The 45252-nt window shown below is 58.8% G+C and carries 40 protein-coding genes, 1 tRNA gene and 2 pseudogenes; 8 read left to right on the forward strand and 35 right to left on the reverse strand.

What is annotated here, in order from left to right; translation table 11 throughout:
- Window positions 1-218: 218 nt before the first annotated feature.
- The 16 genes from NKH17_RS29865 to NKH17_RS29940 all read right to left on the reverse strand — a co-directional run bounded on the left by NKH17_RS29865 (window position 219) and on the right by NKH17_RS29940 (window position 16617).
- Entirely contained in the window at window positions 219-1001 is a 783-nt protein-coding gene (locus NKH17_RS29865; protein ID WP_352901795.1) for a cysteine hydrolase family protein, read from the reverse strand.
- A 364-nt stretch (window positions 1002-1365) separates the two neighbouring features.
- Window positions 1366-2154, reverse strand: coding sequence for a 3'(2'),5'-bisphosphate nucleotidase CysQ (gene cysQ, locus NKH17_RS29870; protein WP_352901801.1), 789 nt, complete (start codon window positions 2152-2154; stop codon window positions 1366-1368).
- Window positions 2155-2164: 10 nt separating this feature from the next.
- A complete protein-coding gene (gene cysN / locus NKH17_RS29875; protein ID WP_352901792.1) occupies window positions 2165-4102 on the reverse strand; it encodes a sulfate adenylyltransferase subunit CysN in 1938 nt (645 codons plus the stop codon).
- Window positions 4103-4104: 2 nt separating this feature from the next.
- Window positions 4105-5010 carry a sulfate adenylyltransferase subunit CysD gene (cysD, locus tag NKH17_RS29880; protein WP_352901789.1) on the reverse strand — a complete coding sequence of 302 codons (906 nt, stop codon included), beginning with the start codon at window positions 5008-5010 and terminating at the stop codon, window positions 4105-4107.
- 354 nt (window positions 5011-5364) lie between these two features.
- Entirely contained in the window at window positions 5365-5805 is a 441-nt protein-coding gene (locus tag NKH17_RS29885; RefSeq protein ID WP_352973174.1) for an O-antigen ligase family protein, read from the reverse strand.
- A 15-nt stretch (window positions 5806-5820) separates the two neighbouring features.
- Window positions 5821-6681, reverse strand: a complete 861-nt coding sequence (locus NKH17_RS29890; protein ID WP_352973162.1) for a hypothetical protein — start codon at window positions 6679-6681, stop codon at window positions 5821-5823.
- On the reverse strand, window positions 6678-7931 hold the full coding sequence (locus NKH17_RS29895; RefSeq protein ID WP_352901784.1) for a tetratricopeptide repeat protein: 1254 nt from the start codon (window positions 7929-7931) through the stop codon (window positions 6678-6680). Before NKH17_RS29895 ends, NKH17_RS29890 begins: the two co-directional genes overlap by 4 nt.
- Entirely contained in the window at window positions 7819-10194 is a 2376-nt protein-coding gene (locus NKH17_RS29900) for a GumC family protein (RefSeq protein ID WP_352901781.1), read from the reverse strand. The genes NKH17_RS29895 and NKH17_RS29900 overlap by 113 nt, the downstream gene beginning before the upstream one ends.
- A 47-nt stretch (window positions 10195-10241) precedes the next feature.
- Window positions 10242-11030 carry a polysaccharide biosynthesis/export family protein gene (locus tag NKH17_RS29905; RefSeq protein WP_352901779.1) on the reverse strand — a complete coding sequence of 263 codons (789 nt, stop codon included), beginning with the start codon at window positions 11028-11030 and terminating at the stop codon, window positions 10242-10244.
- A complete protein-coding gene (locus NKH17_RS29910; protein WP_352901776.1) occupies window positions 11030-11839 on the reverse strand; it encodes a tyrosine-protein phosphatase in 810 nt (269 codons plus the stop codon). Before NKH17_RS29910 ends, NKH17_RS29905 begins: the two co-directional genes overlap by 1 nt.
- 126 nt (window positions 11840-11965) lie before the next feature.
- Window positions 11966-12148, reverse strand: coding sequence for a hypothetical protein (locus tag NKH17_RS29915; RefSeq protein WP_352901773.1), 183 nt, complete (start codon window positions 12146-12148; stop codon window positions 11966-11968).
- A gap of 241 nt (window positions 12149-12389) precedes the next feature.
- Window positions 12390-12866, reverse strand: a complete 477-nt coding sequence (locus NKH17_RS29920) for a hypothetical protein (protein ID WP_352901770.1) — start codon at window positions 12864-12866, stop codon at window positions 12390-12392.
- Between the two features lie 495 nt (window positions 12867-13361).
- The gene (locus NKH17_RS29925; RefSeq protein WP_352901767.1) at window positions 13362-13658 is read right to left on the reverse strand and encodes a hypothetical protein; all 297 of its coding nucleotides are present in this window, start codon (window positions 13656-13658) and stop codon (window positions 13362-13364) included.
- 22 nt (window positions 13659-13680) lie between these two features.
- A complete protein-coding gene (locus NKH17_RS29930) occupies window positions 13681-14856 on the reverse strand; it encodes a glycosyltransferase family 4 protein (RefSeq protein ID WP_352901766.1) in 1176 nt (391 codons plus the stop codon).
- Window positions 14853-15833, reverse strand: coding sequence for an NAD-dependent epimerase/dehydratase family protein (locus tag NKH17_RS29935; RefSeq protein WP_352901764.1), 981 nt, complete (start codon window positions 15831-15833; stop codon window positions 14853-14855). The genes NKH17_RS29930 and NKH17_RS29935 overlap by 4 nt, the downstream gene beginning before the upstream one ends.
- 4 nt (window positions 15834-15837) lie before the next feature.
- A complete protein-coding gene (locus tag NKH17_RS29940) occupies window positions 15838-16617 on the reverse strand; it encodes a class I SAM-dependent methyltransferase (RefSeq protein WP_352901762.1) in 780 nt (259 codons plus the stop codon).
- 607 nt (window positions 16618-17224) lie between these two features.
- Here NKH17_RS29940 and NKH17_RS29945 point away from each other — a divergent pair.
- Window positions 17225-19087: a right-handed parallel beta-helix repeat-containing protein gene (locus tag NKH17_RS29945; RefSeq protein WP_352973166.1), complete on the forward strand. Its 1863-nt coding sequence runs from the start codon at window positions 17225-17227 to the stop codon at window positions 19085-19087.
- 189 nt (window positions 19088-19276) lie between these two features.
- Here NKH17_RS29945 and NKH17_RS29950 read toward each other — a convergent pair whose 3' ends face one another.
- A complete protein-coding gene (locus NKH17_RS29950) occupies window positions 19277-20653 on the reverse strand; it encodes a hypothetical protein (protein ID WP_352901759.1) in 1377 nt (458 codons plus the stop codon).
- 40 nt (window positions 20654-20693) lie between these two features.
- On the opposite strand from NKH17_RS29950, the gene NKH17_RS29955 reads away from it, so the two are divergent.
- On the forward strand, window positions 20694-21794 hold the full coding sequence (locus NKH17_RS29955) for an acyltransferase family protein (protein WP_352901757.1): 1101 nt from the start codon (window positions 20694-20696) through the stop codon (window positions 21792-21794).
- A 166-nt stretch (window positions 21795-21960) separates the two neighbouring features.
- Here NKH17_RS29955 and NKH17_RS29960 read toward each other — a convergent pair whose 3' ends face one another.
- From NKH17_RS29960 to NKH17_RS30005, 10 genes are all read right to left on the reverse strand, one after another.
- The gene (locus NKH17_RS29960; protein ID WP_352646156.1) at window positions 21961-22941 is read right to left on the reverse strand and encodes a glycosyltransferase family protein; all 981 of its coding nucleotides are present in this window, start codon (window positions 22939-22941) and stop codon (window positions 21961-21963) included.
- Window positions 22942-23050: 109 nt separating this feature from the next.
- A complete protein-coding gene (locus NKH17_RS29965; protein ID WP_352901754.1) occupies window positions 23051-23791 on the reverse strand; it encodes a methyltransferase domain-containing protein in 741 nt (246 codons plus the stop codon).
- A gap of 70 nt (window positions 23792-23861) precedes the next feature.
- On the reverse strand, window positions 23862-24776 hold the full coding sequence (locus tag NKH17_RS29970) for a hypothetical protein (RefSeq protein WP_352901753.1): 915 nt from the start codon (window positions 24774-24776) through the stop codon (window positions 23862-23864).
- A gap of 94 nt (window positions 24777-24870) precedes the next feature.
- Window positions 24871-26142, reverse strand: coding sequence for a lipopolysaccharide biosynthesis protein (locus NKH17_RS29975; RefSeq protein WP_352901751.1), 1272 nt, complete (start codon window positions 26140-26142; stop codon window positions 24871-24873).
- A 346-nt stretch (window positions 26143-26488) separates the two neighbouring features.
- Entirely contained in the window at window positions 26489-27262 is a 774-nt protein-coding gene (locus NKH17_RS29980; protein ID WP_352901750.1) for a glycosyltransferase family 2 protein, read from the reverse strand.
- A 21-nt stretch (window positions 27263-27283) separates the two neighbouring features.
- Complete coding sequence (gene gmd / locus NKH17_RS29985) at window positions 27284-28378, reverse strand: GDP-mannose 4,6-dehydratase (protein WP_352646147.1); 1095 nt, start codon at window positions 28376-28378, stop codon at window positions 27284-27286.
- A gap of 146 nt (window positions 28379-28524) precedes the next feature.
- On the reverse strand, window positions 28525-29802 hold the full coding sequence (locus NKH17_RS29990) for a sugar transferase (protein ID WP_352901748.1): 1278 nt from the start codon (window positions 29800-29802) through the stop codon (window positions 28525-28527).
- A gap of 28 nt (window positions 29803-29830) precedes the next feature.
- A complete protein-coding gene (locus NKH17_RS29995) occupies window positions 29831-31150 on the reverse strand; it encodes a UDP-glucose dehydrogenase family protein (RefSeq protein WP_352901746.1) in 1320 nt (439 codons plus the stop codon).
- Window positions 31151-31297: 147 nt separating this feature from the next.
- Complete coding sequence (gene nusG, locus NKH17_RS30000; protein ID WP_352901744.1) at window positions 31298-31861, reverse strand: transcription termination/antitermination protein NusG; 564 nt, start codon at window positions 31859-31861, stop codon at window positions 31298-31300.
- 488 nt (window positions 31862-32349) lie between these two features.
- Entirely contained in the window at window positions 32350-32940 is a 591-nt protein-coding gene (locus tag NKH17_RS30005; protein WP_352901742.1) for a biotin transporter BioY, read from the reverse strand.
- A 113-nt stretch (window positions 32941-33053) separates the two neighbouring features.
- On the opposite strand from NKH17_RS30005, the gene NKH17_RS30010 reads away from it, so the two are divergent.
- Window positions 33054-33962, forward strand: a complete 909-nt coding sequence (locus NKH17_RS30010) for an MBL fold metallo-hydrolase (RefSeq protein ID WP_352901740.1) — start codon at window positions 33054-33056, stop codon at window positions 33960-33962.
- 13 nt (window positions 33963-33975) lie between these two features.
- Here the strand turns inward: NKH17_RS30010 and NKH17_RS30015 are convergent, their stop codons facing one another.
- Complete coding sequence (locus tag NKH17_RS30015) at window positions 33976-34761, reverse strand: DUF1499 domain-containing protein (protein ID WP_352901738.1); 786 nt, start codon at window positions 34759-34761, stop codon at window positions 33976-33978.
- Window positions 34762-34844: 83 nt separating this feature from the next.
- Complete coding sequence (locus NKH17_RS30020; protein ID WP_352901736.1) at window positions 34845-36473, reverse strand: fatty-acid--CoA ligase; 1629 nt, start codon at window positions 36471-36473, stop codon at window positions 34845-34847.
- Window positions 36474-36651: 178 nt separating this feature from the next.
- Here NKH17_RS30020 and NKH17_RS30025 point away from each other — a divergent pair, with 178 nt between their 5' ends.
- Both NKH17_RS30025 and NKH17_RS30030 read left to right on the forward strand, forming a co-directional pair.
- Entirely contained in the window at window positions 36652-37038 is a 387-nt protein-coding gene (locus NKH17_RS30025; RefSeq protein WP_352901735.1) for a hypothetical protein, read from the forward strand.
- 122 nt (window positions 37039-37160) lie between these two features.
- The gene (locus NKH17_RS30030) at window positions 37161-37550 is read left to right on the forward strand and encodes a DUF427 domain-containing protein (protein WP_352901733.1); all 390 of its coding nucleotides are present in this window, start codon (window positions 37161-37163) and stop codon (window positions 37548-37550) included.
- On the opposite strand, the gene NKH17_RS30035 is transcribed toward NKH17_RS30030, so the two are convergent.
- The 6 genes from NKH17_RS30035 to ppdK form a co-directional block, all read right to left on the reverse strand.
- Entirely contained in the window at window positions 37551-38288 is a 738-nt protein-coding gene (locus NKH17_RS30035) for a polysaccharide deacetylase family protein (RefSeq protein ID WP_352901730.1), read from the reverse strand.
- A 140-nt stretch (window positions 38289-38428) separates the two neighbouring features.
- Window positions 38429-39715, reverse strand: coding sequence for a glycosyltransferase family 9 protein (locus NKH17_RS30040; RefSeq protein WP_352901728.1), 1287 nt, complete (start codon window positions 39713-39715; stop codon window positions 38429-38431).
- A gap of 306 nt (window positions 39716-40021) precedes the next feature.
- On the reverse strand, window positions 40022-40195 hold the full coding sequence (locus tag NKH17_RS30045; RefSeq protein ID WP_352901725.1) for a hypothetical protein: 174 nt from the start codon (window positions 40193-40195) through the stop codon (window positions 40022-40024).
- 141 nt (window positions 40196-40336) lie between these two features.
- Complete coding sequence (locus tag NKH17_RS30050) at window positions 40337-40504, reverse strand: hypothetical protein (protein ID WP_352901723.1); 168 nt, start codon at window positions 40502-40504, stop codon at window positions 40337-40339.
- The gene (locus tag NKH17_RS30055; RefSeq protein WP_352901722.1) at window positions 40468-40812 is read right to left on the reverse strand and encodes a hypothetical protein; all 345 of its coding nucleotides are present in this window, start codon (window positions 40810-40812) and stop codon (window positions 40468-40470) included. The genes NKH17_RS30050 and NKH17_RS30055 overlap by 37 nt, the downstream gene beginning before the upstream one ends.
- A 205-nt stretch (window positions 40813-41017) precedes the next feature.
- Window positions 41018-43693, reverse strand: a complete 2676-nt coding sequence (gene ppdK, locus NKH17_RS30060; protein ID WP_352901720.1) for a pyruvate, phosphate dikinase — start codon at window positions 43691-43693, stop codon at window positions 41018-41020.
- A 184-nt stretch (window positions 43694-43877) separates the two neighbouring features.
- On the opposite strand from ppdK, the pseudogene NKH17_RS30065 reads away from it, so the two are divergent.
- From NKH17_RS30065 to NKH17_RS30075, 3 genes and pseudogenes are all read left to right on the forward strand, one after another.
- A pseudogene (locus NKH17_RS30065) lies at window positions 43878-44207 on the forward strand (VOC family protein).
- A 121-nt stretch (window positions 44208-44328) separates the two neighbouring features.
- Window positions 44329-44403: transfer RNA gene (locus NKH17_RS30070), tRNA-Gln, on the forward strand.
- 626 nt (window positions 44404-45029) lie between these two features.
- Window positions 45030-45252 (forward strand): annotated as a pseudogene (locus NKH17_RS30075) (calcium-binding protein); the annotation flags it as partial.

Below are 45252 nucleotides of genomic sequence, written 5' to 3' on the forward strand. Positions count from 1 at the left end.
TGGGACGCGGTCGGCGCGGTCGTCGACCTCTTCACCCCAGCCGAATGTGCCAACTACTTCAAAGCCGCAGGATATGAACCGGATTAAACAGGACGTGCTCTAGGATCGTCAACGGCTATCCCAACAGCCGAATCAACGATCTCCTGCCATGGGCCTACGTCACCGCACCCAATCTCAAGGCCGTGATCTGAGTTCGGACGATACGCGGCCTCGCCAACTCATTCGGCTAGTTCAAGACGCCCCTGAACTCGCTCCTCGATCGCCTTCAGGAAATGGTCGGACGTCGATGTCCATCCAAAGAGTATCTGCACGAGCGTGATCGAGGCATCATGATTGCTCCTTGAGGCGTTCCAGGCGATGGGCTCGCTAGTGCAATCGGTCAGCAGTATGCAGTGATAGTCCCTGAAGAAGGCATCCCGAATTGTCGACTCCACACACACGCTGGTCGTGCATCCCGTCACGATGAGGTGTTTGATGCCTGCGGTCTTCAGAACAGAATCGAGTTCGGTCTCGTAGAAACCGCTGAACCGCGTTTTGTAGAGGACGACATCCCCTGCCTCTGGCTTGAGGTCGTCAACGATATCTGTTCCCCAGGTGTCGCGGATCAGAATCCGGCTCTCGCTACCATCCGGGGCTGTCATGCTCTCACCGACCCCAAAGATCTGGAGATGTCGGATACGGTTGGGGGCGTCCGACGTCCCAAGGTCCGAGAGGTCGGAATAATACCCCATCTTCAGATAGACGATGGGCACTCTCAAATTGCGAGCGGCAGCTATTACGCTGGCAGTAGGGTCGACAGCCCGTTGAATGCCGGAGATATCGATTCCGGCTCTGTCGAACATTCCACCTTTGGAGCCGAAGTCATTCTGCATGTCCACGACGAGAACTGCAGCGTTAGCGGGATCAATTGAAATAGGTTGAGGCTTCGCGTCGATGACAAGTGGCTGCATTTTATCCTCCCACCAGCATGAGGTGTCGCTCTTTGCGCCCTTGGTTATCATGATCCGCCACCTACATCGCGTCAACAAAGGGGGGAGCTACATCCCTGCTTGGGCGGCCCAGGAACAGCGGTTACCTTAAGCGCGGCGACCCGGCGGGCCAGCGCGTCGGTCTCGGGATTCTTGATGTGGAACGCCATCACTCCATCACTCGCTACTCGCTCGTATAGCAATCCGGTAAGAGCAATTTGGATACACCGTGTGAGGGCTCCGCCAGCATCGACCGGACACAGCGAATCGGCCACGCCGACGGACTGGATGGGCCGACCGTTGTGTTTACAGACCTCGAGCAGTGTCTGAGGTCGCTTCTATAAGTCACTTGTAACATTCGCAGTTTCGTACGGGTCTGGAACTGCGCAATCATCGTCTAGCCAGATCTAGCAGCCTTGCCGCTGGCGATAAAATGCGGGTTGGCGAAATCCTCGTCGCCACTCTGGTTGCGCTTGCCATAGGCGAGCGGCTGACCATCCAGCGTGCGCGTCATGCCGCCGGAAGCGCGTAGCACCGCGTCCCCCGCGGCAGTGTCCCATTCCATGGTGCGGCCGAAGCGCGGATAGACGTCCGCCTCGGCGCCGGCAACAAGGCAGAATTTCAGCGACGAGCCGACCGAGACGATCTCGGCGGCGCCAAGCGCGCGGATATACGCCTCGGTCTCCGGCGTGTTGTGGGACCGGCTGGCGACGACGGTCAGCGGCACCATACCGGCCCTCGCCGAAATCGGCTGGCGATCGACGATCTCATAGTCGTCATTGATCTCGATCGCTTCCGCTCTGCCCGGCCGGCCGGAAAAGAAGCGGCCGGTGCAAGGCGCGAAGACGACGCCGATCTCCGGCACGCCGCGACGGACCAGCGCGATGTTGACGGTGAAATCGGTCCTGCGGTTGACGAACTCCTTGGTGCCGTCGAGAGGATCGATCAGGAAGAAGGCGTCGCCGAGATCCGGTGCCATGATGCCGGCCGAAGCTTCCTCCTCGGCCACGCACGGAATCTCGGGAAATGCGGCGCGCAGCCCGGCAAGGATGATCTCTTCGCTCTCGCGATCCGCCTCCGTCACTGGCGAACTGTCAGACTTGCTGTCGACCTCACAGCCGGCACGAAAAACGCGCATCACCTCGCGCCCTGCCGCCAAGGCAAGGTGCTCGAAGACGGCGAGCATCGCTTCGTCGTCAGATACCGCCGCCGCTGTCATATTGGTCTTCGGCAATGTCCCGCTCGTTCAGCCAGTGTTCCAGGGCGTCCACCATCTCCTCGGCCGATCTGCCGAGTGTCTTGAGATGAATTTCGGGTTTTTCCGGCACCTCATACGGTGAATCGACGCCGGTGAAATTCTTGATCTCGCCGTTCAACGCCCGCGCATAGAGGCCCTTCGGATCGCGCCGGGCACATTCCTCGAAAGGTGTGTCGACAAACACCTCGACGAATTCGCCATCGGCCATCAATTCGCGCGCCATACGCCGCTCGGCGCTGAACGGCGAAATGAATGACACGATGACGATCAGCCCGGCGTCGGCCATCAGGCGCGCGACTTCGGCAACGCGGCGAATGTTCTCGACACGATCGGCGTCGGTGAAGCCGAGATCGCGGTTGAGTCCGTGACGGACGTTGTCGCCATCCAGAATGTAGGTATGACGGCCGGTGGCGAACAGTTTCTTTTCAAACAGATTGGCGATGGTCGACTTGCCCGAGCCCGAAAGCCCGGTGAACCAGAACACGGCCGGCCGCTGGTTCTTCATATCGGCGCGGGCGCGCTTGCCGACATCGAGCGACTGCCAGTGGATGTTTTCGGCGCGACGCAGCGAATGCAGGATCATGCCGGCACCGACCGTGGCATTGGTGATGCGGTCGATCAGGATGAAGGCGCCAGTGGTGCGGTTCTCGGCAAACGGATCGAAGGCGATCGGCGACCGCGTCGAGATGTTGCAGATACCGACTTCGTTCATTTCAAGCGACTTGGCCGCCTCATGGGCAAAGTCGTTGACGTTGACCCGGTACTTCAGGTCGGTGATGGTGGCGCTGGTCTGGTCGGTCTCGGTGCGCAGGATGTAGGAGCGGCCGGGCAGCAGCGCGTGTTCGTCGAACCAGACGATGTTGGCGGCGAACTGGTCGGCGACCTGTGGCCGCGCTGCCGGCGATACCAGCATATTGCCGCGCGAGACCTCGACCTCGTCGTCGAGGACAAGCGTGATGGCCTGGCCGGCGACAGCCCGCTGAAGGTCGCCGCCATGCGAAACGATGCGCCTGACACGCGAGGATTTGCCGGATTTGGCGACGACCACCTCGTCGCCCGGCGCAACCGAGCCGGAGGCGATTGTGCCGGCGAAACCGCGAAAATCGAGATTGGGACGGTTCACATATTGGACGGGAAAGCGGAATGGCAATTCGACCGCGGCCTCGTCGACCGAGACAGTTTCGAGGTGTTCGATCAGCGTCGGCCCGGAATACCAGTCCGTCCTGTCGGAACGGCCGGTAACGTTGTCGCCATAGCGGGCCGACATAGGGATAGGCACGATCGTCTGGAAGCCGAGTTCACGTGAGAACTGCGCGTAATCCGCGACGATCCGTTCAAAAACCGCTTCGTCGAAGCCGACAAGATCGATCTTGTTGACAGCGAGCACGATGTGGCGAATGCCCAGCAGCGAGGCAATGATCGAATGCCGCCTGGTCTGGCGCAGCACGCCCTGGCGGGCATCGATCAGCACGATGGCGAGATCCGCCGTCGATGCACCTGTCGCCATGTTACGCGTGTATTGCTCGTGGCCGGGTGTATCGGCGACGATGAACTTGCGCTTTGGCGTGGCGAAGAAGCGATAGGCGACGTCGATGGTAATACCTTGCTCGCGCTCGGCTTCGAGGCCGTCGACCAGCAGCGCGAAGTCGACGTCATCGCCGGTGGTGCCGTGCTTGCGCGAATCGCGCTCGAGCGTGGCCAGCTGGTCCTCGAAAATCTGCTTGGTGTCGGAAAGCAGGCGCCCGATCAGGGTCGACTTGCCGTCGTCGACCGAGCCGCAGGTCAGGAAGCGCAGCAGCGACTTTCGTTCCTGCGCCGCCAGATAGTCGCGGACGCCGTCGGTTGGGGCGAGGCTCTTGGCCATGATGTGGCGCATGCTCAGAAATACCCCTCGCGCTTCTTCTTTTCCATCGAGCCGGCTTCGTCACGGTCGATCAGGCGACCTTGCCGCTCGGACGTGCGCGCGGTGAGCATTTCGCCGACTATCGCCTCCAGAGTGTCGGCGTCCGAGTCGATCGCGCCGGTCAGCGGATAGCAGCCGAGCGTGCGGAACCGCACCATCCGGTTCTCCACTGTTTCGCCGGGCCGCAGCTGCATGCGCTCGTCATCCCTCAGGATAAGCATGCCGTCGCGTTCGACGATCGGCCGCTCCTTGGCCAGATACAGCGGCACGATCGGGATGTCTTCCTGGAGAATGTACTGCCAGATGTCGAGCTCGGTCCAGTTCGACAACGGGAACACCCTGATCGATTCACCGGCAGCGATGCGGGTGTTGAAAATCTTCCACATCTCCGGCCGCTGGTTCTTCGGATCCCAGGCGTGCTGGGCATTGCGGAACGAGAAGATACGCTCCTTGGCGCGCGACTTCTCCTCATCGCGTCGCGCCCCGCCGAAGGCAGCGTCAAACCCATATTTGTCGAGCGCCTGCCGCAGCGCAACCGTCTTCATCACATGCGTATGGGTGTTGGACCCGTGGTCGAATGGGTTGATGTTGTCGCGCACGCCGTCTTCATTGACATGGACCAGGAGGTCGAAGCCGAGCTTTTGCTGCATCTGGTCGCGAAAGGCGATCATTTCGCGGAATTTCCAGGTCGTGTCGACATGGAGAAAGGGAAAGGGCGGCTTGGCCGGATAAAACGCCTTCATGGCCAGGTGCATGAGCACGGACGAATCCTTGCCGACCGAATAGAGCATAACCGGCTTGGCAAAGGCCGCGGCCACCTCGCGAAAAATATGGATGGATTCAGCCTCAAGCCGCTGAAGGTGCGTAAGCGCGATGTTCATGGACTATAAACTTCTCACATGCCGTCCGCGCAAGAGCTTGCATCATCAACAGGCGCATTTTTCAGCCGCCCGATTCAAACTGCACTTCTGGACAATCTATTCTCGTGCCGGCGTTCTAGCAGATCGTTCCGGTCCAGAACAATGCAAGACAAGCCTGCGGCTGAATGGTTCGGGAATGAATTTTCCATGCGGCCGGGAAAATCGGGAAATTCCTGCTCAGCGACCAGTTGCGCTTGCGAGGGGCAGGAAAATATTGCCTGGGCTGGAGCTGAAAGCCAGGAGCCCGCGGTCTGGGAGCTTGCGCGACAGTCGTCCGCCTCGTTCAGCCGACCGGCAGCCATGGCAACGATGTCGCTAAGACGAAGTGCCGATGGGGACAAGCAACTTGTCACCGTTGTGATCGATCTCCATCATCTCACTCTTACGCTTCGAGCGTTCCGCAAATCCTTTGTGGAAGATGATGGCGTTCATGTAGGCAAAGGTCATCGCCAGCGCACCGGTTCGCAGCGGATAATCGACCAGCGAATGAATGAGAAGAAAAGACACCGAGAGAAATGCCGCCTTCTGGAGAGGATCACGGCGAACCCTCACCAACGCAGCAAAAAGCAGTACGAAATAAACTGCCATCAGCAGGATAGCCGGAACTCCACCTTCAAAAGCTATTTCGAGATATTCATTGTGAGCATGATTGACGTATTGCCTGAAAATCATGCCCTCCCTTTCATATATTTGATAGGCGTTTTGAAAATTCCCAAATCCGACGCCCGCAACCCAATTGTCCTTGATCCCCTCGATCGTCGTTAGGGAGAATTATCCGCGCCCGAACGCCGGATCGATTGCCTCCACGTCGATCTTCGTCCACGCGCCCATCGTGTAGATCGAAAGCCCAACAAAAATCAGCAGAACGCTGAACCCGCTCGCCCTTGAACGAGCTGAGAGAAAGATCACAGACAATACGGTGATCGCCAACCCGATCAGCACACCGGCACGCGACCCAGCTGCCAAAAGCAGCAGCAAAAGTGTGACCAATCCAAGCGAGCCGGACAAAAGTCGCCCACGGAAGAGACCATGATAAACGACGAAGGGGATCGAGACAAAAAGCAAAGCCGCGAAATGATTCCGGTTCGCAAAAAGCCCGGCGTTGATCGTGAAAGGCAACAGTCCCTTAATAGCGACGTCTTCTGAGAGCGAATATTGAATCGCTCCCGCCAATCCATTGCAGATCACGCCTATGAAGAAGAACGGAAGAAGCGCGCTGACCTGTTCGGCACGCAAACGCAATACGGCCAAAAAAAACGCTGCAGTGGCCAGAAGATAAAGCAGGCATTCGACCGTGCGGCCCACCCCAACGCTGACGAAGCGAAATCGGCTTTCTCCAGCCCAGGGATTTCCGAGCAGCAACTCCGGCCGTAATCTGTTGAATATGGCCGCCGGCAATGGAACGATTTGCAAAACGGTCAACGCCACGGCGAAGACCAGCAGCCACAGAACAGGCCGGGGGATTCTCTGGCCGGCGGTTTGCGAAAAGACGGCCGCCGCCGAAACAATTGCTGCGACCTCGATCAGAGTGTCTGTGTAAAGGCCGCTCGCAGTGCCCCCGCCGATCAGCAGCGATACAAAAAAGACCGTGCCGAGGAGATATTTATCCCATTCCGACGGCCGGTCGTTCAAGATGGAAGTCTCTCAACGGTCAATTTGTGCATTACCAAGGTGCCGACATATCGAAATCGCCAGCTCTCGGCAATGGCGGCGGTCTCCAGCCTCAACACTTGCATTCGACATGTGTCCGGACCAACCGAAAAATCTTGGCTCATGGTCTGGCGATTGAATGTGCCCTCGGGAATATTGAAGCGCGCGATTTCACCGCCGGGACATCTAATTGACCAGAATAATTCCTTCGGAAGCTTGAGATTTCTCGCTGATGCAACCAGGGAAATCCTATAGGATCCAGGAGGTAGCTCGATATACTGCTGCAGAGCGGAATTCTTCACCGGCGTGTTCAAGAACCGGACTGTCGCCCCGCCCTCACCCTCCACCGCATCCTGGGATGTCGCAAACGTCACCTCCAGGCCGGACTGATCATGAACCTGCCAATCAAACGGCCTGCCGCTGGGGATCGGTTCGAATGTGCTGTTGAAGACGTAGCCGGCTAACTTACGCTCCTGGTCAGACAAGGTGAAAAGAAACAGCCGATACGCTTGTTCAAATTCCCTTTGACGGATGTAACCGTTGATCACAATGGCTAACTCACCCAATTTCGGTCGCGTGTTCGATCCAGTCAGATCGAGCAGCAGTCGGTTTGCGTAGTCGAGTCCCTTGGGATTATTGGCCAGTGCAACGAAGAGGCTGGGTCTCCAGGGCGTCTCCGCCGTAATAGCCGTCAGCATGGCCTGATATCCGTCGGGATTCGAAAGGATCGCCGGCAGGCCATCGGCGATCGCCGGAAATTGGTCTGGCCACCGCCGCAGCAATATGTCGATTTCACCGACGGCCTTCGACAAATCGCTCGTCTCCGTCGAATGGCCAATAGACCTCTGGAGCGCATGGATTTCTGTTTTGGATAACTTACGAGCCTGGTAGAACAACTCATAGGCTTCGTCTTTCTCGCCTTGTCGATATTTGATCTCGCCGATCAGGCTGTAGAGACGTGCGTCGGCCAAGTTGAAACGAAGCGCGTCCTTGGCCTTAGCAAGCAAGGCCTCGAGATCCGGAGTGCTATTCGTATCGCTCAGATCATTGGTAATCTCGCTTATCAGCGCATCGACGTTCAGCGGATCCAGCGCTAGAGAAACGGCTGGTGTTTCCGTTTCAAGTAACCGACTTAGCCCGATCGACGAAGCCGCTAACACTAGAACGGATGCGACGAACCAAACGCTTGAACGCCGGAGATTTTGCATAAGCGGGCTGGTCTGCTCCATCATCCACTTTGCCCTCAATCTTCGCTGTATCCGCCCCGTAGTCGTAATACTGGTAGTTCATGTACTTGTAGGCGTAGTTGTAGTCGAACTTGTTTACCGCGAATTTTGACATCGCGGCTCCAACAACGTTGGCACCAGCGGCTCGCATACGCTTCAACGCCGCCTTCGCAGACTTGCGTGTCACCTGATTGGTGGAAATGACCATCAATGTACCCTCGGCAAGCCGGCTGAGGATGGGCGCGTCCGAGAGGCCGACGATCGGCGGCGCGTCGATGATTACAACATCGAACCGCTTCCCGAGATTGGTAATGATCAGAGCCATCTTCGGTGACGAAAGCAGATCCGCGGGATTTGGGGGAATCGTCCCAGAAGTCAAAACGGTGACGTTTGGATACTTCGTTGCCCTGAAAATGCTCGCCAGATCCTCTTTGCGGACAGTGTTCGTTAGCAAATTGCTCAGGCCGATTGTGTTGTCGAGACCAAACAGGCGATGAAGATTCGGTTTCCGAAGGTCCCCATCGACAATGAGAACCCTTGCACCGAGTGCTGCAAAGTCCTGCCCGAGCTTGAACGATGTCGTCGACTTGCCCTCCGCGGGCTCGGAACTTGTCACCAGCAATGAACGCGGTGCTCCTTCGGCGCCGGAGAATTGCAACGACGTTCGAAGCGAGCGGTAGGCCTCAGAGAGCCCGGATTTCTGATCGGTGATGCTGGCTAGGAGTTCGCGGTCGTCGACGAGCGGCAATATGCCGAGCATCGGCAGCCCGAGTTCCTTTTCAATCTGCTCGGGGTTGGTGAAGGTGTTGTTCAACAACTCCATGATGTAAATTATCGTCGCGGTCAGGACAAGGAAAAGAAACAGCGCGATAGCAAGATTGATGCTGAGACGTGGAGAGTATGGGCGATCCGGGAGCGCAGCAAAATCAACGATGGCTGCACTCTGCGTCTTCAATTCCGAGCTGACGCCGACTTCGTTGAGCTTGGAAATAAGACTGTCGTATTGCGACCGGTTTGAATCAACCTCACGCTTCAAGATCGTGTATTTGATGTTCTTATCGTTGAACACGACCTGCTGCTTTTCCATTTCAGCAAGCTTGCTCTTGAGGTCAGCTTCCTTGTTCTGCGCCTCCTGATATTTCAAGCGTAGCGAATCCGTAATGGCCAGAACGCCATTGCTGTAGAGCCGCTGCAACTCTTTGATCTGTGCCTGAAGTTGCTGCATTTCAGGAAAGCCGGGCTTCAAAATACCCAGCTTCTGTTGGTACTGGCTCGTCAAGTCCGCAAGCTTGTCGCTTAGCTTCTGCAGGCCTTCGCTTTCCAAGACCGGCCCGAGGCTCGAGCCGCGGCCTTTATCGATCTGGTCCACCGCCCGTCCTGCATCGAGACGGTCCTGGATTGCTTTCGCAAGTGCCTCGTTCAGGGCCTCGATATTCGAACCTATCAAGGATTTGTCGTCGCCGGTTACCGTGATGCCGGCATCCTTGGCGTAGGCTACCAGTTCCTCTTCCGATTTCTGAAGCTTTTGCTTCACCTGCAAGACTTGCTCCTGGATGAACTGGCGCGCCAGGTCGGACGTTTCGCTGGTCTGGTCGAGGCGCTGGTCTATAAAGCTTTGCGCGACCTGGTTGGCGACATCGCTTGCGTATTTCGGGTTCTGATCGGCGAAAGTGATCGACAGCAGACTCGTGTTGGTGACCAGATTGACCGTGAGCTCATTCAGAATGCGCTTGATCGCGATCTCTTCACGTTCTTCCGGCGTCTTCTGTTCGATGGAAGGTGACTTGGAGATTCCGAAGGCGCGATAGAAGATATTGGAGAGCGAGAAGTTCGGCGTAGGGAAAAGGAAGTCCGGTTTTTCGCTCAGGCCCAATTGGAACACAACGCGCTGGGCCAATGCGCGGCTTTTGAGCTTCTCACGTGCGGTGAGAAAGGCCCGTACATCCGCATTTTCAGAAACGACCTCGATGTCCTGGAAAACCTTGGCGGAGGGGACCAGCACTTCCAATTGCGTCGTTGCCTGGTATTTTGGCGTCTGCATCATCGTAACAATGAGGCCTGCGACAAGCCCGGCCGCCACCATCATGACGAACAGCCACCTATACTGGACGACGTAGAAGAGCAGCTTGAGCGGATTGAAACCCTGTTCCTGCTCCGAATAGTCTCGGCCATAAGGGCTGTAGTTTTGCCCACCGTCGTAATAGAGGTCGGCGGACAAAGCCTGGCCATGTCCTGGACCTGCAATTTGCTGCCTGTTGCGATCGAGCATGGCGCGAGGTGTTCCTAGATTTCGACTATATTCTGCTCGGCTGCGACCTATAACCCCGGGACCACGGCAATTCGGGCTGCACTTGAGGCTATGCCGAGCGCGTCCTTGAGATTGTTCACCGCTATCTTCGAGCTTGATGCGAAGACGACGACCTTGTCGCCACCGTAGATGCGCGGGTTACGGGCCTTGCCGGCACGAATGGCTTCCACATTGTAATTGGCGACCAGCGTGTTCGTGCCGATGTTACGGTAGATGAAGACCTTCTTTGCGTCTCCTATCGGACTGAAATTTCCTGCCAGAGCGATTGCGTCCAGAAGCGAAGAATTGCTCGACACCGGATATATGCCGGCCTTGTTGACCTCTCCGTCAACGGTTATGCGTTGGCCAATAGATTCCTTTACGAAAACCGTCACGTCGGGCGACTGCAGATAATTGGAACCGTAGGCAGTTTCGATTTCCTGCTCTAGTTGGCGGACGGTTTTTCCTGCCGCGGTGACAGTCCCGATAAGCGGAAGCGAAATTTGTCCGCCGGCGTCGACTTGAACGGTTCTGTTTAGATTATCGACCTGGAACACATTCACTTCGAGCACATCGTTCGGAGACAAAGGCTGCTCGCTGCCGTTCTGGGTGTTTTGTGGCGCAGGCAGGTCTTTTACCACCTGCAGAGCGCCACCGCTCCCAAGTGGCGTCGACGATGACGTCAATTGCAGCGCATCGACCGAACTCGACGAAGACGGTGTCGTCGACGAGGTACTCGTGCAGGCCGACATTGCTAAAGAAGCGAGCACGACGAATGTATGGCCCACATGGCTTCTTGCGAAACGAAAAATGCCCATCACGCTGTCCCGCCCTTGAACAAGCGACCAAATCCTCCAAAACGGCCACTGTTGGCGGCTGTTGGCTTTTTCGGACGCGCTTTTCCAACCGGCTCGATGGGCCGGTTCGCCAGTATTTCGCCCGGACGTTTCAACACCATGTTGCGGGCCTCGTCTTCCCCGCACCGCTTGGCAGCAGCAGCAACCGCCTGCGAAAGCCCAGGACGCCGGCGCGTTGCGCTATGAGTATCCGATGCGATGATATCCACCCTGCCTTCGTCAATCAGCTTTTCCGAATAGTAAAGCGCCGTGCGTCCAAAAGCACCAACAATCGAGTCTGCGGTAAGCTGGATAAGGCAGCCGACAGCATTCAACCTCTCGATAACGTCGTAATTCGTTTTGATCCAGGTCAAACGCTCTGGATGAGTGAGAATCGGCACAAAGCCGGCATTTATCAGGCGTAGGGCAAGATCCTCCATTCGTGGAGGTAGAACATGATGCGGCGGTTCGAACAGAAAATAGCGGGACCTGTTTAAGGTCGGCACGCTGCCCGCCGCCAATTGGTCCGGAAGATCCGGCGCTATGTGAACGTCTGCACCGACGTAGAGAGCAAGTGGTATGGCGGCGTCGCGCAGCGCCTGGTGTAACTCTTGAACCGCCCGAACAATGTTCGATGTTCCATTTTCATATACGCCGGGCGTCACGTGCGGTGTGCACGCCATGTGGGTCGTTCCGTCGGCCACCGCCAGTCGAGCCATTTCCACCGATTCGGCAAGATTGGGTGAGCCGTCGTCGAGGCCAGGCAAGATATGGGAATGCAGATCGATCATGGGCGTTTGTGACCACAACGAAGCAACATGGCGGCGTCATCGCAAAAAACCGCTAATGCGTCACCCGCAGGGCTGCGAGCGACGCGCTTGTCAAGCTCATGCAACAGGATGAATGCCAGGTCCCAGCTACTGGCTGACAGAGTCGTCATCATGCAGGCCGATGATCACCGCCGCATCACCGATATCAGCGCCGCCCAACAGAACTGGGGCAAGGCCAAGCCTTACGCCTAATGTATCCAGCGCTCCGCTCATGCCGCCTACAACTGGATCTACTTTGATCGTCGCCACAATGTCGAGCCTGGAGTTCACGCCGACACGCCGCAACACCGAAGACTTCGGCCCGGTCGCGTACAAACGCCCGGATGGACAGGCGCTCCGGCCCTCATCCCGTCATATCCGCCGGCATCAGACATCCGCACGTCGCCTTGGGCCTAAGCCTCTCCGATCGTTACACCAACGTTTAGCCCAAGGCACTCCTGCCAGCAAGAACAGGCGCGCAGCAGAAGCAATCTGCGCCTCCGCTGCCATTATCCCGCTATCTACAGCCAGCTCAGTTGCTAACGCCGTGATCTTTGTCCGCCGTTGCAGCCAGAACACCAGCCCCAAGAGCCATGCCGCCAAAAATAAGGGCCGGCGTGTAGTTGGTGCTGTTGGTATTGCCCGTCTGGGCGGTCTTCTCAGAACCCAAGACATTGAGGCAGATCTTATTCTCGACACGCGAGATATCGAGCGTCGAATTCGCAGGGACGCTCACATTGCAGCCACCAACCTGAACCGAAGCCGAGCCCTTGGAGCCAACCACGACACGGCTGCCGAAATCAAGCGCGCCGCCCGCTTGCGCCGGGCCATAGCCAGCCACCTGCGAGATCATCACGTCGCCATTGACGTTGCCGAGCGATCCAATCGGATTTACGCCGTTATAGGCAGTTGCACAGGTGCACGAGCCATCCTGCGCGAAAGACGACACCGGGGTGAAGCAGGCCAACACAAGAACTCCGGCCAACGCACTTTTCAAAACTAGGTTCATCCGCATCAATCCTTCTGTCCCACGTTACCTGAGGCCCACCCAACCACCAAGGTACTCATCAGCGCGTAACAGCTTTCTGCGCCAATTCCAACCCATTTCGCATATGCGAGATAATTTTTGGTTTCGGTGTGGTTGATAGAACACACTGTTAGAATATCGTAACGAGTCATCTTTACACCCGGCTAATAGCAGGCTACGGGCGGGCCGATCTGCCATTCCTTGTGGCCGCTAACGCTATAGTCGCTCCGACGCGTTACACAAAACCTTGTAATCGACAATGTCCTGACATCTCCCACCCAGCCTTCTTGCGTTCGAGGCAAGAACTACGAGCTTGGCAAGGTTTATAGGTCGAGCCCGCCTGGGCGGGCTGCCCGCACAGGATGACGGCCTCAACGAGCTTCGCAGCCAGATCCGTGCCACCCAAGGTGAGGCATTGCACCACGACGGCATCACGAAATTTTGGCGCGACGTTGCCGTCGCACGGTGTCGCCAAGCCTACGGGTTGCATGTCAAGGCGAGTCCTTGATAGTCCCGGCGCACGGCCTCGGTGACCGTGGCGCGCATTGATTGGGGTTTGGTAAATACGACGCCGGACAGCACGATCTTGCGGCCGGCGACCCGCAGATCGTCGATTGATTGGACGGCAAGCGTGCCATCGAACGATGTGAGGACTTCCATCGGCTTCGGCGCCGGTGCGCGAATATTTGTTCCCTTGTTGATGACGATGAAAAGAAAGCCGCCCGCAAACGCCAGCGCTATGAACGCAAATACGGCCATCTTCCCGATCGACAATTCCCCACTACGATTCAGTTAATCAACGCGCGGCGGTTTTGGTCTTTTCAAACAAGGCAAGCAGTGCTGCCGCATAACCCCGTCGGCGGACCTGTTGCCGGCCTTGCAGCGCGGTGACACTGTCGCGGACAACAGTCGGGTGCTGCCCGATTTCAAGGAGACGCTGTGCCAGGATTTCGGCGTTGTCCGGCGGGAAGAAGAGCGCGTCCGGAGCCTGCTCGCGATGCAGCCGGATATCGGATAGCAACATGGGCGCGCCCAGCGATTTCGCCTCTTCAACGGTGGTCGACCACCCCTCGAAATGGGACGGATTTATCAGACAGTCCGTTGCACCTATCAGGGCGACGACGTCGCTATACGGGATCAATCCGAGGTGTCGAAAATGGCTCTCAACCCTATACGTTTGCGCAAGGCCCATCAGACGCTTGAACAAGGTCGGGTCGCGTGGGTCCGTCGTGCGCCCGGTGAGGACTATCGGCGGCAACGAGCCCAACGCCCCAAGCCGGTCTATATGCCTTAACGCCTCGACGACCAGCCCGTGATTCTTGTGCATCCAAAACTGGTTAGGCAGGAAAAAGAAGCGCTCGGGCAGATCGTGCGCCCGGCGTGCAGCTTCGGTGCGCGCCATGACGGCGCCTGGATCGAGATCGATGGCGAAGCGCACCACGGCGGTCTTGCCGCGCGAGGCTGGATAGAATGTTTCGCAGTCGGCGAGCGCGTCCTCGCTCGAGAGCATTATCGTGCGATTGCCGGACGTCTGCAGACGGAAGCCGAGATCTCTGCGCCACCAGGCGCGACGCGGAAAGAGATGCGGCAGGCGACGGTGCTGAAAGTCAGGTATCCAGGAAATGACGGGCAGCGGAAACCGATTGCCGAACCACTGAGCGACCTCAAAGACAACATCGATGTCTTGTGCAACGACAATATCCGCGAATGCGCGATCACTTCCCCCAGCAAGTGCGATCAGCCCTCGCTTGCCAAGCCCGGCGCCCGTGACCCGGTCGTCGACGATAGCCGGCGCGGCCAACATGTGATCAAAGGATGCGCCTGCGCTCGCGTGCTGCTCGGGCGTCAAAAACAGCTTCGCCTGAACCTTACCGCCCAACTCGGAGGCGATGACGCTCAGCATATTGCGCAGATAGGACTCGCCGCCTGACCAGGATCCGCGGCCGATGAGCGTGAAGCCGACGGTGATCAAGGCGCGAAGCGTCGCAGACGGCCGACCGGTTCGGCGAGAATTTCGGCACGATACCAATCGACATAGCCGGCAATGCCCCTGCTGAGCGGCACCTGCAACTGGAGCCCGTCCGGGACGCCGGAGGGATCGGAGATCAGATTGACAGGGTCGCCGGGTCGGGACTCTCCAGAAAACGAGAGGCGATAGTTCCCTCCCCAGGCCTTCAGAACCATGCTGGAAATCGTTCTGACGGATGCAGCGGCGCCCGCACCGCCATTATAGATGGCGAAGCGCGCCACACTGGCGGGCAAGACGCGATGGATCAATCGCACGACATCCGAGACATGGTGCCAATCGCGCATTTCCGCTCCGGTGCCACCAAGCACAATCTCGGTTTCGCCGGCCGCGAGCCTGCCGCAGAGGTCCCAGAGAAGCTGCTTGCGCAGCCCCTCGCCATAGACGGAGAAAAGCCGGGCTACCGAGACCGGCTGCCCGTATGACGCACAATGTGACCGGCCAAGCTCCTCAACCATGCGTTTGTGGTAGCCGTAGGGGGAGTAGGGGTCGAGCGTGGCGTCGACCCTGATCGAGCCGACATGCCCGCCACCATAGACCGCAGCGGAAGATGCAAGAACGACAGGTGCATCGGATGCGTGACGGCGCAAGAAATCGAGGACACAAGCCGTGGAACCGACGCTTTGTTCAAAGTCTTTCAGCGGCTCGGCGATTGACTGGCCAACCGTTGCACCGCCCGCAAGATGATATACGGCCGCCGGCCGACCGTATGCGGACAGCGCAGCGCCCATCGTTTCCGCGGTCACGCCGCCGGGAAAAAAAGCGCCGCCAGTTGCCATGGCGAACCCAGGCGCTTCGCTTCGGCCGAAGCCGAGGACAAGCTGGCCTTGCTGGGCAAGAAATCGCGACAGATGCAGGCCGATAAAACCGCCGGCGCCAGTCACCCAGACAGGCTTAGACTCTTTTGATTGTGATTGCGTCAAGAAGTCATCCCTTCCCGTGTTTGTGGCAAAGGAAAGAGACCAGGCGCCCAGGCCGACGGTCAAGTGATGCCGCGACACTGGCGACGGCACCAAAAGGCACCGGCGAAAGTGCCAAGCGAACAAGCGGGGAAAACGGGCCAAAGACTTTGGCGAGCCTCTCGCGAATCTCAGATGCTGTCATTGGGTCGTAATTCACAACAGACTGGAACGAGACCAATTCGCGATCGATCATCAGCCCCGCCCCTTCGAGCGCAGCGCGGTAGTCTGCTAGCGTGAAGGCATTCTCCCCGCCGTAGAGATGATGCAGCGGATGAGCGCGCAGAAACGGCTCCAGCTGTTCCGGCCCGGAAATCACATGGTCGCGCAACGACAGGAACGTCGCGCCATCGCGGGAGAGCCGCGCAACTTCGCTGCAGAAAGCCGGCAGGTCATGGGCATGATGAAGCACCTGCCGTGCGACGACCAAATCATAGCCTGCGGCGGACAACGGGATCGCCTCACCGAAGGCCTCGATCACATCGATGTGCGTGCCGGTCTTTTCGGCAAGCGCCCGGATTGCAGCGGCACCTACGAGTGCACTTGGATCGGGCTCGACGGCGGTTACCGACCAGCCTTCGCGCGCCAGGGCATAGGAGAGGATACCGTTGCCAGCGCCGAGGTCGAGGGCACGGCCTGCCTTGCGCGGGATCATGCTGCGGACCTCGTCGAACTCCGCGCTTTCGTGATAGCGCTGCGCGGCCACGACCGGATCGTCGAAATAGGCAGCGCGGGCGAGCTCTTTCATCGAAGGCTCGCTCATGCACCAACGGACGGCGTCTTCCCAAGTCATGGCCGCTTCAGCCATCGAGAGAAACCATATGCTGGATCATCTCCCTGATTTTCCGGCGACATCTGCGTGAGGTGGCGCGTTCTTGATCACAATGATCTCGCTCTCCCGCCAGATCAGATTGCCCACGACGGCCACCGCCAAGGCATAGCTTGACGAGTGAGATAGCGCTTCGGTCATAAGCCCGCATGCTTCGCCCTTCCGCCGTTCCAGGATAGTTTTCAGCGTCGGTGAGAAGCACGGCTCAAGCCTCTGTCACTTTGCAGCAACGCGTCGATCACGCTTTAGTCAGGAGGTTGTTCTCAGCGTTCAGCTACGCTACCGTTTCCGGACTCGTCAAGTTCAGATCACGAGAATTCGAATCGCGTGCATTTCGATCGCAAAACTCGCTGGCGAAACCGGATACCGAGCAGTGGCGGCAATTCGCAGGCCTCCAGCTCGCCGCAATCTCGGGGCCTTCCAGGAAAGGTTCGCCGGCAGGAAGCGCGGGCCTAGCCGTCCCGTCGGATGGACCGGTCGACTCAATCGATCGTCGCCATGAGAGCCCCTCAATTGATAACCATAGATGACGAATGAAAGCGCGATTGAAGAGAGGCGTTGGCGTCGCATGATTCCCAATGAAAAGTTCTCCCTGTCCCGCCGCCGTCTGCTGACAGGAACCTTGGCACTTGGTGCCGCGACTGTCTTTGCTGCCGGATCGACCGCCTCGCCTGTCGGTAATACCGGGTACCCCCGGGCCAGAAACACGAGAGCGACAGGCGGCCTTGTCGTCTTCGGCGACGATGGTACGGACGTCGCCGCTTGCGTTCGCGCTATGGCCCGAATCGGGTCCATGGGAGGTGGGACCCTGATGTTCCGCCGCGGGGTCTACAACTGGTCCTCGACCGACCTAAAGGCCCTGGGCCATCCCGGAATTGCGGTTCCGGCCAACTGCACAATCGACGGCAACGGATCGGTCATCAACATCACCGGCTCGGAACATACCTTCTATGTTTTTAGCGCTGTCGACGTCTCCAAGGTCTCCGTCGCCGATCTGACCGTTATCGGCAATAGCATGTCGAACGGCTACAACAACGGCGCCTTCATGAAGTTCGCCCTTAGCGCGGCCGCAACGGCCAGCATCGATACGTTCACGATGGACACTGTCGAACTTCAGAATTTTAAGGCGCCGTGGTGGGTCTTCGTCTACAATGAAAGTCCTTCCAGTCTCGAGGTGCGGCATATACGCATCAACGGCCTGCGGGGCATTTCGCGGCCGGGCAACTCGCTCGACCCGGCGAACCGTGGCGCCAACTCAGCCGTCGTCAACATCAGCAGCGTGGCATCCGAAGCCGCCGATGCAGCCCGGGCGATCGTTCGTGACGCCATCGTCACCGGCTTCTACGCCGAAGCGACGCACATCAAGCAAGGCATCATCTTCGACAACAATGTCCACGACAGCGAGATCCGCAGCGCCGTCGTCCACAATGCCGGACTGATGGGAGGCCATGACGACACCGGCTGCTACGCGCTGCAGATCTATGGCGCCAACAACCGCAATATACGCGTCACGGATCCCGTTCTGATATCGCCGCGCGACAATGGCATCTACGCGGTCAACGGCTCCGGCCTGGTCATCCAGAACGCGGCGGTGCGCGGACAGACCAGCACCGCCGACTGGACATTGCCCAAGGCCGGGGTCTCAATAAACAGCGTCCGAAACGTCGTGATTTCAGGCGGAACGTTCAACAACAACGTGACGGACCTCTATCTCGGAATCCGCGGCAGTGGGGCCAATGTCCGTGTCGAGGGCGTGCAATGCGCCGGGGCCTCCAAGGCTGGTATCTTGTTGCAAGGCGCTAGCGCCGAGGTCGGCGGAGTGACGATTACCGGGGCGCGGGTCGCCGCTGATGCGACGGCGCATGCACTCCTTTCCCCAAACGACACCATTCACTACGTCAACAACGTGCATATCGCCGATTGTAACTTCGCCACCAAATCCCTCATCGCTGTGGCTGTGTCCGCCTCACCCACGCCGGCTCGAAACTGGAGTTTCAGCAACGTGATTTGCACATCGCGTGGGACACCGTTCCAGGCCACTCAATTTGGCGGGCGGATGACGATCCAGCGTATGCGGCTGGTGCTGTCGGGTGGCGGTACGGAGGGGTACAGTGCTTTCCGCTGCTTCGGCGCTGGCGCTATGATCGTGGACGGCTTGACCATCGCCGGCCAAAAAGTCGGCAGCACGATGGACACGCGGGGTTTTGTTGGATCGTTGACGAACATCCACGCTGAGAATTCCTACACCCACCCCGTCGCAGCCTCGGTGGGGACCGTCCGGCCGACATTCCCGGGCTTTCCAGGCGCCCGCATTCAGAATCTAGCGCCGAGTGCGGGAGGGCACCGAGAATGGCAGTGGCAGCACGGAGGATGGGTAGAGACGGGGTGAACGAACAGGTTCTCCTACGACCTAAAGCAATCCGTCATCAAGCCTCCTTGTCAGTCTGCCATTGTGAGCCCGTACGAGGAGAACGATGGGGTTGCTCGTGCGCCGGCCAGCCGACCAGGGAACGCCAGCCAGGGTCACCAGAAAAACAATCCTCCCTGGACTAAGGGGATAAGAGGAGCCTGGCCTTCATCAGGAAAGTCGGGACGGCATGGCGTGATCCCGATAGGCCACCCCCTGCTTGCGTGACGCCTGAGGCTGCGGCACGCCATAGGCTATCATCATAACCATAATCAGACCGCCGCCGGTAATGAGACTGGTGAAAAGGGACGAGTTCCCCAAGGACATAATAAACGGGATGGAGACGGTCGCCGCAAACGGCAGTCGGTCTGGCGTCACGACCTTGTTCGCAAAGCTGAGAAGGACGCCGAGGACGGCGCCCATCATGACCACACCCGCCATACCATAAGCTGCTACTCCGTCCGTGGCCCAGAAATTGGCGTTGGCATTGAATCCGGTTCCTCCAACAAGGCTGGAGCCAACGACATATCCGAGCGGCGCCTTGTAGGGATAGTCAACGATCATGTTGATGATGTTGACATGCGACCAATACGTCAGCGGATTGCGGGAAAACACATCCGCATACACGCCCGTCATCGCACCTTGAATGCCGAGAGTCCGCATATAGATCAAGGCGACGGCATCCAAGGCCGCCCCCACGGGCTTGTAATCGGTAGCGACAAGAATCGCAAATGCGGACGACGTCAGCGCGGCAAAGCCGAATGCAAGACGAGATGTTGAAATCTCACCTTTTCTGAGCACGAAAAAGTAAAAGCCGAACGTCACGAGCAGGATCACCAGCATCATCTTTCCGGCGAAGGCCATGAAGACTACGATCTGTCCTGCAAGCCCGATCGCTATCGCCCATCGCCGCGTTCGGTCGAACAGCCCGATCGCCAGCAGATAGGGGTTCATCGCATTCGACAACCACCCCGTCAGATAGAGTGCTAGTGTACTAGCCTGCGCGGAGCCAAACTTGGCGCGCTGGTCGTAGATTTCGTCCATGCCGGAGAATGACATCATTCCCCTGTAAGTCGCGATATAGAAAGCTATGGCAGCCAGATAGAACGCGAGGAAGAAAAAGAAGAAAGTGGTTACCGAAACCTGACGAATGAGAGAATACGACTTGAAGTGGATTATCTTCGGGATATAGAGCACCAGAAAAAATGACGCAGCCACTGAAACAATCAACCACGAGGCGTCAAATGACGTATATCCTTGCCTTGCAACTACGAGAATCGAGGGGATAAAAATCGTCAGATACAGCATCCAGCAAAAAAAATCAGAATATCTCTTAATTGAAATCGGAAGAATGAAAGAAAATACAGCTATTATGCAATAAGCAAGAACGGCATCATTTGCGCTGTAGACATAGCTAAATCCGAGATAAAAGAAACTGACAGATGCCCAATCGATATAGACATCCACAAACATGATGACGTAGACAGCCACCCAGAGCGGGACGAACATCCGCGCGTAGCTAATATTCTCCGATCTCAGGTATTCCAATTGCCCCGTCCTTATCGAGCTGATATGCGGCGTAGGTCCCGTGTCGTCCAAGCCTTACCGCCGCCAAAAAGGTGCGTCCATAGCTAATTCGCCCTCCCGCCCCTCCTTCCTGGCGCTCGACCTGCTGCGCGGGGCATCGGCGCTGGTCGTCATGATGGCACATCTGCGGGGCTATTCGCTGCCCGCGTACGGCGCGCTGCCGGCCTCCGACCAGGGTCTGATCACTGCTTTGTTTTACGCCGTCACTCGTCCCGGACATCCGGCGGTGATGGTGTTTTTCGTCCTCAGCGGATTTCTCGTGGGCGGGCAAGTCATCCGCCATGTGCGGCATGGACGCTTCGATCTCCAGCGCTATGCCGTCGATCGGGCGACCAGGATATTCCTTCCGCTAATACCAGCCCTGTTGCTGACGGCCCTTGTCGCAATCAGCGTTGGCTCTGCCTTTCCGATCCAGGACGTTGTCGCACATATCGCCGGCCTCAACGGCATCGTCGTCCCCACCGTCCGGGCTAACGCACCGCTATGGAGCCTTGCCTACGAGATCTGGTTCTATGTGCTGATGGGCTGCGCCGGATACGCGTTTTCGCGACACTCTCTGCCCGTCTGGTCGTTCTTCGGGCTCGGCGCCGCCGCCTTGGTCTTCAGCGTCCTCGAAGCTCAATACTTGCTGTTTTGGCTGCTTGGAGCGCTCGTGGCCGCCTACCCGCCGCGATCATTGTGGGTCGCATATACAGGGGTAGTAGCCTTCGTAGGCGGGATTTTTGTTTCGCAAATGATGTCGGATGGCGGGCCTTGGGCCGGATACGCAACAGGCCCGGCCGATGCGATCATGTGCGCCGGGCTCGCCGCACTCCTTCCGGCCCTCTGTCACGAGCGGGCGAATCGCATCCTCGAGCCCGCGGCGTGGCCGATCCGAAGCTTGAGCGCGATGTCCTACTCGCTCTACATCTTTCACTATCCGGTGCTCGTCCACCTGACCGCCAACTACATGCCCGCGGCACCAGGGTTGGGTGATGGAGCCATCACATCACTGGTCGTCAAGGGTGCCGTCTGCTTCGCAGTGTGTTTGGTTTTCTATCTGCTCTTCGAGCGAAGGACGGTCGCTTTCCGCAACCGGATCAACGGCACGGTTTCGGCCTAGCGTCAAAGCCTGTATCGGGGCTTGTCGACGCCCGAGAGAAACAGATTTTGCATCATTGCCGACCACACTCCACCGACGGCCAAGATCGCAATGGATACGTGTCGGGCGCGCGCCGCCATCTCGTCTTGCTATAGGCCTACAGACGGTTCGGCGATCGAACCATCCGCTACACCAGCTCGAGAAACCGCTCAAATTGGCGTTTCTTGCTGTACTCTTCACGAATTGCGCGGTGCCCGGCCCAGCCGATCGCGTCCCAGCTTCCATCGTTCAACTGCCGTTCGATTCTTTCCGATGCGTCCTGCGGTTGCTCGTAGACGGCCATGGTTTCCCCGTCGCGCATGGGTGCTGGATAACTGCCGGAGTCGGAAACCAACAGAGCTCCGGCCCCCATGGTTTCGAAACAACGCATATTGCCACGGTCCGGGCCTGCCATGTCGATCGAGGCATTGACCACGACCTTGGCTCGTCCAAGCTGTTCGTACATTGCGCGCCCGAACACGGGAGGCGCACTGACGTTGCGGATCGCGGGCGGGCGGCGCACCGCTTTCAGAGGACCGAACCAGCCAAGCGGCGTCTCCGCAAGCGGCGTATACCGTGACAGATCCAAATGGAAAACAACGCGGCGGCGGCCGGCAAGACGTGCAACCGCTTCCAGTATCTGCCTTCTGCGTTGGTGATGGCGGCTGTAGCCGCCGAAGAAAAGAACATCGATGTCCCTGTTCCGATTCTCGGCCACACTGTCGAGTTCCGGATCGTGAGCTGGAATAAAGTGAGCCGTCGTGGCGCCCTGCTCTTCCCAGAGCTGCCGCATCGACGGAAAATTGCAAAGCACGAGATCATAGCCGGAAAAGTCAATCTTGCCTGGCGCGGCGCGCCAGGCAATCTTGCGTTTCACGTGCCCAGGCAAGCGGCTCACAAAAGCGGCATCGTAGCGGAATGGATCGAGATTGTAGAAGACATCCGTCTTGTGATGCTCGATCTGGGCAAGAAGGATGTCGGCCAGCGGCGTATCGTTGCCCAGGCCGTTTTCGCGTGCCCACGCCCGCTGCAGCGATTCGTCGTCGCCATTGGTAAAGAACGCCTCCGGACTGTGCTCGAGAATCGGCAACAGAATATGTGCCGCGCCGTAGCGATCGTTCAGAAACACGCCCCTCTGCTGCTCGAAGCTGCTGATCCCCGCCACGAGGCCGGTAAGGCGGGGCCTATAGCTTGGGGCAATCCCAGAATTCTGAAAAAGTCGCATGATTCCGTTCTTGCTATTGCGTGGGTTTTGTAGCGCTGATGACGAAGCCGGAACAGAAAATGCGCCAGTTCAGCAATGCGCAGAGATTCTCGAACAGAGCGACGGAAAGGTACGCGGGCAAGAAGAAGGCAAAATAGTCGCTCGCACGGTAGAACGAGGTGGCGTCCACCTGCTCGAATCCCTGACTACGAAACAGTTTTGTCATGTCCGAAGGGGAGCAATGGTCGAAAAACGCCGGATAGCCCGTAACGCCGACTGCCGCTGGCCTGAGGTATGGGATCAGCCATCTCTGCATAACGGGTCCGACGATCCGCAATGCCACCGAATAGGGATGCCACTTCGACGGGACATAGTGGTGCATTACGCCACCCGGCCGGAGCGCCAAAAACATCGAGCGCGCCGCCGCCCTGTTGTCGGGCACGTGCTCCATCAAGGTGATCGAAATGAGCATGTCCGCTTCGACATCAACGGGCTGCTCGATCGACTGGACGACAAATTGGTCGTAGATGCGATAGCAGTCCGGTTTTTCCTCGATGTCGAGACCGATATAGGTGAAACTGGTACTTCGCTCCAGAAGCGGCCTGTCGATACCGCCGACCTCGAGGATGGCCGACGGCTTTAGGCGCGTAACATCCTCGGCAATGCGCCGCTCAAGCTCCGCCTTGTAAGACGGCGCGCCGAAAACTCTGGGAAAGCGGCGTTCGAGCCATGCTGCGGCGTCCCTGTTCCAACCAATAAACGACCTGAGAATCACCGCACCCCTTGTCTGCAAACCGGTAAAGACCGGACATCGAAAATCATAGTGCTGTTACGGCTTGCAATGGCTACGTTAGTTCGCCTTGCTTTTCTCGTCGCATGAACTGGTCCTTCACGTGATTCACGAAGGCGTCAGGAAGGGACGCATTATCGCGGAAACTCGTTTCGCGGGTTGGATCGTCATTTACCACGACAATCGCTTGGTTTGGGTAGGTGATCCGCGGAACCTGCCCAAAAAAAGCAGCCCACAGGTTGAAGTTCGAGCCGGCTCCGATGATCGCACTTGCCTGAGCCATTTCCAGCATGTGCGTTACCGACTCCGCGTCATTCGCCCGGAGCACGTCCGGGAGACGAAGGAGTGGCACAAGCTCGGTATCGTCCCCATCGGAAAAGACACGGGCTGGCATGCTCGTGCCCAAGGCCTCACGAAGAGCAACAAGGCTGTCGCAGTACCAGTCGATCGGAAGCCGTTGATTATGGGTCTTGGCCTCCACTCGATTCACGTCGAAACGGGAGAAGTCGCCAAGGCGGACATGGACAGCCACGAAGGGCGCGGCCGGCGCTTCCGGCAGGTACTTATTGCGGGTAATCCTGCGAAAGGCGTCGTAGAGCACGCGCCCATGGCCGCGGACTTCATGGAAATGTTTTTCGAAGTTTGACGCCACGGTATTCTTGAAGACAACGACTGTGTTTCTGCCGTCAAATGCCATTGACGCAGCTGTATCCGAGGGAATCTTGCGTGCCGCTGCGAGAAGCACGGTGCGCCACGGCTCGCCCACATAGCCGTGATTGGTGAAAAGCTTGAAATATTCGCGCCGATCCCGCTCACGGCGCAAATAGGGACCTATGCGCGGGCGGAACCAGCGCGGTCCGAGCATTTGGGCATCATTGTTTCGACACCATATCTCACAACGCGCCCAGGCGAGCATGCTGTGACCAAGACCGAAACGGCCGATATCTGGATAGCCATAGAGATGTGCCATGAGCGTCTGCCCTCTCAGCGCCAAAACTCAGTCGATGTCCGGCAGACAGCGCCGAACCGATGGTTGAATTGCTCAGCGAAGACGGGGCTCACCCTCATTGTATCGTTTTTCCGTTCTCTGTTGCCTGCAAGCTGACCATTCTCGTCGCACGATCAGCCAACACAAGGTGAATGGCATAGGCTATAGCGGTGGCAAGCGCGTACCAGACCATGACAGTGGTTGGATTGTCGACCCCTACCCAGCCGAGTCCGCCGAAGACACACAAGGTGAAAAGAAACCGGCATATTTCCCAAGTGAATTGAAGCGACTGGCGGTCAATAACGACAAGCGTCATCGTCAACGCCGTGGCGACGAAGCGCACATACGCGATTGGAAATCCAATCACGCAGAGTTTGCCGGCCATCATCCAATCCGCCCCGAAGACTAGCGGAACGAGGCTTGGCGAAAGTATCATCCCGAGCACTGTCGGCAACAGACCGATGGCAAGAAGCTGAAAGAGCGAACGTCGAAACGCCCTGTTCAAGCCCTGCTTGTCGGTACGATAGAGTGTTGACAACTCGCCAGTGAAGACCTGAGAAACGGCCACCGCGATGACGCCAACCGGCATCAAGATAAATCGCTCCAGGAGGGCGTACTGCCCCGCGACTTTCAGGTCGAACAGCGCAACAAAGGCGAATGGCGCGACCGCAGCACTAAGAGATGACAAAAGTGTTCCCGGGAAAGTGAGGAGGCCAAATTTCTGGAAACGAATGGCCGTAAACCTCATCTCGGAAAAAGAGATTCGAGAAATCAGAGTTCGCCAGAGTTTGCCGCTCCCAAAGAGGACGGTGATTGCCCCGAAGGCTCTACCGAACACATCGGCAAGAACGAGACCAACTCCAATGAAAGGAAGAAAGGCAAATCCAAGCGCGCCAAATGAGAACCCCACCGATTGCAAGATCTTAGACCGTGCGCTTAGACCATAGTTACGCTCGCGGATTGGCAAGAAGGTGAGCATTTGGTAGATTCCCGCTACGGCCATCGCGACGGGTAAGAAAAAGATAATGCCGTGCAGAGATGGCAGGGCACCCGGGATCAACAAATTGGCAACGCCGGCAAGAAGAAGGGTCGTCATGCTGGTCAAGATGCAGAGCCGAAATGTCAATTTTAACAGATTTTCAAAAACCCTTCCCGGTCGCGCGCTCAAAATTGCAACCTCATAGCGAAATGCGACAAACATAACCGCCACATTCAGTATGGAAATATAGATCTGATATCGGCCGAACGCTTCAGCATCATAGAGCCGCGTCAGGGCAGGAAGAGCAGCAACGGCAATGGCCTGCGCAATCACTGACCCCGACAGCACGGTCAGGATGCTTCGAAACATGCCAAATCGCCAATTGTAAAAATCGAGACAATTTTCCCCTGACGCAAAACATGGCCGGCAAACGGCCGAACGGTCGCGGAGAGCAAATTTCCTAGGCCAGGCCGTTCCGTGACGAGGTTCAGGACATAAACTCCGATCGGCTTATTCTTGAAATTATCCATCGGTGGGGTTCTGCGCCTTGTGGATGTCGTTGGTTGGTTCGCGCGCGGCCACGGTGTATCGCGAAACTCGGTAATCGCAAGTTTCGATGCATATACATCTCGGGGCGCACCCGCTAGGCACCCCGCGCCCATGGTGTTCAATGAGCTACAACGCCTCGACGACTCGCTACCGAGATTGCAGCCATCTAAGCGAGACTATCGTTGCCAGAGTGCGGCTTCGAGAAAAATTGTCCGAGTTTGCGCATTGGCTTGGCAACAAGCGCGTAGTCAAGAGGACCCGATCCGAGCCAGCGGCGGCGTGCCCGCAGCGCTTCCAGATTGTGCCCGATATGCGAGGCAAGGCTTCGCGTGCTGGCCCCGCCTACCATCATATCCACAAGCACGTGGCTAGTCGCAGCGATTCGGAAACCGTGGAGTTCAACGGCTCTCAACATCCAATCATAATCCGATGCCACTTTGAGGCTGAGGTCGAATGCACCTACCGCGTCCGCAACCCGTCGCTTGACGTAGAACGTTGGATGGGCCGGCATCCATCCGGTTCGAAAACCCTTGGTGGGTCGGGCCGCGGCACGCCAACGGCGTACCACGCGCTTGGTCAGATGGTCTTCGACAAAATCCAGGTCGCCATGCACGATGTCGGCCTGTTCGAGCCCTGCCGAGATCCGTCCCAGCGCGGTACGATCGTGGAAGCAATCGTCTGAATTCAGCACTCCAACCGCATCTCCGGTATAGAGGCGCAGCCCCTTGTTGAGCGCATCATACATCCCGCTGTCGGGCTCGCTGACCAGGCGGATCTGGTCCTGTGGGTACGATTGGACGATCCGCAGCGTATCGTCCGATGAATGGCCGTCGATGATCACCAGTTCTTTATCGTAATGATTCTGGATTAGGAAGCTGTCAATCGTATGCCTGATCGTCGCCGCGGAGTTCCAACAGACGGTCAAGACCGAGATTTTCATATCAACCCGGTCCGACGCCACTTACTGTGCCGCAACGCGAATGCGATCCTCATCGAGGCGCCGATGTTCGGATTCCCGTCTTACTGTTTCGAGGTCGGACTGGACCATTTCCTGGACCATTGTCGCCAGCGACGTTGTTGCCTTCCACCCGAGAACGCGCTCCGCTTTCGAGGCGTCGCCGATCAGAAGCTCTACTTCGGTGGGTCTGAAATAGCGCGGGTCCACCTCGACCAGAACGGCGCCGGATTTCGCATCGATGCCTTTTTCATCTATGCCGGAACCAACCCATTGGATCTCGGTCCCAACCTCATTGAATGCAAGCTCGACGAAGCGACGGACCGAGTTCTTCACGCCGGTTGCAAGGACATAGTCGTCGGGTACGTCGTTCTGAAGAATTCTCCACATGCCCTCGACATAGTCGCGGGCATGCCCCCAATCCCGCTCGGCTGACAGATTGCCGAGATAGAGTTTGTCTTGAAGGCCGAGGCTGATCGCGGCAGCCGCGCGCGTGATCTTGCGGGTGACGAAGGTCTCGCCGCGCATCGGGCTCTCGTGGTTGAAAAGGATGCCGTTGGAAGCATGGATGTCGTAGGCTTCGCGGTAATTCACTGTGATCCAGTAGGCATAGATCTTGGCAGCCGCATAGGGCGAGCGGGGATAAAAGGGCGTCGTCTCCCGTTGCGGGATCTCCTGCACCTTGCCGTAGAGCTCGGACGTCGATGCTTGATAGAAACGCGTCTTTTTTGTCAGGCCAAGGAGCCGGATCGCCTCGAGCAGGCGCAACGTGCCGATCGCGTCGGCATTCGCCGTGTATTCCGCAGTCTCGAAGCTCACCTGGACATGCGATTGTGCGGCGAGATTATAAATCTCGTCTGGCTGCACTTCCTGGACGATGCGGATGAGGTTGGTGGCGTCGGTCATATCACCGTAGTGCAGCGACAGCCTTACGTCCTTTTCGTGAGGATCCTGGTAGAGATTGTCGATGCGACCGGTGTTGAACGACGACGACCGCCGCTTGATACCATGGACATTGTAGCCCTTTGCCAAAAGAAGTTCCGCCAGATAGGCGCCATCCTGGCCGGTGATGCCGGTAATGAGTGCGGTTTTCCTAGTCATTGTGCTTCTCCGGGGTCGGTAAGACGATATTCTCAACGCTGATCAGCGTAGCTTTGGACATTACAAAATACCCACTTCAAAAACTGAAGATGTGAGGCTTGCGAGCGGCGGCTTGATTACGTCGACTACTGATCTTTGTCACCTTGTCAACGTGCGCCAAAGCCCGTCAGCATGGTTCGGATGGTACGAAACACGATCAGCACGTCGAGCCAAGGGGAGAAATTCTTGATATAGTAGAAGTCGTAGTGAAGCTTTTCCAAGACATCGTCAACAGCCGCGACGTGGCCTTGGTTGACTTGCGCCCATCCGGTAATGCCGGGCCGCACGATGTGCCGGTATCGATAGAATGGCAGCTCCGCCTCGTACCATTTCGAGAGCACGAGCGCTTCCGGCCGCGGACCGATCCAGCTCATCTCGCCGCGCAAGATGTTGAAGGCCTGCGGCAACTCGTCGATCCTGGATTTTCTCAAGAACTGCCCCAAACGGGTGATGCGTGCGTCGCCGGCCTTCGTAATGGCCGCTTCCTTCTCGTCGACAGCTATGTCGCTGAGCTTCATCGTTCGAAACTTGTAGACCTCATAGGGATGGCCTCTATAGCCCATTCGCTTCTGTCTAAATAGCGCCGGTCCAGGCGAATCGATCTTTACAGCGATCGCCACGAACAACAGCAATGGCGAGAAAACAACAAGTACCAACAATGCAGAGGCCCAGTCTATCGCCTGCTTTATTTTCAGGTAAGCCTGGTTTGGATTCAAGGAGCCTAGAGTATTTTCAGAAAGATGCTCGATCTCTACCCTGCCTGTGAGCGACTCGCTTATTTGCTTGACATGATAGACCGGCGTTCCCGAGAGCGCGCTGTCGGCAATATACCGCTCCCATTCATCTGAAAGGTCGGCTCGAAGATCGGCCACCACGCCGCTTGCGTACTCGACGACCGTGTCAGGTGAATGAATTTTGTGCCAGCTAACGCCCGGTATGCTCTCCAGCCGGTTGACGTCTCCGCCGGGAATTATCGCCAGTCGGTGTGCGTCGAGCCGCCGGGTGGCCAAGCTCAAACCAAAATACCACAATGTCGATTGAATGAAGCTCGCCGCGGCCTGGAACCGGCTGTAATCGAACCTAAAGAAGAAGATCGTCGCGAACACTAGGCCGTAGGTCAGGGCGAAGGTTGGCAGGATATAGCCGGCCGCTGCAACGCCCGGGAAATTGCCGATGCGCTTATAGAAGAAATAACCTGTCGTGTGAGCGACAAGCGCCGCAAAGATCGTGACCTGCAGGTTCGGTGACCGGATCACCTCCTGATCGACCGACAGGCGGATCAGCGCCGGCAGCAGAATCGCGAATGTCAATCCGCCAAGCAGCTGAAAGCGCATCCGGAGCAGCAGATGCCGTTTGTTGGGTAAATGGATGGTGGTGGCGATCAATTTGAATCCCGCGAATCAACCCGGACGTTCACCTGACAACATGCCGCTCTCGACCGATGCTCGAATAGGCCATGCCTTCCCTAACGACGTCCTCGCCGCGGTAGACGTTTCGCAGATCAACCATCACCGGCGTCGCCATGAGTGCACGGAGCCGCTTCAGATCCAATGACCGAAACGCATTCCACTCGGTGACGATGACGATCGCATGCGAGCCCTCAGCTACCGCGTAGGCGCTTTCCCCGAATTCAATGCCCTCTATCATCTTGCGCGCCTGCTCCATGCCGACCGGATCATAGGCCTTGATCGAAGCGCCGGCATCCTTGAGCGCCTGAATGATGGCCAATGAGGGGGCATCGCGCATATCGTCGGTGTTTGGCTTGAACGTAAGGCCGAGAATGCCGATGGTCTTTCCGCGCACCGAGCCGCCGCAGGCCTCGACAACCTTGCGCGCCATCGCCCGCTTGCGCTGGTCATTTATCGAGACCGTCGTTTCAATAAGCCGGACAGGGCTTGCCGCGTCCTGCGCGGTCTTGACCAACGCCAGGGTGTCTTTCGGGAAACAGGAGCCGCCATAACCCGGCCCGGCGTGAAGAAACTTTGCGCCGATGCGGTTGTCCATGCCGATGCCGCGCGCGACATCCTGCACATCGGCTCCCAACCGTTCGCAGAGATCGGCAATTTCGTTGATGAAGGTGATCTTCATGGCCAGAAACGCATTACCGGCATATTTGGTAAGCTCAGCCGTACGCCGGCTCGTATAGAATATCGGCGCGACATTCAGCGAGAGCGGGCGATAGATCTCGCCCATGACGGCTCTGGCCCGTTCGGCATCGGTGCCGACAATGATGCGGTCGGGCCGCTTGAAGTCCTCGATCGCCGATCCTTCGCGAAGAAATTCCGGATTGGAGACCACCGCAAAATCGGCGGTGGGATTTTGCTCGCGGATGATCCGTTCCACCTCATCGCCAGTCCCGACGGGAACGGTCGATTTCGTCACCACGACCGTAAACCCCTTGAGCGCGCGACCAACTTCGGCGGCCGCGTCATAGACGAAGGACAGGTCGGCATGGCCATCGCCGCGCCGTGATGGCGTGCCTACGGCAATGAAGACGACATCCGATTGAGAAACAGCATCCGCCAGATTGTCGTCGAAACGCAAGCGGCCTTGCGCGGTGTTCGTGGTGACGAGGTCGTCGAGCCCTGGCTCATAGATCGGTATCTTGCCGAGTTTGAGCAGGGCAAGCTTTTCCGCATCACGATCGACGCAGCAGACCTGATGGCCAAAGTCGGCGAAGCAGGCGCCCGAGACGAGCCCTACATAGCCGGCACCAATCATTGTTATTCGCATAACGCGTATCCTCAATCAGCGCCGACGAGACGACCTCGCCAGACAGCGCCTGGTCCCACCGAAGAACGGCTACCGCACTCCCGGGTGAAACCCGAGAGCCGATCCGACAACAATTTACTTCACCTCGCCGCACCTTGATGCTGCGATTTATGCGATTGCTACGAGATCCCTGGTATCAAGATCGACAGGTATCTCGCCATTCATGATGGCAACCAGAACCCGAGCCCTTCCGGCTGGATCGAGCCGGTCAAGGCGACCGATCATTTCCGCGAGAGGGCCCGAAAGGATTCGGACCGAGGCACCGGCTGCGAGGCCTCCACTGAAATCAAGCAGCCCATCCTTGCCGGTCAATGCAATGAAGCGCTCTACCAGACCGGAGGGGACAGGCAAAGGCCGGTCCCCTTGCATGACGAGGGAGCGAACACCGAACGTTCCGTTGATCGAGCGCCAACGTTGCAGCGCGACGTCAAGGGCGATGAACATATAACCGGGGAAATAAGCCGCAACTCGTGTTTCGAGCCGCCGGGCATGACGCACGGTTTTCTCGCAGCGAGGTACAAACGGCTGAAATCTCTGAATCCGGAGATGCCGTTCGGCGACATGCTCCTTCCCGGGAAAGACGCTGGCCGCGTACCAGCGGGTTGCCGGCGCGGCGGTCGGCTGTGACGACAGGGAGGTCGCGTTGGTCGTTGTTTTTTCCGCGCTACTCACGTGTCTTCCCTTCGGCGGTCGGCGGCATGATCTCAGGTCAACGGTTACGACAGTGTGTGGATACCAGCAAGCAACCAAGCCACTAGAGTCAAGGCGGTTGGGTTAAGAATTTCCTACGCATTGTCCAGAAATTTAGCTGTGCCTAAATAATCATCGAGCCGCTTTCTTTTTCAGCTGGCTGAGATGCTATGTCGAGCAATTTATTTCCATACGTAGGTGCTTGGTACCGCTGGTCGTGACGAATCGCCCGTTGGTGGTACTTAGTCCGTCGACTTGAAGCTAATGTGACGGGCTCGCTGCATGGCGTCGCGCACAAGCCCGCCGCCAGCGGGAGAGATCCTGCACGGCCACACCAACTATGGCGAAAACCATTCGACAGGTTGTCGCGCAGAACAGCTTACCATCAAGTCATGGGATTCAGGCAATAACATGGTGACGGCGATGCAACGTGCAGTTCCGTTTTTGACTTCAGTTTCGCGTGAGCGGATTCACGAACGCTTCAGCAGCGACCAGACAGCCGGCACCAGGCTCGCGGCCAACGCAACCTTGATCAGATCGCCGACGATAAAGGGCACCACCCCGAACTGCCAGGACTTTTCCGGGCCGATCAACAGCGCCAGCCAGGCAAAGCCCATTGCCATCATGACGATCTCGGCCACCAGCATGGCATTGAAGAGCTTGATAGGATGGCGATCCCAGCCACGGTCGGCAGCCCAGCCGACGATCGCCGCCATGACGACGAAGCCGGCAAGATAACCGCCGGTCGAACCCAGCATGTAAGCGATACCGATGCCCTTTTCGGGCGTGCTCTGGAAGACCGGAAGGCCCAATGCGCCCTCGGCCATATAGAGAAGTAGCGTGGCGACGCCAAGGCGCATGCCGAAGGAGGCAGCGATCAGGAAGACGGCGAGCGTCTGCATCGAGATATCAACCGGACCGAGCATGACCTTGGTCTTGGCCGACAAGATCAGCAGCAGCGTTCCGGCGAACGCCAGCAGAAGCTGTCCCGCCAGGCGGGCCGCGCCCTTTTCGGGCAAAGCGAGAGAAATGAGCGGACGCATCGTCGTTGCAATTGCCATGGTCTTCCCCGTTCCGGATTGCCGCCGAACGCGGCCTTGCGTTTTCCTATATTGGCTTCCGTGCTATGCGGCAATCGGTTTTGCCCTCGCCCCAAAAAAGTCGCGACGTTCGCATGGCGCTGAAATTCGACACACGCTTCGACCCAGCCTACGGCCAGCGCGTAGCCGTTGCGCCTGGTATTCAACGCGTCACCGCCAGGAACCCAAGCCCGTTCACCTTTCACGGAACCAACAGCTATATTGTCGGACGCGAGACGCTGGCGGTGATCGATCCCGGACCGGATGACGAGGCACATCTTAGAACACTGCTTGAAGCGATCGGGACCAGGCCGGTCAGCCATATCTTCGTCAGCCACACGCATCGCGACCATTCGCCGCTGGCGGCGCGGCTGAAGCAGCATACCGGTGCGGCGGTTCTGGCGGAAGGCCGACATCGTCCGGCGCGGCCGTTGCGTACCGGCGAGGTCAGTCCGCTCGATGCCAGTGCCGACACCGACTTTGTTCCTGATATCGCGCTGCCGGACGATATGGTGATCGACGGCGACGGCTGGGCGATCCGGACGGTGCTGACGCCCGGCCATACCGCCAACCACGCAGCCTTCGCACTGGAAGGAACTGGCATCCTTTTCTCGGCCGACCACGTGATGGCGTGGGCAACCACGATCGTCGCGCCGCCGGACGGCGCGATGGCGGACTACATGACATCGCTCGACCGGCTGATCGAACGTGACGACCGGCTGCTGTTGCCCGGCCATGGCGGGCCGGTGCCCGAGCCGCGCAACTTCATGCGCGGATTGAAAACGCATCGCAAAATGCGCGAACGGGCAATTCTGGAGCGGATCAACAGCGGCGATCGGGCAATCAAGGACATGGTGGAGGTGATCTATCGAGACACCGACCCGCGCCTGCATGGCGCGGCCGGCCTGTCGGTGCTTGCCCATCTGGAAGACCTGGTGGCGCGCGGCCTGGTCCACACCGATGGCGCGCCGGCTATCGACGGCATCTATTCGCCGGCAAAGTAGTACCCTCCCGACATCATTCCGCCGGCGCCACGCCCACCTGGCCGGCGACTTCCTGGTCGAGTTCGGCAAGGAAATCGGTGATGCGCGCTGCGTTGTCGCCAAGATCATGGCGGCCGTAACGCGAGGCCGAGCGCATATCGACGATGACCACGTCGCCGTCGTCGGTCACGCGGATGGCGACATCGGCCGGAAGGTCAAGCAGCAAGCTCTTGGCCAGCGCATCGACCGTCACGTCGCTTTGCCCTGCTGCGTCGGGAAACGGCGCCGTGAGCTGCCAGCCGCGCCGATCGAGCACGGTTTTGACCGCCTCCAGAACGCGATCGAATGGCAAGGTGTAGCTGCGTCCGGTAACAAGCGGATAAGCTTCGATTTGCAGGCGCTGCTCGCCGGGCGTCGGCGGCAAAAGCTCGTTCATGTCCTTTGTCCGGGTAGAAATATCGAGCGCCGGCGGGTCGTCCAGATCCGTCGAGATGTCGCGCAGCGGCGGATAGGTCGCCGCCCAATAGGCCGCGACACCGTATGGGACGAGCACCAGAAGCGCCAGGAAGGCGCCGGCGGTCAGGTCTTGGCCACCGCGATCGCCGAAATTCCACAATCGCGCAAACGCAAATCCGGCGAACAGAAGCGCAAATGCTGCCAGCAACGCGACGATGCCAAGCACCCACAGGAAAGCTGGGGTCTCGACGAAGTCATAGCGATGGCCGATGAGAGCGGTCAGCAGCAGGACTGCCGAAAACGCGCCGGCGCGCCGCGACCAACCGGCAGCCCTCGACGTTTGTCGCTCGGGAATTCCCGTCATTGTTTTCCGCGCTGCCCCAACCCGAACAAAGGCATAGTGCCTTTCAGCGGCGGCTTGAAGGCGCAAAGACGCCGCATCTCCGGTCAATTCGTGGGCAGGTGATAATCCCGGAACTGCTGACGCAAGGTAATCTTCTGGATCTTGCCGGCAGCGGTGTGTGGGATTTCGCCGACAAAGGCGACGTCGTCCGGCATCCACCACTTCGCCACCTTGCCGTCCATGAAAGCGAGGATATCCGTCTTGGTCGGCTCCCTGCCCGGCTTACGCACGACCACGAGCAAAGGCCGCTCGCCCCATTTCGAATGCGGAATGCCGATGGCGGCGGCCTCCGCCACATCGGGATGGCCGACCGCAAGGTTCTCGAGCTCAATGGTCGAGATCCATTCGCCGCCCGACTTGATCACGTCCTTGGCGCGATCGGTGATCTGCATATAGCCGCCGAGATCGATGTGCGCGACGTCACCGGTATCGAACCAGCCGTCTTGATCGAACTGTTCGGATCCGATGCCGCCATAATAGGCGCGCGCGACGGCCGGCCCGCGGACCTTGAGCCTGCCGAAGGTCTTGCCGTCCCACGGCAGTTCGTTGCCGGCGTCGTCCGTCACCGTCATTTCGATGCCGAACGGCGTAAAGCCCTGCTTCTGCTGGACGCTTAGGCGGGCCTCGCCCTTCAGCCCGGCATGGTCCGGCTTTAGGGTGCACAGCGTGCCGAGCGGCGACATCTCGGTCATGCCCCAGGCGTGGACGACCTGGACATCGTAATTGTCCTGGAACTTCGTCGTGATCGCGCGTGGACAGGACGCGCCGCCGATGACGACTTTCTGCAGATAGGGAAGTTTCTTGCCGGTCTCTTCGAGATGCTGGAGGAGCATCATCCACACCGTCGGAACGGCGGCGCTGAAGGTCACCTGCTCGGCGTCGAGCAGCTCGTAGAGCGAAGCGCCATCCATCTTGCAGCCGGGCATGACCAGCTTGGCGCCAATCATCGGCGCGCTCTGGGCAAGGCCCCAGGCGTTGGCGTGAAACATCGGCACGACCGGCAATATGGTATCGCGTGACGACAGGCCCATGGCGTCGGGCATCGCGGCGATCATGGCGTGCAGCACGTTCGAACGATGGCTGTAGAGGACGCCCTTCGGGTCGCCCGTCGTGCCCGAGGTGTAGCACATGCCGGCGGCGGTGTTTTCATCGAATGTCTTCCAGGCGAAGTTGCCGTCGGCTTGAGCAAGCCATTCTTCATAGGCAACGACATTGGGCAGCGCTGTCTTCGGCAAATGCACCTTGTCGGTCAGCACAATAACCTGCTTCAGCGACTTGACCGCGCCGGCGATCTTTTCGAGGAGCGGCAGAAAGGTCAGGTCGACGAAGATCGCCTTATCCTCGGCATTGTTCATGATCCAGGTGATCTGCTCGGGAAAGAGCCGCGGGTTGAGCGTGTGATAGATCGCGCCGACACCCATGATGCCGTACCAGGCCTCGATGTGGCGCGCGGTGTTCCAGGCCAGGGTCGCGATGCGGTCGCCAAGCCCGAAACCATCACGCTCGAGCCGCTCGGCGACCTTCAGGGCACGATGGTGAATTTCGGCATATGTGCTACGCACGATAGGCCCTTCGATCGAGCGCGACACGATCTCGCGTCTGCCGTGCTGCCTCTCGGCATTGTCGATCAGCTTGTGGCAAAGCAGCGGCCATTCCTGCATCAGCCCGAGCATCTTGTTCCTCCCAATATTTTTTTCCCCATTGTGGGACGAACTGGCGGATTGTCCAGCGGTGACCGGGCTGGAGCGGTGCATAGGGCGAAATGAGGCGGAATTCGCCACAATCCGGCCATGCTCGGCGTTAACGTTGATTAACGGGCGGGGTGCGATTGGCTAATAAAAGAGGTGTCGCATGGACGCGCAGCTCGACGACGAAGCCCTCGAAAATACGCTTGCCGAAAGTCTGGCCGATCTGGTGGCAGCCGATGTCGCGCAGGCCGATCTGGTGCCCGACGCCAAAACCGTTTCCGAAGATGAATTCGTCGAGGTGGTCGGTGGCGCCCTCGAAGCGGTCGGCGGCACGCTCTTGTTCAAGATGTGCGTCGAGAACGAGGGCGAAAGCCAGCACGTCGCCGCCGCATCGGTCGGCGATGGCGGCAATCGCCAGTTCCTGCTGCTCACCTTGCCGACCAGCGGTGGTGCGCTGAAGGTCGAGACCACCTCGAAAAGCACCAATCCGGTGGCCGGCATTGCCGCCGCCTATGCCGGGCTGATGGACGCATTCCAGGCCGCGGCCTGATTCCAAGCGGATACCAGGGGAAGCGCAAGACTGTAGCCTGCGGGCGACACCGCCTGGTGGCAGGCAGCTCTTGCGCGAGGCTCTTGCCAGACACATCTTGGGTTGAGGCAAGGAGATCCGACATGGACCAGATCGCAAACCCGGCATCAGGCTTTCAGCGCAATCCGGGCAAGGTCATCACCGTCGAGCCTTATAAGGGCACCGTGACGGTGCGCGCCGGCGATACCATCATCGCCTCGTCCAGCAAGGTCAAAGTGCTGACCGAATCGCCCTACCCTCCGGTTTTCTACATTCCGTTCGGCGACATCGACTTTAAACACCTTGGCAAGACGGAATATTCGACCCATTGCCCCTATAAGGGCGATGCCAGCTATTGGAGCGTGCTGCCCGCCGGCGATGCAGGCAAGGATGCGATGTGGGCCTATGAGCGGCCGTTCGACGAGATGGCCGATATCCGCGATCACGGCGCATTCTATCCGAACAAGGTGACCATCGAGGCCACGCCTGACTGATCAGTCGGTGGTGCCTTCATCGCCGACGCCGACGGCATCGTCGAGACGCACGAAGGTGAGGCCCTTGTTCTTCAGCGCCAGGAGGCCTTGCACCACGCCTTCGCCGGCCGCATGGGTTGGCTGGTTGATGTGAGCGATGATGACGTCGCCGTCCTTTGCCGCGGCAATGCGCCGGGCGGTCTCTTTTGCACCGAGCAATGAGCCGCCGTCGCCGTTAATCGAGAATCCGGCGATCTTGAAGCCAAGCTTGCGTATCATCGCGATTGCCGACGGGCTGTATTCGGCGGTTGCGCCGCGAAACCATTTCGGCGCCGGTTCGCCGGTCACGGCAAGAGCGGCAGCACCCGATTCGACCTCGGCCAGCACGGCCTCCGGGCTGCCGGCACTGCGAATGCCGTAGATCCTTTGCGGCGTGTCGACGGCCGGAACATGGCGGCCGCCATGGTTTTCCAATTCAAACAGTTCAGGATGCGCCCGCATGATCTCGACGGCGGCGGCGTTGTGCTTCAGCCAGATGCCGGTGACGAAAATGGTGGCGGGAATCTTGTTTGCCACCAGCGCCGAGAGAATTCTTGTATCGGTCCGCCCGCCGCAGGCATCGAGCGTCAGCGCGACGCGGCCGCTGCCCGCCTCAGCCTTGATGTGCAGTGTCGGTTCGACGAGCAACTGGGCGTTGCCGGGCGAGGCAGCCCACAGCGATATCGCAATGGCGCAAAAATGCTTTTGGAACAGGCGCATTGATTACTTCCAGGTCGGCCGGATCAAAGTTGAAGCGGCGACCCCAAGACCGGCATCAAGGCGGAAATCGGGACGGTGCCCCTGCAAAAGCGTCGGCAGCGGCAATTTGACTGCCGGCCTGACCTTTGGCAAGCACGAGGTCACAATGCGTGCTCGACGTCCTTAACCGTACGTGAAAGGATCGCGCGCACCGCGTCGACAACCGCTTTGACCTCTAGTCGCCAGACGCAGAAAGCCTTGCTCGGATCGGGACGGCGGCACAGGTCCCTGGCTATGCACTCGCAAGGCATGGAGGGCCGCGGCGTAACACTGGCCACGCCGACAGGACCCCAGACGACGGGGTCGGTCAGGCCGAAGAGGCCGACAACAGGCGTTCCCGCGGCGGCGGCCATGTGCATCGGGCCACTCTCGTTCCCCAGAAACAGGCGTGCCTGGCCGAGGACCGCCAGCAGCGTTGCCAGCGACAGCGCCCCGACCACGTCGACGACTGGCGAAGCGGCCGTGGCGAGGATGCGCTCGGCAGATGCCCGTTCACCGGGGCCGCCGACAAGCAGGAAGTCCAACCCGGTCTGTCGCGAGAGCTCGTCGATCGCCAGCGCAAAACGTTCCGGTTGCCATTGCCGCCCCCGGAAGCTCGCTCCCGCATGAACGGCTATGAAGGCGTTACGCCGAAGATGATGCCGGTCGAGAAGCGCCAATGCCTTGGCGGTCTCCAGCGGCAGCGGCTGAATCGTTGGGACCTGCGCACGCAACTCCACGCCAAGCGCCTCAAGCGGCGAAAGATAGCGGTAGAGATAATGCTGGCCACCAAAGCCAAACGGCTTGGCCAGGACGTTGGCGGGCTGGCGTTCCATCCAGCGCAACGGTTTTTCGGGAGGATCATATCCGACGCGGGTCTTGGCGTTGACGAGCCTGACGATAATGCGTGAGGTTTTGGAATCGGCCAGGTCGATGGTCAGGTCAAACCGGAACCGGCGCAGAGCGCGCACCATCGCGTAAAGCTCGCGGCCACGCTCCAGTGGGGTGCCACGCATCCGGGCGCGCCGGAACGCCACCACGTCCGAGGCGATGCCATGAGCCGTCAGGAAACTGGCAAAGCTCGCCTCGCAAAGGAACACGATCCTGGCCTTTGGATATTCGAGGCGCAGGTTTCTGGCGAGCGCCGAGGCGAGGACAAGATCGCCGATGAATTTCGTCTGGAGGATGAGAATCGAGCGGACGTGCGCGGGCGGGTTCTGCAACATCTGTTTCTGGCACCGGGGCGGGTTCGGGGCCTGAAACTGGGCAGAAACGATGTCGGGATTTGGAGCCGTCACGCGCACGTTCGCGTGAATTTGGTTACAAATCGGTAAGGTCAGATGCCGGTGGACTCCAAGTCTTGTCCGCGGCCGTTCTTTGCAGCCTGTACCGCCGCTTGCGCGGCGCATCTATCAGTTCCAGATCGACCAGATTAAGGTCGAAGGCGACGATCCAAGACCGGCATCACGGAAGCAGGCTACGGTGCGTGCTCCACGGCCTTAGTCGTGCGTGAAGGCGCTCGCGCAAATGCGCGAACAATCGCTTGACCACCAGCTTTGAGACGAAAGCCTCGTTCGCGTTCGACCAGCGGCACGTTTCTCTGGCACGCAATCCCGATGGCTCGAACCCGACTTCAGACGGGGCTATTCCATACTCAATGTTGAGTCGTATGCAGTTCCAGGCACACACTGACCATAGTAAGAGCGAAGTAGATTTCACCGAAGGTTGTGCTGCGGCTTCTGGTGAAGTTCCTGGCTCTTCGACCACCAGACGAAATAAAGCGAACCCATCTTCATCACAGGCACGCGGCGGTCGCGTTCCCGGGCTCGCAACTCACGATAGGTCTTCATCTTCAGAGTGCCGCCAGGCAACCTGGCACGCATTGCCATTGGTCCAACCTCCGTTGTGCAACGCAGCAATAATGTGCAATGCGGTAAGTAGAGATCTTCCGTACAGCAGCATCATCAACTTATGTTGCGAGCTGGCCCTGCGCGGGCTTTCCCAGGCGCATGGCAGCCGAAAAATATGCGTCACCCTGGCGACTGATCGCCAACCAAGCGCTGGCGGTTCGACCACCAGGTGAAATAGATCCGGCCGATCTTGACGACGGGTATGCGGCGGGTGCGCTCGCGATCGCGCAATTCGCGGTACACTTTCACCTTCAGCGTGCCGCCTGGCATTCTGATACGTACTGCCATCGCTCTTCCGCCACCCCATTGTGCAATGCAGCATCAAGACTTTCCGTGGCAGAAGAGTCAATGCCTGCCCGCCGACTATTTCTGGGACTAGTCGAGCGGTCTCGGAAGTTTGGCGCGCACGGCGGTTCCTGATCCAGCACCGAGGCATCAGTGCCGAGAATCGCGTAGACGATCGGTCCGGCGATAAACGCACAATAGAGGCAGAGGATCGCCGCCAGCACCGCGAGCAGCGGCTTGTCGCGGCCGACGGCGCAGAGTTCGGACTTCACCGACCAAGGCGCCGCAGCGGTTGGTTCATCATCTGACATGTGCACCATCCCGCGGCCATTTCACACGGCGGGTCGAAAACATCACCTTGCTTGGTGCGCGGATGGATCCATTAGCCAGTACTGCAAGCAGGCCGTCACGCTCCAAGGATCGCGGCGCGTGCCACGTCGACGTCAGGCGGCAGGGCATTTCCATGGATCGATGGTTCGCCAGCGTGTCTGTCCGAGATCTTCGGTCTGGATCCATTCACGCTCCGACTTTTGCAGCCTGCACTGCCGCCTGCGCGGCGGCCAGCCTGGCAATCGGGACCCGATAGGGCGAGCACGAGACATAGTCGAGGCCGACCGTCTCGCAAAAATGGATTGAGGCCGGGTCGCCGCCATGCTCGCCGCAGATGCCGAGCTTGATCTCCGGCCGCGTTGCCCTGCCTTTTTCGGCCGCCATCCGCACCAGTTCGCCGACGCCCTCGATATCGAGCGACACGAACGGATCCTGCTCGATGATGCCCTTCTGGCGATAGGTCTCCAGAAACGAGGCGGCATCGTCGCGCGAGATGCCGAAGGTGGTCTGGGTCAGATCGTTGGTGCCGAAAGAGAAGAATTCGGCCGCCTCGGCAATGACATGAGCGCGGATCGCGGCGCGCGGCAGTTCGATCATCGTGCCGGTAAGATAGGTGATCTTGACGCCGGTTTCCTCCATCACGCTCTTGGCGACGGCATCGATGCGCGCCTTGACGAATTCGAGCTCCTTCGCCAGCCCGACCAGCGGCACCATGATCTCGGGCACCACCAGCGCGCCGGCCTTCCTGCCGGCCTCGACGGCTGCCTCGAAAATGGCGCGCGCCTGCATCTCGGCGATTTCGGGATAAGAGACCGCGAGCCGGCAGCCGCGATGGCCGAGCATCGGATTAAACTCGTGCAGCGCTTCGGTGCGCCGCCTGAGCTTGTCCGGCGATACGTTCATGGCAGCGGCGACCTCGGCCACCTCCTCCTCGGTCTTCGGCAGGAATTCGTGCAGCGGCGGATCGAGCAGGCGGATCGTCACCGGCAGGCCGGCCATAATCTCGAACAGTTCGAGGAAATCGGAGCGCTGCATCGGCAACAGCTTGGCCAGCGCCGTTCGGCGGTCATTTTCCGTATCGGCCAGGATCATCTCGCGCATGGCAACGATGCGGTCGCCGTCGAAGAACATGTGCTCGGTGCGGCAAAGCCCGATGCCTTCGGCGCCGAAGGAGCGCGCCATGCGCGCATCGAGCGGCGTCTCGGCATTGGTGCGCACCTTCATGCGGCGCGCGCCGTCGGCCCATTCCATGATGGCGGCGAAATCGCCCGAGAGTTCCGGCTGCAGCATCGGCACGGCGCCCTTCAGCACCTGGCCGTTGCCGCCGTCGATGGTGATGATGTCGCCCTTGCGGAAGGTCGCGCCCATCGCCATCAGCGTGCCGGCTTTGTAGTCGACGCGCAGCGAGCCGGCTCCTGATACGCAGGGCTTGCCCATGCCGCGCGCCACCACGGCGGCGTGGCTGGTCATGCCGCCGCGCGTCGTCAGGATGCCTTCGGCCGCATGCATGCCGTGGATGTCTTCGGGGCTGGTCTCGATGCGCACCAGGATCGCCTTGCGGCCCTGCGTCTTGGCCTCCTCGGCATCGTTCGAGGAAAACGCGATCTCACCGGTCGCAGCACCCGGGGAGGCCGGCAGGCCGACGCCGATAATGTCGCGCGCCGCTTTTGGATCGATTGTCGGATGCAGCAACTGGTCGAGCGAGGCCGGATCGATGCGGGCGACGGCCTCCTCCTTCGAAATCAGTCCATCCCTGGCCATGTCGACGGCAATCTTCAGCGCCGCCTTGGCGGTGCGCTTGCCGGACCTGGTCTGCAGCATCCACAATTTGCCGCGCTCGATGGTGAATTCGAGATCCTGCATGTCGCGGTAGTGCTTTTCCAGGCGGTCGGAGATGCTGACGAAAGCCTGGAAGGCGTCCGGCATCAGCTTCTGCAGCGACGGCTTGTCGGAACCGGCGGCAATGCGCGCCGCCTCGGTGATGTTCTGTGGCGTGCGGATGCCGGCAACGACATCCTCGCCTTGGGCATTGACCAGGAACTCGCCATAGAGCTGCTTTTCGCCGGTCGACGGATTGCGGGTGAAGGCGACGCCGGTGGCCGAGGTGTCGCCCATATTGCCGAAGACCATGGCCTGGACGTTGACCGCCGTGCCCCAGCTTTCGGGGATATCGTGCAGGCGCCGGTAGGTGATGGCGCGGTTGTTCATCCAACTGGAAAACACCGCCCCGATGGCGCCCCAGAGCTGCTCGTGCGGATCCTGCGGAAAGGGTCGACCAAGCTCCTCCTCGACCTTGGCCTTGTAGAGCGCGATCACGCCTTGCCATTCGATGGCCGTCAGCTCGGTGTCGAGCTCACGGCCGAGGCCGCCCTTCTGGTCTTCGAGGATTTCCTCGAACACCTCATGGTCGAGGCCCATGACGACATCGGAATACATCTGGATAAAACGGCGGTAGCTGTCATAGGCAAAGCGCGGATCGCCTGAATCGGCGGCCAGTGCTTCAACCGTCTCGTCGTTCAGGCCGAGATTGAGCACGGTGTCCATCATGCCTGGCATCGAGGCGCGCGCACCTGAGCGAACCGATACTAAAAGCAGTTTCGAGGGATCGCCGAAACAGCGCCCGGTCAGCCGGCCTATGTGGTCAAGCGCCACCGCAACGTCCGCTTCCAGCGAAGCCGGGTAGGTGTGGCCGTTGGCATAATAGGCGTTACAGACTTCGGTGGTGATGGTGAAGCCTGGCGGCACTGGCAGGCCCAGGCTGCACATTTCGGCAAGATTGGCGCCCTTGCCGCCGAGCAGATTGCGGTCACCGGCACGGCCTTCCGCGGCGCCGTCGCCAAAGGTGTAAACCCATTTGGTCATGCTTGCTCCCCGGTTCCAGGAGATTGGAAATACAGACAAATCGAGCGATATGATGCTGCAGTGCGAAAGGCAAGGCATCGACCAGGCCGGCCGGCCCCTACAATCGATTAAGAAAAAGCTGCGCCGAAAGGACTGCTTTTAGAAAGCTTTGGTTTCAGAACATAGCGAGAACAATGGCAGAGCGATGAGATTGACTGGAAAGCTGGGTTATCTGGAAATGCCGGCGACCACGAATGCTGAACAGGGTGAGGGCTTCTACGCACCGCCTCTGAGTCTTTCTCTGGTATAGGGCCAACCCATTCACCCTTTGCCTAGACGGCGGTTTTCAGGCCGATGCCGAAGATGCGCCGGCCAAGCCGCTACCCGTGCTCTATCCGAAAGGCTGGAGGAAACATCGAGCGCCGTCGAGAATGCCGGCGGCACCATCGCCAAGCCGATCTTTTCATTCCCCGGCGGCAGGCGGTTCCGTTTCGTCCATCCGGCTGGCAATGAAATGGCGGTGTGGGGTGAATAGATCCGTTCAAAGTAGTGTTGCAAAATTGGTGGATCGGTCGCGCATAGTCGATATGTCGGCATTGAGCTTTCTCCCGGCTCGTCCTATAAGGCCGCGCGCACAGCGGGCACGCTCCGGCTGTTGGGGCGTCGCCAAGTGGTAAGGCATCGGTTTTTGGTACCGACATTCCCAGGTTCGAATCCTGGCGCCCCAGCCAATTCGCAGATTTCTGACGATCTCCCGAGTCGTAATATCAGTTGCAGACACCTTAGTCGCGGACTGGCACCTGCGGTGTCTGTCCACAACAAATTGGTGTCGCCAGCATAGAGCGCGATTCGGCTGGCATCTTAGCTTAATGTCGGCTCAATTGGCTGGTAGGCAAATGCATCTCGTGGAGAAAAGCGGTTTTTTCTGCCGCAGCTTGGCGTCCGATCTTATAGTTTGAGACTTTTATAATCCAAACATTTTATTTCTTGTCGCTCTTCTTCAAATAGTTAGTACCTCCAACACCACTCGCAATGACGCGTTCGTCAACTATTTTTAATAAAAAACTAAATTCTTTTAAACGATAACGATCATGTTCTATCGTATTTTTTCGGCAACAAATATACTATCATAGAAATATCTGCAATATACTCGGAGCGTCGTGAGAATCTCGGCAATTAAATTGTTTTTCCATCCCATAATGTCAACTATCTGTGAGTATATTTTTCGCTGCAATGTGGCAATCCTGCCGCCGATCAACCATTCTATCAACGCCTGCAGGTATGTGATTTGGCGCTAATATACACCTTCTAGTAGGCAATCCCCGGGGCGCTATCGAATCAAAATGAGGGATTATGGATGGCAACTCTGCACTACGCATCGGGTGGTTCCGCCACCGAGATCGCAACCGCCGGCTTCAATCTGGCCGACGTTCAGTATGTTTCGCTGGTCAACGCATTGCCGGATGGCATGAAGGGTCTGGTGTATCTGAATGAGCACGAGGGCGTAACCTCATCCTTCATCGAGAAAATGACCCCCTTCCTCGGCAATCCGAACGTGTTCGGATTCTATCTTGTTGACG

Origin of the sequence: Mesorhizobium sp. M1334 (assembly GCF_040317995.1) — a bacterium.
Classification (GTDB): domain Bacteria; phylum Pseudomonadota; class Alphaproteobacteria; order Rhizobiales; family Rhizobiaceae; genus Mesorhizobium.

Coding starts and splice junctions, on each gene's coding strand:
- NKH17_RS29865 (WP_352901795.1), bottom strand. CDS start 1,001: ATGATAACCAAGGGCGCAAAGAGCGACACCTCATGCTGGTGGGAGGAT.
- cysQ (WP_352901801.1), bottom strand. CDS start 2,154: ATGCTCGCCGTCTTCGAGCACCTTGCCTTGGCGGCAGGGCGCGAGGTG.
- cysN (WP_352901792.1), bottom strand. CDS start 4,102: ATGCGCCACATCATGGCCAAGAGCCTCGCCCCAACCGACGGCGTCCGC.
- cysD (WP_352901789.1), bottom strand. CDS start 5,010: ATGAACATCGCGCTTACGCACCTTCAGCGGCTTGAGGCTGAATCCATC.
- NKH17_RS29895 (WP_352901784.1), bottom strand. CDS start 7,931: ATGATGGAGCAGACCAGCCCGCTTATGCAAAATCTCCGGCGTTCAAGC.
- NKH17_RS29900 (WP_352901781.1), bottom strand. CDS start 10,194: ATGCTCGATCGCAACAGGCAGCAAATTGCAGGTCCAGGACATGGCCAG.
- NKH17_RS29905 (WP_352901779.1), bottom strand. CDS start 11,030: ATGGGCATTTTTCGTTTCGCAAGAAGCCATGTGGGCCATACATTCGTC.
- NKH17_RS29910 (WP_352901776.1), bottom strand. CDS start 11,839: ATGATCGATCTGCATTCCCATATCTTGCCTGGCCTCGACGACGGCTCA.
- NKH17_RS29920 (WP_352901770.1), bottom strand. CDS start 12,866: ATGAACCTAGTTTTGAAAAGTGCGTTGGCCGGAGTTCTTGTGTTGGCC.
- NKH17_RS29940 (WP_352901762.1), bottom strand. CDS start 16,617: ATGAAAGAGCTCGCCCGCGCTGCCTATTTCGACGATCCGGTCGTGGCC.
- NKH17_RS29945 (WP_352973166.1), top strand. CDS start 17,225: ATGACGAATGAAAGCGCGATTGAAGAGAGGCGTTGGCGTCGCATGATT.
- NKH17_RS29970 (WP_352901753.1), bottom strand. CDS start 24,776: ATGGCACATCTCTATGGCTATCCAGATATCGGCCGTTTCGGTCTTGGT.
- NKH17_RS29975 (WP_352901751.1), bottom strand. CDS start 26,142: ATGTTTCGAAGCATCCTGACCGTGCTGTCGGGGTCAGTGATTGCGCAG.
- NKH17_RS29980 (WP_352901750.1), bottom strand. CDS start 27,262: ATGAAAATCTCGGTCTTGACCGTCTGTTGGAACTCCGCGGCGACGATC.
- gmd (WP_352646147.1), bottom strand. CDS start 28,378: ATGACTAGGAAAACCGCACTCATTACCGGCATCACCGGCCAGGATGGC.
- NKH17_RS29995 (WP_352901746.1), bottom strand. CDS start 31,150: ATGCGAATAACAATGATTGGTGCCGGCTATGTAGGGCTCGTCTCGGGC.
- NKH17_RS30005 (WP_352901742.1), bottom strand. CDS start 32,940: ATGGCAATTGCAACGACGATGCGTCCGCTCATTTCTCTCGCTTTGCCC.
- NKH17_RS30010 (WP_352901740.1), top strand. CDS start 33,054: ATGGCGCTGAAATTCGACACACGCTTCGACCCAGCCTACGGCCAGCGC.
- NKH17_RS30015 (WP_352901738.1), bottom strand. CDS start 34,761: ATGACGGGAATTCCCGAGCGACAAACGTCGAGGGCTGCCGGTTGGTCG.
- NKH17_RS30020 (WP_352901736.1), bottom strand. CDS start 36,473: ATGCTCGGGCTGATGCAGGAATGGCCGCTGCTTTGCCACAAGCTGATC.
- NKH17_RS30025 (WP_352901735.1), top strand. CDS start 36,652: ATGGACGCGCAGCTCGACGACGAAGCCCTCGAAAATACGCTTGCCGAA.
- NKH17_RS30030 (WP_352901733.1), top strand. CDS start 37,161: ATGGACCAGATCGCAAACCCGGCATCAGGCTTTCAGCGCAATCCGGGC.
- NKH17_RS30035 (WP_352901730.1), bottom strand. CDS start 38,288: ATGCGCCTGTTCCAAAAGCATTTTTGCGCCATTGCGATATCGCTGTGG.
- NKH17_RS30040 (WP_352901728.1), bottom strand. CDS start 39,715: ATGCGCCGCGCAAGCGGCGGTACAGGCTGCAAAGAACGGCCGCGGACA.
- NKH17_RS30045 (WP_352901725.1), bottom strand. CDS start 40,195: ATGGCAATGCGTGCCAGGTTGCCTGGCGGCACTCTGAAGATGAAGACC.
- NKH17_RS30050 (WP_352901723.1), bottom strand. CDS start 40,504: ATGGCAGTACGTATCAGAATGCCAGGCGGCACGCTGAAGGTGAAAGTG.
- NKH17_RS30055 (WP_352901722.1), bottom strand. CDS start 40,812: ATGTCAGATGATGAACCAACCGCTGCGGCGCCTTGGTCGGTGAAGTCC.
- ppdK (WP_352901720.1), bottom strand. CDS start 43,693: ATGACCAAATGGGTTTACACCTTTGGCGACGGCGCCGCGGAAGGCCGT.